The organism is Stappia sp. (genome assembly GCF_048268045.1).
In the GTDB taxonomy this organism is placed as follows: Bacteria; Pseudomonadota; Alphaproteobacteria; order Rhizobiales; family Stappiaceae; genus Stappia.
The window spans coordinates 224,622-280,694 of the sequence record NZ_JBLWWG010000003.1 but is presented as its reverse complement, the minus strand read 5'-3'; the positions used below and the strand labels follow the sequence as shown (position 1 = coordinate 280,694).

Genomic DNA, 56,073 nt, shown 5'->3' with positions numbered 1-56,073 from the left:
ACCTTCTCAATGGCGTGCAGGTCAACAGCGCCTTCCCGGCCGTTGGCGACCAGAAGGCCGAAGTACCGAACTGATCGAACCACGACTGGCGCGAACGTGGGTCCGTCACAATCCGATTGGGACGACTCACGTTTTGCTCTAGACGTTTGACACGCGCGGGACGCTCCCGAATTGACGACACCGCCGGCGGCGCAAAGCCTTCCGGCGGTGCCGGTTTCAGGAGCGTCGGCGCAAACGCAGGCAGGCCGAGGAAACGGGCATCGCCAGCCCGCTCCCCGGAGACAGGGACGGCGCAAGTCTCCCGACCTGCCCGACGACATGGCCCGTGTGATGCCGCCGGCGCGGATGCTTGCGGACAGGACACGGCGACGGCACGAGACCGGGACGGATGGCTGGGAACGATCTGTCTGCTCCGCTGGGGCTTGGCAAACGCAGATATCTCAATCTGCCGCTCGGGCTTATCGGCGCCGGCCTGATCACCGTCCTGTTGACGACCGCTGTCGTGTGGGTCGGCGTGGTCGATGATCCCTTTGGCGGCGAGCCTACCGCCAATGTCCCCCTGGAACGTTCCATCGACGGACTGACAGCGCGTGACTTTGGCGTCGTCGAGATCCGTCCCGCCCTGGCAGACGGCACCGCCGATCCGGACGCCGCCCGCGAGGCGCGGCTCGAAAAGACCCTCGGCCCGCGCTTCGAACCGAAGGGCGCGGCAGGCGCCGAAGCCGCCGCCTCGGCCGAGGTGGCTGGAGATACGTCAGCGGCGCTCTCGATCCGGGCGGATGCCCGTGTCACCGAAACAGGTCCCGACGGACTTCTCCCAATTGTTTCCGAACAGGGGCTGCGTCCGCTCGACGTCTATGCGCGCCCGGCGAGCCAATCCTTCAGTTCGGTGCCGAAGATCGCCATCATCGTCGGTGGCATGGGCCTGTCACAGACCGGCACCCAGTCGGCCATCGAGAAGCTGCCCGCCGACATGACCTTCGCCTTTGCCCCCTATGGGGCCAGCCTCGATCGCTGGATGCAGAAGGCCCGCAGGGACGGGCACGAGCTACTGCTGCAGCTGCCGATGGAGCCCTTCGACTATCCGGACAACGACCCGGGCCCCTACACGCTGCTCGTCGGGGAGACCGCCGACCAGATGAAGGCACGCCTGTCCTGGCTGCTGTCACGCGTCACCAACTACGTCGGCGTGACCAACTACATGGGCGCGCGCTTCACAGCGACCGAAGAGCCGCTGCAACGGCTTCTCGGCGAGGTCACCCGACGCGGCCTCATGTATCTCGACGACGGCTCGTCCTCGCGCAGTCTCGCCGCCGCGACAGCGAACGGCCTGCGCACGCCCTTCTCCCACGCCGACATCGTCATCGACGACGTGCCCCGGCCCGAGGACATCTCCGCCCGCCTGCTCCAGCTCGAAGGCACGGCGCGCGCGCAAGGGGTTGCCGTGGGCATCGCCTCCGCACTGCCGGTCACGATCAACGAACTCGCCCGCTGGTCCAAGGACCTCGAGCAACGCGGCCTCCAGCTCATCCCCATCAGCGCCTCCATCGACCGAAGCGGGCAGCAATAGCCGGCAGGTTTCGCTTTGCCCGCAAACAGGCTGGGGAACGCGACGACCGACCGCGAAACGGAGCCTCCCATGCCCGACACATCCACCCTCCCCTACCGTCCCTGTGTCGGCATCATGCTGATCAATCCGCAGGGTCTCGTCTGGATCGGCAAGAGGGCCCCCTCCGGGGGCGTCGCAGCCAATTATTGCTGGCAGTTGCCGCAAGGCGGGATCGATGCGGGCGAGGATCCGCAGGCGGCCGCGCTGCGCGAGCTCTACGAGGAAACCTCGGTGCGCAGCGTCAGCCTCATGGCCGAGGCGCCGGGTTGGCTCCACTACGACTATCCCCCCGAGGTCAGGCGCAACCCACGTACCGCGAAGTATCGCGGCCAGAAGCAGAAGTGGTTCGCGCTGCGTTTCGAGGGTGATGAAAGCGAGATCAACGTTCTCTCGCCACCGGACGGCCACAAGGCGGAATTCTGCGACTGGCGCTGGACGCGGGCAGCGGAACTGCCCGAACTGATCATCCCCTTCAAGCGCAAGGTCTATGAGGGGGTCGTGACGGCCTTCTCGGCGATTACCGCCTGAAGCCTGCCGCCTGCCATTCCTCCAGAACACCGGCATCCGTCTCGGCTGCGAGACCGTGCTTCGCGTGCTCGGCAAGCCTGTCGGCATGGCCCATGCGGTCAAGCGCCCAGACAGCCATTCCGCGCACCAGCGGGCTCTCGTCGTCGAGACGGGCGGCGACCGGGTCCGCCAGGTCCGCCATGCCGGAATTGCCCGCGGCGATCAGCACGTTGCGCAGAAACCTGTCGCGGCCGATCCGCTTGATCGGCGAGCCGGAGAAGAGCGCGCGAAACCCCGCATCGTCGAGCCGCAGCAGCGTGTCGAGGGACGGCGCCCTGAGGTCCTCGCGGGCGACAAGCCTGGCTTCGGCGGCGATCTGCGCGAACTTGTTCCAGGGGCATGCCGCCAGGCAATCGTCGCAGCCGTAGATGCGGTTGCCCATCGCCGCGCGGAACCTCGTCGGAATCGGCTCCTTGTGCTCGATGGTCAGGTAGGAGATGCAGCGGTTCGCGTCGAGCCGATACGGTGCGGGGAAGGCATCCGTCGGGCAGGCCGTCAGGCAGGCGCGGCATGAGCCGCAATGATCCTGCTCCGGCACATCGACGGGAAGCGGCAGGTCGGTGAAGATCTCCGCGAGGAAGAACCACGAGCCCAACCGCCGCGAGACCAGATTGGTATGCTTGCCCTGCCAGCCGAGCCCGGCCGCCTCCGCCAGCGGCTTTTCCATGACCGGAGCCGTATCGACGAAAACCTTCACCTGGCCGTCGACGCCCATCCGGCGCGCACCTGCGAGCAGTTGCTGCGCGAGTTCCTTGAGCCGTCCCTTGACCAGCTCGTGATAGTCGCGGTTGCGCGCATAGACGGAGATCGTCGCCCGGTCCGGGCTGGACAGCGTGGCGAGCGGATCGTCCTGCGGCGCGTAGGTGAGCGCCAGCGAGATCACACGCCGCGCGCCCTCCCACAGGGCCTGCGGGGCGGAGCGACGCTCGGCGGTCTCTTCCATCCAGTTCATTGTGGCGTGGTGGCCGTCGGCAAGGAAGGTCGACAGACGGGCAGGCGCGAGCGGGATCGCATCCCTGGCGTCAACGACGCGGCAATCGGAAAACCCGAGTTCCCGCGCCTTCTCGTTCAGCCGTTCCTTCAGTCGCGAAGCCTGGCTGCCGCTCAGGTGCGGCGCGGGACGGTCGTCCTCGTTCAGAAGTCCAGGTCGGCATAGCTCGCCGCCGCCGGCATTCCGAGGATCTTGTCCGCCAGCAGCGGACGGAAGCTCGGACGCGACTTGATGCGCGCGTACCACGCCTTCACGTTTTCCTCTTCCGCCCATGGCACTTCACCCAGGTAGTCGGCGCAGGACAATTCGGCCGCCACGGCGAAATCGGCGAAGGTCAGTCGCTCGCCGCCGAGCCAGTTCCGCGAGGCGGCAAGATAGCCGAAATAGCGCATGTGGTGCCCGATATTGGCCCGGGCCACGCGCAACACCGCCGAATCAGGCGAGCCGCCTCCGACGGAGGCCGCCATTTCCTGCTTGTAGATGCGCTCGCGCACGAAGGGGCCGACGACCTCAGCATCGAGCTTGTTGAGGGCCCAGTCGACCAGACGGCGCGTCTCGGCGCGCGCGTCCGGATGGTCGGGCATCAGCCTGCGGTCGCCAACGGCATAGCCGCGCGTCTCGTCCAGATACTCCATGATCGCCAGCGCGCCGCAGACCGGCGGGCCGTCGTTCTCCTGCAACACCGGAACGGTGCCTGCCGGATTGAGCATCAGGAAAGCGCGCCGGCGCTCCCAGGGACGCTCGGTGACGAACTCCACCTTGGCCCCGTATTCGGCGAGCACGAGCTGCACGAATCGGGAGGACGGAGAGAAGGGGTGGCGATAAAGGGTCAACATAACTGGATCGTAACCGGTCACGGTTAATCAAACGATGCGCGGAGCCCCCTCCCAAGAGGCCCGTATACGCCGCGTTCGCTTCTGATACAACGCACGCATCGACTTCCCCACCGGCCAGAGCGCACTGACCTCCCGCCGGTCGCTTGCAAAGCCCAGCTGGGAGAACACCCGCAATGACCTCGGATACACTCGTTGGCGCCCTCATTCTCGGTCTGGTCGAGGGACTGACGGAATTCATTCCGGTCTCGTCCACCGGACACATCCTGCTGCTTGGACATTTCATCGGATTCGAGAGCAACGGCAAGACCTTCGAGGTTCTGATCCAGCTCGGCGCGATCCTCGCGATCCTCACCGTCTACGCCCAGCGGCTGATCTCGATCGCCATGGCGCTGCCGAGCGACGCCAACGCCCGCCGATTCGTTTTCGGCATCCTGCTGGCGTTCCTGCCGGCCGCCGTCTTCGGTGTTCTGCTGCATGGCTTCATCAAATCGGTGCTGTTCGAATCACCGGCGCTGATCTGCACCATGCTGCTGGTCGGCGGCATCATCCTGCTTGCCATCGACCGCATGCCGCTGAAGCCGAAGTATCACGATGCCATGGACTATCCGCTGTGGCTCTGCCTGGCGATCGGCTTCTGCCAGACGCTGGCGATGGTGCCGGGTGTGTCGCGCTCCGGCGCGACCATCGCAGGGGCGCTTCTGCTGGGCACCGACAAGCGCTCGGCTGCCGAGTTCTCGTTCTTCCTCGCCATGCCGACCATGGCGGGCGCCTTTGCCTATGACCTTTTCAAGAACCGCAACGTGCTGTCCCTGGACGATGTGACGATCATCGCCGTCGGCTTCGTCGCCGCCTTCGTCACCGCTGTGTTCGTGGTGCGCGGCCTGCTCGACTTCGTCAGCCGGCACGGCTTCGCCCCCTTTGCCTGGTGGCGCATTGCCGTCGGCCTGGCGGGCTTTGCCGGCCTATACATCCTCGGCTGAAGACCCGTCCGGGCCGTAGGCGCGGAGCATGTCCTCCAGGTCCCGCGCACAACGCCGGCGCAACTCCGGCGGTGCCACCAGCTCGGCGCCGGGGCCAAGCCAGCGGGCAAGCGGCAGGATGATGACCGGATCGACGCTCGGGATACGGACGCTGACGCATCCGTCGCCCGAAGCCTCGAAGGCGGCATGGCGGTAGTACCAGTCGCGGGCCAGCAGGCGCGCCTGCGCCTCCTGCACCTTGAAGACGCTGACCGCGCCGTCGGCCTCCCAGCGCCGCATGGCCCGCGACAGCCACTCCCGGCCCATCTGGGTCGCGACCGACAGGCCCGCGCGCGGTCGGAAGCCCATGCCACTGACCTCTGCCTCCAGCATCCTGTCAGCGCGCATCAGACGCTCCGAGCCGAGATCCACATCGTGGCCGTAGAGATACCAGCGGTCCCTGTCGAAGAGGATGCCGTGCGGCTCCACATCGAAGTCGGCGACACGGCTGCGGTAGGGATTCTCGTGGCGCAGGCGCACACGGCGGCCCGACAGAATGCCCTGCATGAAAACATCGACGGCAGACTGCATCCGGACCGAATCGATCCGGTCCGGTTCGGCGTGGAAGATATCGGCCGATGGCTTCTCGATGCCGACGATGCGCCCGCCCTGCTCGAAGACCTCCCGCGCCGCTTTCGGCAGGGAGGCCAGAAGCTTGGCCTGGGCGGTGTCGAGATCGGCCAGAAGCGGCGTCGCCTTGAGCCCGCGGGCAAGCGCCAGCGCGACCAGCAGCGCTGCGGTCTCGCCCCGGGTGAGCGCCACCGGCGGCTGCAGATAGTCGCGCGCGAGCCGGTAGCCGCCCTCCACCCCACGCTCCGCCTCCACCGGAATGCCGAGCGCCATCAGGCGGTCGATGTCGCGGTAGATGGTGCGCACCGACACCTCGAACCGCTCGGCGAGCTCGCCGGCGCTGCGCTGTCCCCCACTCAGCAGCAACAGGATGCCCAGCGCCCGTTCGATCGCGTTCATGCACACTCCCGGGGCGCCGGACCGCGGTGCCCCTCTCCCGTCATGCACCGGCCCGGCGTCGGCGCTTCGCATTCCGTCATGAGAGCGGAACATACCTGACGCGCTGCTGTCAGGTATGGGGTGCGATGCTCCGCGCCATCGTCGCCGTCCACAGGAAAAGGACGCGACCCATGCAGGAGACACCGCCATGACGGAGATCAGACTTTACCAGACGCTCACCCCTCGCCACCGATCGATTCTGTGGCGGCTTCTGGCCCGCATCGCGGAGAGTTGGAACAGCACCCGGCGCGCCAGAGCCAACAGGCGGGCACTCGAGGACCTCGACGAGGCGGGGCTGCGCGATATCGGCCTGTCGCGCAGTGCACAAGGCTACATTCCCGCGCATGGCCTCGACGAGCGCAACAGGCGGCGAATCGTTTCGCTGGGGACGTCCTTCGGGCTCTGGCGGTAAGGAGAGGTCTCCCGCAGGCGCATCGCCAACGCAAAGGGGGCGGCAAGGTCCACGACCCGCCGCCCCCTTCCGATTGCAATGCGTCGAAACCCGGCGATCAGCCTTCGGCGAGCGGCCGGTTGGCGTCATACTGGCCGCGCTCGCGGAAACGCTCCAGATAGGTCGGCAGGATCGCGGCCATGCTGCTGCCCTTGATGCCAAGCCCCTCGAGCGTGTGCCCCTCCGCGATTGCGGCCTGCGACACGACGTTGTCGGACTTGAGCAGTTCGACCTGGTCGACGGTCAGCAGCGAGCCGGGCAGCATCTGCAGGATGCGGGCCTTGAAGCGGGCGAGACCGAAGGGCAGCGGCACCAGCAGGCGCTTGCGGCGCACGACGGTCAGCATCAGTTCCAGGCACTGGCGGAAGCTCGCGACCTCTGGTCCGCCGAGCTCATAGGTCGTGCCGCGGGCGATGTCGCCGTCGACCGCGCGGGCGATCACCTCGGCCACGTCGCCGACGAAGACAGGCTGGAACCTGGTCTCGCCGCCACCGATCAGCGGCAGGGCCGGAGACAGGCGCGCCATGGCGGCGAAGCGGTTGAAGAAGTCGTCCTCGGGACCGAAAACGATGGACGGGCGGACGATGACCGCTCCGGGAACCGTCTCGCGAACCGCCGCCTCGCCCCGTGCCTTGGTGCGTGCATAGATCGATGCGCTATCGGCATCGGCGCCGATGGCGGAAATCTGCACCAGATTTTCGATGCCGGCGGCGCGGGTCGCCTCGGCGACCGCCCGTGCGCCGAACGTCTGGACCGCGTCGAAGGTCTGCTGGCCGCTCTCGGCCAGGATCCCGACCAGATTGACCACCGCATCCGACCCCTCGACCGCCCGGTCGACCGACCAGCGGTGGCGCAGGTTCGCCTGCACCGGCATGATCTGGCCGACGGCGCCGAGCGGCTGGAGGAATTCGGCCAGGTCCGGTCGGCGCACCGCCACGCGGATGCGGTAGCCGCGCCGCGCCAGCGCGCGCACCACGTGCCGGCCGATGAAGCCGGAGCCGCCAAAAACCGTCACCAGCTTGCCATTCAGGGCGCTAGCGCCGTTTGCTGTACCGGATGCGCTTGCCATTGCCGTCGCTCCCTCGCCGGCTTTCGCCGTGATCTCGTGCCCTGCGTCGCCTCGCGCCCGCCCGTCCAACCGCACGGTCCCTCGGGTGCGAACGGGCAGGAGGTTTGGTCTCGGGCCTGTGTGCCCGCCCCGCGCGCCCGCGCGACGCCTTATCCGGGTCTCTTAGCCCTTGTGCCCGGTTCTGTGAAGGGCAGTTGTGCATGAAGGTAAAATGGCTGCGAAAGGGCCGTTGACAAGCTTCGAACTGTTCCTTACAAGCCCCCCTCACAGCCCAGGTGGCGGAATTGGTAGACGCACTAGCTTCAGGTGCTAGCGCTCGAAAGGGCGTGGAGGTTCGAGTCCTCTCCTGGGCACCAAAATTCGCTTCGGACAGACTACCAAGGTCTGAAGCATCCGAAAAAGGTCCGGTTCGCCGGGCCTTTTTTCGTTTCCGGGCTTCGGTTTAGAGTTCGGGCCCGCCAGACTTCCCCGCCGATTCATCCACGGTTCAGAACCGCGACGCTAGTCTGCCGGAATCGCCCGACCGCGCGGAGGCCGGCCGCATTGCATTGCGCGCAAGATGGACGCGGCCGGCAAAGGCCGATATCAAGGCCCGCAGTTGTGACAAGGGGACGTTTGATGACCATTCGCCTGCACCGCGGTGACCTGCCCGATCTTTCCGCGCCCGAGATGGCGGCCTATGCCAGCGCAGACGCGGTGGCTGTCGACACCGAAACGCTGGGCCTGAAGCCGCACCGCGACCGGCTCTGCGTCGTGCAGATTTCCGCTGGCGACGGCAACGCCGATGTCGTGCAGATTGCCGCCGGCCAGACGGCCGCTCCCAATCTGGCGCGCCTGCTCGGCGACCAGGGCAAGACGGTGATCTTCCATTTCGCCCGCTTCGACGTCGCGGTGCTCGCCAACGCGCTCGGCATCGACTGCCGTCCGGTCTGGTGCACCAAGATCGCCTCCAAGCTGGTGCGCACCTATACCGACCGGCACGGGCTCAAGGACCTGTTGCGCGAGATGCTCTCGGTGGAGATCTCCAAACATCAGCAGAGTTCCGACTGGGCGGCGCAGGAGCTCTCCGAAGCGCAGCTCGCCTATGCCGCCTCGGACGTGCTGCACCTGCACGCGCTGAAGGAAAAGCTCGAGGGCCGTCTTGCCCGCGAGGGACGCACTGAAATTGCCGACGCCTGCTTTGAGTTCCTGCCGACCCGGGCCCGGCTCGACCTGGCCGGATGGGACGACACGGATATCTTCGCGCACAGCTGACCGGCACCCTATATTGGGCTCAAGTTTCGGCGCGACGGCGCCGACCGACGCGCCTTGGCGGCGCGAACAGGATCATGACGGACGGGACCTTGGAACAGCAGGTCGTCACTCAAGCCGCGCACGCGGGACCCTCGGGTCCCCGCGCGGGCACAGGCAGGGCGCAGGCCCGGGAGGCGGCGCGCCGCCACTCCCGGCGGGTGCGCCGGCTGCGGGTCATTGTGCCCGGCCTCGGCCTGCTGCTGTTCCTGGCCGTCGCCGGCATGATGGCCGTCAGCAGCTATCTCAGCGGCCTCGGCTTCGGCGCGATCACGCTGACCGCCGACGGGCTTGTGATGGACAGCCCCGAGCTTTCCGGCCACGACGGTGATCGCTCCTACCGGGTGACGGCGCGCCGCGCCATCCAGCGCATCAGCGACCCGCGCATCATCGACCTCGAGGACATCAAGGCCGAGCTGAAACTCTCGGCCGAGCAAAGCCTCGCCCTCACCTCGGTGCGCGGCACCTACAACAGCGCCGAGGAAACGCTCGCCCTTGCAGGCGGTATCGACGTCACCACCAGCGAGGGCTATTCCGCACGCTTCGGCTCGCTTGACGTCAACCTCAAGACCGGCGAGATCAGAACCCCCGACCCGACAACGCTGATGTCGTCTTTCGGCTCACTGACCGCCTCGCGGATGCGTTTCGACCAGGATGGCAGTACACTCACCTTCACCGACGGGATCCGGATGACCATCGACCCGTCCAAAACGGGGCAGTCCCAATGAACAGCGGAGCGCATCCCATGATGGACAGACTGGCCATGACGGACAGAACGGCCGCGGCCGGGCCACGATCCACGCGCCTTTTCCGGCGCGTGCGAAAGAGCGCCCTTGCCTTTGCCGTGCTTGCCGCCGCGACGCTGCCGGCCGGCGCGCAGACCTTTTCCGACGCCTTCGCCGGGTTCGGCTCCAACGACCGCGAGCCGATCCAGATCGAGGCGAAGGAGCTGCAGGTCCAGGACAAGAACCAGAGCGCGGTGTTCAGTGGCGACGTCGTCGTCACCCAGGGCAACGCCGTGCTCAAGACCCAGAGGCTGCTGGTGCGCTACGACGGCACGGCGACCGGCGGCGTCAACCAGAAGATCTCCAGCCTCGAGGCGAGCGGCCGCGTCTACATCTCCTCGCAGGACCAGACGGCGACCGGCGACCAGGCGAGCTTCGACATGAAGGCCCAGCGCATGGTCATGACCGGCAAGCAGGTGGTTCTCTCGCAGGGGCCGAACGTCATCGTCGGCAACAAGCTGACGGTGAACCTCAAGACCGGGCAGGCGGATCTCGAGGCGCCGAGGAGCGGTCGCGTCAAGGTTCTGATCCAGCCCAACAGCATGCCGAAGTCCCAGTAGGTCGACGCTTCGGCCTCGACACACCGGGAGCGAGCCCCTATTCCTTGCCGAACTGGTGCCCGCGTCACGCAAGCGGGCGCCGGATTGCCGGACCAGGACATTCTCCGACTGGATGCCCCCTTGAAGCTCATCTCGTTCTTTTCTTCTGGCGCGCGCGCCCCCGCCGACCACGGCCAGGATCACCACATCGATCCCGTCGCGGAGGACGGCCTTCTGGTCGTCGACGGCATCGGCAAGAGCTACAAGCGCCGCCAGGTGGTGCGCCATGTCAGCCTGATGGTGCAACGGGGCGAGGCGGTCGGCCTGCTCGGCCCCAACGGCGCTGGCAAGACGACCTGCTTCTACATGATCACCGGCCTGATCCAGCCCGACCACGGTGCGATCCGCCTCGACGGGTTCGACATCACGCGCCTGCCGATGTACCGGCGTGCCAGGCTCGGCATCGGCTACCTGCCCCAGGAAGCCTCGATCTTCCGCGGCCTGTCCGTAGAGGACAACATCCGCGCCGTGCTCGAGGTGGTCGAGCCCGACCGCAAGCGCCGGACGGAGGATTTGGAGAACCTGCTCGAGGAATTCGGCGTCACGCATCTGCGCAAGTCGCCGGCCATCGCGCTTTCGGGTGGCGAGCGGCGGCGCGTTGAAATCGCGCGCGCGCTCGCCAGTCGGCCGACCTTCATGCTTCTCGACGAACCCTTCGCCGGTATCGACCCCATCGCCGTCGGCGACATCCAGCAGCTCGTGCGCCACCTGACACAGCGCGGCATCGGTGTCCTCATCACCGACCACAACGTGCGCGAGACGCTCGGCCTCATCGACCGGGCCTATATCATTGCCGCCGGCGAGGTCCTGACCGAGGGCTCTCCCTACGAGATCGTCGCCAATCCGGACGTGCGCCGGCTCTATCTGGGCGAACAGTTTACGCTTTGAAGCGACCCCCGCGTTAGGATACAAAGCAAGAAGCGGACCAATTTTGTTGCGTCCGCCCGAGATTGCATGTGCGGCATGATGGCGCGCGACGGGCAGCCTTGCCCGCGTCGCGCCGCTGCCGAACGGGAGGAAACCGGGAGCCTTCATGGCCCTATCACCGAAGCTGGAGATCCGTCAGGGCCAGACCCTGATCATGACGCCGCAGTTGATGCAGGCGATCAAGCTCCTGCAGATGTCGAGCCTCGATCTGACGAGCTACGTCGAGGCGGAGATGGAGCGCAATCCGCTTCTGGAACGCTCCGAGGGAGACGGCGGCGGCGCGGAGCGCGACGACCCGGGCGCGGATGACGGCGCGCGCGAGGCGGCCTCCGGCGAGAACGACGGCGAATGGCTGCGTTCGGAGCTTTCCGACACCTCCCGCGAGATCGCCGACAAGCTCGACACCGATCTTGGCAATATCTACCCCGACGATCCGGGCACACGGGTTTCGGCCGACGCCGGCGGCGAGCCGACGCAGCGCGACGCCTGGCAGATGGGCCTCGGCGGCGGCAGCGGCGCGGGCGGCAGCGGCGACGGCTACAATCTCGAGGCCTTCGTCGCCTCCGGCGTCAGCCTGCAGGACCACCTGGCCGCACAGATGGTGCTCGCCTTCACCGACCCGGTGGAGCGCATCGTCGCGCGGGCGATGATCGACAACCTCGACGAGGCCGGCTACCTCAGGTTCGACCTCGACGAGATGGCCGACCGGATGGGACTGGAGCGGCACCGCCTCGAGGCGGTGCTGAAGGTGCTCCAGACATTCGAGCCGACCGGCGTCTTCGCCACATCACTTCCCGAATGCCTCCGGCTCCAGCTCATCGAGAAGAACCGCTACGACCCGGCCATGGCCTGCCTGATCGAGAATATCGAGTTGCTGGCCCGTCATGACCTGGCCGGCCTGAAGGCGCTGTGCGGGGTCGATGACGAGGACCTGGCCGAGATGATCGGCGAATTGCGCGCGCTAGATCCCAAGCCCGGCAGTTCCTTCGGCGAAACGCTGGTGCAGCCCGTGGTTCCGGACGTGATCGTGCGGCCCGCGCGCGATGGCGGCTGGAGCGTGGAACTGAACAGCGAGACGCTGCCCAAGGTGCTGGTCAACCAGACCTATTATGCCGAAATCAGCACGCAGGCGCGCGGCGAGAAGGAAAAGGCCTTCCTGACCGACTGCCTGCAGACGGCCAACTGGCTCGCCAAGAGTCTCGACCAGCGGGCCCGCACGATCATGAAGGTGGCGAGCGAGATCGTGCGCCAGCAGGATGCCTTTCTGGCCTATGGCGTGCAGCATCTTCGACCGCTGAACCTGCGCACCATCGCCGAGGCGATCTCGATGCACGAGTCGACCGTGAGCCGCGTCACGTCGAACAAGTACATGGCGACGCCCAGGGGCATCTTCGAGCTCAAGTATTTCTTCTCCGCCGCCATCGCCTCGAGCGGCGGCGGCGACGCGCATTCGGCCGAAGCGGTGCGCCACCGCATCCGCACGCTCATCGACGCGGAGGCACCCGACAACATCCTCTCCGACGATACGATCGTGAAGATCCTCAAGGACGATGGCGTCGATATCGCCCGGCGCACCGTGGCCAAGTATCGGGAATCCATGAGGATCGGTTCGTCGGTGCAGCGCCGGCGCGAGAAGCGGGCGCGCGGCGGCTGAGGTGCGAACGCAAGGTGCCGCCCCGGGCTCCGGCGCGAGGCGCGGGACGGGTTTCGAGACCTCCCGGAAATCCCCATGCGGGAGTTCATTTGACTTCCCCCCGGCGGACGCTTATAGCACCGGCCGCGGCAGAGAGCGGACGGGACGTCCGCCTGCCGCGCGGAAGCAGCCCGAACCGACCAGGATCGCAGCCGGAATTCGCGCCGGAGCGAACAGGCATTGCCTCTGGAGACAATCGGACGCAGGGCTGGCACGGACAGGCCGCGAGAAGCGGTCGATCCGCGCACGACGCGGCGCTCGCATGCGCCGTGCCGTGCTGATAGGGTTGACCCGGTACGGGACGGCTGCACGCGAATCGGTGTAGCTGGCTTGTTACCACTCGAGAAGAGAAGGCTCGGCGTTGTTGACGGGGCTCCTTCGGGATCAGGTCGCTGGCGTCGGGTTCGGTCCAGAAAAAGAAGAGGTTCCCATGTCTCTGCGGGTATCGGGGAAGAATGTCGACGTTGGTGACGCGCTGCGCACGCACATCGAGGAGCGCCTTGCAGAAGGCGTATCGAAGTACTTCGATGGCGGCTTCACGGGCCATGTGACGATCGGTCGGGAAGGCTCGGGCTATCGCTCCGAGTGCAATCTGCATCTCGACACGGGTATCGACCTTCAGGTTTCCGCCGACAGCCAGGACCCGCGCCAGAGCTTCGATGCCGCCGCGGAGCGGATCGAGAAGCGCCTGCGGCGCTACAAGCGCAAGCTCAAGGACCATCACCTGCACGCCGCAAACGGTCGTGAGGCGATGAACGCGGCGACCTACGTATTGGCCTCCGTCGAGGAAGAGGAGGAGGTTGCGGCCGACTTCACGCCACTTGTCGTGGCCGAGACCTCGGCGAAGGTGAAGACCATGACGGTCGGCATGGCCGTGATGCATCTCGACCTCACCGAGGCGCCGGTGGTGGTGTTCCACAACGCCGGAAACGGCAATGTGAACGTCGTCTATCGGCGTGCGGACGGCAACTACGGGTGGATCGACCCGGAAAACGCCGCAAAATAATCAATCACGGTCGACGCCGCGCCCAGTGCGGGCGCGGCCGTTTCCGACCAATCCCTTCAACTGCCACGAGTCGCCTCATGGACCTCAACGATCTCCTCACATCGAAAGCGATCGTTCCGAGCCTGAAAGCAAACAGCAAGAAGCAGGCCCTTCAGGAACTGGCGACGAAAGCCGCCGCCGTTACCGGTCTGCCGGAGCGCGACATCTTCGACACGCTGTTGCAGCGCGAGCGCCTGGGTTCCACCGGCGTCGGCAACGGCATCGCGATCCCGCATGGCAAGCTGGTGCAGCTCGACAAGCTTGTCGGCCTGTTCGCACGGCTTGACCGGCCGATCGACTTCGACGCGCTCGACGATCAGCCCGTCGATCTCGTCTTCGTTCTCCTGGCGCCCGAGGGCGCCGGCGCGGACCACCTGAAGGCGCTAGCCCGCATTGCCAGGCGCCTGCGTGATCCGGGCACTGTGGCGAAGCTGCGCGCAACCAGCGACGCGGATGCGCTGTACACGATCCTGACCCAGACCACCGCTTCCAACGCGGCCTGAAACGGTCGGCCCCGGCGCAAAGCCGGAACCGCAAAAACGAAAGGCCCGCGCCATCACGGCGCGGTCCTTCGTCGTTTCATGTTCTGGCGAATGCCCGGGATCAGTGCAGGGCGACCGTCAGAAGCTCATGTTCATGTGCATTGGCGATCGCCGCATCGCGGCTGTCGGTCAGCATGATCGGCGTGCCGTCGGCGTTCAGAAGCACCCAGAGGCGCAGCCCCGGCTCCATCTTCGGCGCCTCGGGAAAGAGCGCCGAAACATCCTCGGACGTCATCCGCTTCACGTAGGCGATCTCGCCGGTGCCAAGAGCCTGGAACTCACCCGGCTCCATGTCCAGTTCACGATTCTCGCAGGTCATAGCATCGCTCCTTTCCGGCGGGCGATCAGGTCGCGCCACCGTGTATCAGTCACTGTCCGGGCCGCCGGATCAAAGAGTCGGGACATGCGTCCCGCCGCTCCCGTCAGTCGCGCGCGTCGATCTCGATGCGGCGGACGGTGCGCTCGGGCGCGGGGCGGGCGAGGTCGATCGACAACAGCCCGTCCTTCAGTTCGGCGCCCAGGATCTCGATCCCCTCGGCCAGCACGAAGGCGCGCTGGAACTGCCGTGCGGCGATGCCGCGGTGCAGGAACTGGCGGGTCTTGTCATCTTCCTGACGGCCCCGGATCACGAGCTGGCTTTCCTCGACGCTGACGTCGAGCTGCTCACGCGTGAAGCCGGCGACGGCAAGTGTGATGCGGATGACCTCGCCCCGCGCCTCCGTCCTGGGAAGACGCTCGATGTTGTAGGGAGGATAACCGTCGTTGGATCCCTTGCTGACCCGGTCGAGCATTCGTTCCAGATCCTCGAACCCGAGAAGCAAGGGGCTCGAAAACGCAGACATGCGCGTCATGTACCTAAGCCCTTTTCAAAAGCGGCCTTCTCGAAGCGCCACGGCCGCGACCTGCGTCCGGGACACTTCAGGTTTCCGGACCCGCTGGCGGCGTCCGGATGGGGCAGAGCGCCCCTGTTGTTGTCTTATATGGCCATACAGGCGCCACGATTCAAGAAAGCGAGAGCCTTTGCAGTCCCCTCCGCGGCGGCAAAAAGCCCGGTGCGCCCACCTCGATGCGAGGCAAGGGTCTTGTCGACCGGGAAAGATCGCCCCGGCTTTCCCGGCACGCCCGCAAGATCCGCCCGCGTCCCGCTGCCCCACAGCAAAAACCTCTTTGCTGCATTGCAAAGAGCTACCGCAAAAATCTCGAATTCTTTCTTAAAGCCATAAGACTCAAGGGAATTTTACAATTATCGAGCATAAATCTCTGATTAACGCCCCAACGTTAAAATCCTCGGTAAAACAAGGGATGGAACGTTTCGATGAAACTCCTTACGCACTGCATGATCGCTGCACTCATTGCCCTGGCATCGCCAGCGCGTGCCGAGCCCCAGGCTCCGGACGCCGCCAGCCTGATCACACCGGACGTCATCGCAAAGACGCGCGAGTGGCTCGCCAATCCGATCGTCCGTCTGTCGGTAACAGCCCAGAACGAACGGCGCGGCAACATCGATCAGGCAACCATCGATGCGCTTGACGCGCAATGGGTCGAGGAGCGCAAGAGCGACGACAAGCCGCTGATTTCGGCGACCCTGTCGGCACCGCTCTCGATCTATCTGCTGCGCGTCCAGGCACAGAACCTCGGCCTTTACACCGAGCTTTTCGTGATGGATCGCAACGGCCTCAATGTCGGGCAGAGCTCGATCACCGGCGATTACTGGCAGGGTGACGAAGCCAAGTTCCAGAAGACCTTCCCCGTGGGCGCGAATGCTGTCTTCATCGACGATCCGGAATGGGACGAGGATCGCAAGATCTGGGCCGTCCAGGTCAACATGACGCTTGCGGACGAAAGCGGCGACACGGCCATCGGCTCGGCGACTGTCGAATTCAACCTCACCGAGCTCATGCGGCGTTCGCAGCCGGCCAGCTAACGCCCAAAAGGTTCCAGTCATGCTCTCCAGACTCTCTGTTTCCGCCAAGGGCGCCATCGCCTTCGCGCTTCTTGCCCTCATTGGCGCCCTTGCCGGCGCGGCAACCTTCCAACGCACCCTTACGGTTTCCTCCGCCGTCGAGCAGGCCGAGCGCCTGGTCGCCGTTGGCAAGCAGGCGACGGAACTGCGCGGCGCGATCCTCGAACAGGCGCTCTGGGTCAAGACGTTCCTGCTGACCGGCGACCGCGATTTCGTACAGAAGGTGGAGACCGCCACCACCGCCATCGGCTCGGACATCGACAAGCTGGGCCAGAGCCTGCTGCGCGAAGCACCCGAGCTCGCCGGCACGGAGACCCGCCTCACCGAGGCCTGGGAGGCATGGCGAACGAATTTCGTTGACCGTCAGTTCCAGCTGATGCGTACCCCCGAAACAGTCGACCTGGCGCGCGCCATGGAGCTGACCAACACCGGCGAGACGCTGCTGCGGCAGACATTCGACGAGAACGAGAAGCTGATCGAAGAGCTCAAGAAGCTGGAAAGCGCATTGCTTGACGTGGAGCGCGGGGCCCTGTCCTCGGCACAGGTTATCGCGCTCGGCAGCTGCATCATCATCACCCTTTTCGCGGTGCTGCTTGGCTATCTCAACTACGCGATGATCTCACGCCCGCTGGCCCGCCTGTCGCATGTGGTGCGCCAGCTCGCGGCCGGCGACACCAGCGAGAGCGTCGACTTCGGCAAGCGCGCCGACGAGATCGGCCAGCTCGGCTCGGCCCTCGACGTGTTCCGCGACAACCTGAACCGGACCCGCGAACTGGAGGCGGAGAGCGAGCGCCAGCGGATCGCCGGCGAGCAGGCCCGGCACGCCGAAATGGCGGAAGTCGCCGCCCGCTTCGAGGAGACGGTTCTCGCGATCAGCCGCGAGATGGCGACCGGCCTCGACCAGCTCAACCTTTCGGCCGGTTCCCTCTCCGACATCGCCAACGGCACGACCCATCGGTCCCTGTCGGTGGCCTCCGCCTCGCAGCAGGCGACGGAGAACGTCAACACCGTGGCGAGCGCGACGGAGGAGCTTTCCGCCTCCATCGCCGAAATCAACACGCAGGTTCACGCTTCCGCCCAGGCCGTGACCGACGCCTCGGGCGAGGTGCAGCGCTCCAACCAGGCGGTTGCCAGGCTTCAGGCCGTCGTCGGCAAGATTGGCGACGTGACCAAGCTGATCACCGCCATCGCCGAACAGACCAACCTGCTGGCGCTCAACGCGACCATCGAGGCCGCGCGCGCCGGCGATGCCGGCCGGGGCTTCGCGGTTGTCGCCTCGGAGGTGAAGGCGCTTGCCGAGCAGACCGCGAAGGCGACCGAGGAAATCGATCTGCAGATTTCCGAGATGCGAGATGCGGCCGACGAATCGATCCTGGCGACCGGATCCGTCGCGGAGATGGTGAACGCCATCCACCAGCGCACCTCCGCCATGGCGGCGGCGACGGAGCAGCAGAACGCCGCAACCACGGAGATCGCCCGCAATGTCGCCGAAGCCGCTCAGGGAACGCGCAGCGTCAGCAGCTCGATCACCGATGTCAGCGATCAGGCCACCAAGACGGGCGAGCTCAGCACGGAGATGCAGGAAGCGATCCACCAGCTGCTCGACCGCTCCGGCACGATGCAGCGTGCCATGAGCGAGTTCCTGACGACCGTGCGCGCCGCCTGAGACAGGCTCGCGCGGGTCGACCGCAAACATCGCAACCAAAACAAAAGCCGGACGCGCGAGCGTCCGGCTTTTTCATTGAAACAGTGGACCGCCGGCCAGGCGATGCCCTCCGGCCGACACGCGCCTCAGCCGATGGACAGAACCACGTTGCCGATCACCTTGCCGCTTTCGACCGCCTCATGCGCCGCGACGATCTCGTCGAGCGCATAGGTCCGGGCAACGGCATGGCGCAGGTGGCCTGCCGCGAGATGGGCGTTGAGGGCCGACACGAGCCTCTCGCGCAAGGGGCCAGCAAGTTCGTAGACAATGAAGAAGCGCACCGTCACGCCCTTGGTGATCATCGGCATGAAGTCAAACGCGACCTGCGGGGATCCCGAGCCATAGACGGCATAGCTGCCATCCTGGGCAATGATCTGAGCAAGCGTGCCAACATTCGCCGCCGCATCCACCTCGACGACAAGATCCGCGCCGCGACCGCCGGTGATCTCCGCGACCCGTGCGGCGACATCCTCCTTGCGGTAGTCGATGACAACATCAGCGCCGAGATCGCGGCAGATGCCGGCCTTTTCCTCGGAGCTTGCCGTGGCGATCACCGTCCCCGCCCCATAGAGGCGGGCGAACTGGATGGCATAGGCGCCAACCGCCCCGGCGCCGCCCTGCACCAGCACGGTCGCACCCAGGATGGATCCGCCGCCGGTCACCGCATGAAGCGCGGTCAGGGCGGGAATACCCAGACAGGCGCCCTCCTCGAAGGTGGTTGCCTCCGGCAGCAGGACCGCCTGCGCCTGCGGCAGCACGATAAACTGCGCCGCCGTGCCGGCCGGTCGCTTCCAGGCGCCGTTCCAGATCCACACACGCTCGCCGACGCGCGCGGGAGCAACCCCCTCGCCCACCGCATCGATGACGCCCGCGCCGTCGCTGTGGGGCGTGACGCGGGCCGCGGTGAGCGGCCGGCCGGCGCGGGACTTCACGTCCGACGGATTGACACCGGATGTCTTGAGCCGGACGCGGACTTCGCCGGGTCCGGGCGCGGGGTCGGGAAGCGTCCCGACTTCCAGCACCTCGGCGGCCGAGCCGTTTCGCGAATACCAGCCTGCTTTCATGTTTCCTCTCCCTTGAATTCAAACGGGGTCCCGGCACCTCGATACCCTCGTTCCGCGTCGTGCGGTAGGCCGCGGGGCGAATCGATTCAAATCAGCCCAAGAGGTCCGCTGCGCTGACCGGTGCGCCCTGCGCCTTCCCGGTGTCGACCGGGCTCAGAACCCCTCGAGCACAATCTTTCCCCGCGCCTTGCCGCTTTCGAGCAACGCATGTGCCCGCTTCAGGTTGGTGGCGCTGATCGGGCCCATCGTTTCGCTCAGCGTGCTGCGAATCGCCCCGGCGTCGACCAGCGCGGCCACATCCGCCAGCAACGCGCCCTGACGATCCATGTCGGGCGTGGCGTGAAGGGAGCGCGTGAACATGAACTCCCAGTGGATTGAGACGGACTTTCCCTTGAACCCGTTGACCGTCAGGTTCTCTGGATCGTCGATCAGCCCGAAACGACCCTGCGGCGCGATCAGCGCGACGATCTCATCGAGATGGCGGCAAGTCTCGGTGGTGGAGAAAACAATCCCCGGCGCGCCCAGTTGGAGCGCCTCGACCTGCGCGGCCAGCGGCTTGCCGTGGTCGATGACGTGATGCGCGCCAAGCGACAGGCACCAGTCGCGGGTTTCGGGCCGCGAGGCCGTCGCGATCACCGTCAGGTCGGTGCGTGCCCGCAGAAGCTGGATGGCGATGGAGCCGACCCCGCCGGCGCCACCGACGATCAGCACGGCATTGGCCGCGCCCGGAACCGGCCTGGCCACGTCGAGCCGCTCGAACAGCATCTCCCAGGCGGTGATCGAGGTCAGCGGCAGGGCGGCGGCCTCGCCATCACTCAGCTTGCGCGGGGCAACGGCGGCAAGGCGGGCATCGACCAGATGATACTCGCTGTTTGTGCCGGGCCGGTTCAACGCACCCGCGTAGTAGACCCGATCGCCGGGCGCAAAGCCCTGGGCCTTGTCCCCGACAGCAACGACGGTGCCGACCGCATCCCAGCCAAGAATGCGCGCCTCCCCTTCGGGCGGTATCGCGCCGCGACGGATCTTGTAGTCGACGGGATTGACCGACACCGCCCGAACCTCGACCAGCAGGTCATGCCCGCTCGCCTCCGGTCGCGGCAGTTCGAGATCGAGAAGAGAATCCGTCCGCTCGATCGCGCCGGGAGTTCTGTAGCCGACAGCTTTCATGTCCTTGGCTCCAACGTGAGTGTTTGCCTCGGACCTCATGTACACTACGTATCGAAAAGGATAATACGCACAAGCATCGCCTCTAGTGTCGAAAAGGATACCGTAAAATGGCCAAGGCTCGCCATTCACGCTTCGACTGCAGCCCCGGCTGCTCGGTGGAAGCGGCCGTCAGCCTGATCGACGGAAAATGGAAATGCGTGATTCTGTGGCACCTGCTCAACGAGGGCACGCTGCGCTTCAACGAGCTGCGCCGACGCATTCCAGGCGTCACCCAGCGCATGCTGACAAACCAGTTGCGCGAGCTTGAGGAAGACGGGTTGCTGCACCGGGAGATCTATCCGCAGGTGCCGCCGAAGGTGGAGTACAGCCTCACAGAACGGGGGCACGGGCTGAGCCCGGTGCTGCTGGCGTTGAAGTCATGGGGAGATGCGAATCTGTCGCTCTTCACCAGGACGGCCGACGCAGCCGGCTGAAGGCCAAGGCCTCTTGCGCGAAGCAGCAGGAACGAATGCGCGGGGGAGAAGACGCAAGGCAGAACGCTGACCCGCAAGGCCCGCTCGGGCGGCCACGCCGAGAGACGCGGGCTTTCGGTGCCCGATCACACGGTCGGGGCCCTCGTGCACCGCGCGAGGCCTTTATCCGGCAAAGCTGTTTTCAGGGAAATGCAGTTCCGGAAGGAAGACTGGTGGAGCCGAGGGGAATCGAACCCCTGACCTCTTGAATGCCATTCAAGCGCTCTCCCAACTGAGCTACGGCCCCGTCTTCCAGACTTGAACGAAGCCTCCACCTTGTGGTTTCGAGCTTCGGTTCGTTCGGCGGGGCATTGGGATTGCCCCGGCCGATGCGGGCGGAAAATACGTCTTCCGCCCCTCAAGTCAAGCGGAATAATCCGCCTCACTCAAACTCCCCGAAAAGCCGCCGCCCGCTCTGTGGACAACTCTCTTTCCGGGAAGCAGGACACCGCCTCAGCGGTCGGTGTCCTCGTCGTCGCGCTCCACGACGATGCCGGGAACGTTTTCCTCGTCCTCGTCTTCGTCGTCGATGAACACGTCATCGGTGCTGTCATCGTCCGCCAGATCGTCGTCGACATCGTCGTCGTCGATCCCGGGCGCATCGGCGCCGTTCTCCGCGTCCGCTTCCTCGAGGCTCACGACTTCAGCGCCGCTGTCCTCGACCTCATCGTCCTCATCGTCATCCGGCACGACAGCGGCCGCCTTGGCGGCCTTCTGGATGCGCGTTGCCTGAGCGACGACAAACACCGCACCACACTTCGGGCAGGTGATCGGATCGCGGTTCAGATCGTAGTATTTGGCACCACAACCGCCGCACAGCCGCTTAGTGCCAAGTTCGGGTTTCGCCACGGTTTCGACCCTTGTTTCGACTATCCGGGTTTCTCATAATCGGGCGTTCGCATATAGGCTGACCGAGCTTCTGTCAAAGCCAAATACGGCCCGTCTCTGCAAACGTATCACCACCACCGGCACATGTCGCATTCCTCGCCCCCCGCGAGCGCCGAAAACCGGCGCACGCGCCGGCCGGCGCGCCCTTGCGGCTTCACGGTGACGGATCGTTTCCAGCATGATACGACGGGCGATGCAACACTGGGCTCTCACGCTTCGGAACTGAACATGTCCCATTCGTCTTCCGCGACACCTTTCACGGCCCGCGCGGGCACTGCGCTCAAGGGCCGGGTCACGGTGCCCGGCGACAAGTCGATTTCCCACCGCGCGCTGATGTTCGGCGCGCTCGCCATTGGCCGCACGCGGGTCTCCGGCCTGCTCGAATCCGAGGACGTGCTGAACACAGCCGGGGCGATGCGCGCCTTTGGCGCCAGCGTCGCGCGCCAGGACGACGGAAGCTGGTGGGTCGACGGCGTCGGCCTCGGCAGCCTGCTCGAGCCGGAGACGGTGATCGACTACGGCAATGCGGGAACCGGAGTGCGCCTGGCGCTCGGCCTCGCCGGATCGCACCCCATCGCCGCGACCTTCGTCGGCGATGCGTCGCTGTCGAAGCGGCCGATGGGACGTGTGCTCGACCCGCTGCGCCAGATGGGCGCGCAGGTGGTGGCCCGTTCCGGTGACCGCCTGCCATTGTCGGTGCGCGGTCCCCAGACCGCCGCCCCGATCCACTACCGGGTGCCCGTGCCTTCGGCGCAGGTCAAGTCGGCGGTGCTGCTTGCCGGGCTGAACGCGCCGGGCCGCACTGTCGTCGTCGAACCCATCGCCACCCGCGACCACACCGAGCGGATGCTGGCCGGTTTCGGCGCCGACATTTCCGTGGAGATCGACGAGGCGGGCGGACGCATCATCTCGCTTGTCGGTCAGCCGGAGCTGAAGCCCCAGGACGTGGTCATCCCGGCGGATCCGTCGTCGGCCGCGTTCCCCCTCGTCGCGGCGCTGATCGTCGAGGGGTCGGATGTCACCGTCGAGAACGTGCTGCTCAACGAGAACCGCACCGGCCTGTTGACGACACTGCAGGAGATGGGCGCCGATCTCGTCATCGAGAATATCCGCGAGACCGGTGGCGAGCGGCTGGGCGACGTTCGCGCCCGCCATTCCCGGCTGAAGGGCGTCGTCGTCCCGCCGGAGCGCGCGCCCTCGATGATCGACGAATATCCGGTTCTCGCCGTCGCGGCCGCCTTCGCCGAGGGCACCACCGTGATGGAGGGGCTGGAGGAACTGCGCGTCAAGGAGTCCGATCGGCTTGCCGCCGTCGCGGCCGGCCTGCGCGCCAACGGCATCGAGTGCACGGAGCGCGAGTCCTCGCTATCGGTCACGGGCCGCACCGGCACGACCGGCGGCGGCACCGTGGAGACGCATCTCGACCACCGCATCGCCATGAGCTTCCTGGTGCTCGGCCTTGCCGCCGACCGGCCGGTGAGCGTCGACGACGGCGCTGTCATCGCGACCAGCTTCCCGAGCTTCTGCGACCTGTTCGCCACCCTCGGCGGCGAGATTTCCCAGGCCGGGGAGCGCGCCGCATGATCATTGCAATCGACGGTCCGGCGGCCTCCGGCAAGGGTACGCTCGCGCGCCGGCTGGCGCAGCACTACGGGCTGCACCACCTCGACACCGGCCTTACCTTTCGCGCCGTCGCCGCGGCGTTGCTGGCGCGCGGCCTGCCGCTTGGCGACGAGGCCATCGCGGTCGCGACGGCGCGCAATCTCGACCTGTCGAAGCTCGACCGGGACGTGCTCGCCGCGCATGAGATCGGCGAGGCGGCGTCGCGGATTGCGGTGCTTCCGGCGCTTCGCGAGGAGCTCGTGCGGCTACAGCGCAGCTTCGCCGACGAGCCGCCGGGCGCGGTGCTCGACGGACGCGACATTGGCACCGTCGTGTGCCCCGATGCCGACGTCAAACTCTATGCCACGGCCTCGGCCGAGGTGCGCGCGCGCCGCCGCACCGAGGAAATGCTGTCGAAGGGCAAGGAGGCCGATTTCGCCGAAGTGCTCGCGGACCTGGAGCGCCGCGACGCGCGCGACGCGGGCCGCACCGTCGCACCGCTGAAACAAGCTGACGATGCGCACTTGCTCGACACCTCGGAAATGGATATAGAAACGGCGTTCAAGGCGGCTGTGGATATCGTCGATAGCGTGTGCGCAAGGTAGCGGACACGATTTCGGCGCTTTTTCCGTAAGCTGATCGCGCGCTTGCGCGTACGCGGGCCTGTTTCCCCGCTTGCGTCGGACGCGGATGCTTACTTGCTGGCATCGACTTCCCGCAGCGGCAATTCGCCGGCGACCGGGCAGGGTGGCGCCAGGTCTAGCGGGCCCACGCACTTGATCGACAACGCGCGGTTCGTTTCTTCCGCTTCGCCGGCCCGTCCGGTCCTTCGCTCCCTTCAGGGCACGAAAGACACGACGGTCGCAATGTCCCCTTCGGGTGGGAGATTGCCGGACGAACGGATCGTGGAGAGCAACACCAACCAGCCGGCGACGAGCCGATAAAGGCTGCCAGGAGTTTCGATGAACAGTTTGAACCCCACTCGCGATGAATTTGCTGCCCTTCTGGAGGAGAGCTTCCAGGAGCAGGAGCTCTATGAGGGCTCCGTTGTCACCGGCAAGGTGATCGCCATCGAGAAGGATCTCGCGGTGATCGACGTCGGCCTCAAGGTCGAAGGCCGCATCGCGCTCAAGGAATTTGGCATCAAGGGACGCGACGGCGACGATGCCGGCGTGTCCGTCGGCGACACGGTCGAGGTTTATCTGGAGCGCGTCGAGAATGCGCTCGGTGAAGCCGTCCTGTCGCGCGACAAGGCTCGTCGCGAAGAGAGCTGGATCCGTCTCGAGGTCGCCTTCGAGGCGAACGAGAAGGTCACCGGCCAGATCTTCAACCAGGTCAAGGGCGGCTTCACCGTCGATCTCGACGGCGCCGTGGCGTTCCTGCCGCGCTCGCAGGTCGACATCCGTCCGGTGCGCGACGTCGCTCCGCTGATGCACACGCCGCAGCCGTTCCAGATCCTGAAGATGGACAAGCGCCGCGGCAACATCGTCGTGTCGCGCCGCGTCGTCCTCGAGGAAACCCGTGCCGAGCAGCGCTCGGAGCTGGTCCAGAGCCTCGAGGAAGGCCAGGTCATGGAAGGCGTGGTCAAGAACATCACCGATTACGGTGCGTTCGTCGACCTCGGCGGCATCGATGGTCTGCTGCACGTCACCGACATCGCGTGGCGCCGCATCAACCATCCGAGCGAGGTTCTCTCGATCGGCCAGACCGTCAAGGTGCAGATCATCCGCGTCAACCAGGAGACGCACCGCATCTCGCTCGGCATGAAGCAGCTCGAGGCGGATCCGTGGGATGGCATCGAGGCCAAGTACCCGGTCAACGCCAAGTTCACGGGCCGCGTCACGAACATCACCGACTACGGTGCGTTCGTCGAGCTGGAGCCGGGCATCGAAGGCCTGATCCACGTCTCCGAGATGTCCTGGACCAAGAAGAACGTCCATCCGGGCAAGATCGTGTCCACCTCCCAGGAGGTCGACGTGATGATCCTGGAAGTCGATCCGGTCAAGCGCCGCATCTCGCTCGGTCTCAAGCAGACCCTGCAGAACCCGTGGGAGGCCTTCGCCGAGAAGTTCCCGTCCGGCACCGAGGTCGAGGGCGAGGTCAAGAACAAGACCGAGTTCGGTCTGTTCATCGGTCTCGAGGGCGACGTCGACGGCATGGTCCACCTCTCCGACCTCGACTGGAACCGTCCGGGCGAGCAGGTCATCGAAGAGTACAAGAAGGGCGACGTTGTTCGCGCTGTCGTGCTCGACGTCGACATGGAGAAGGAGCGTATTTCGCTCGGCATCAAGCAGCTCGGCGGCGATCCGTTCGACACTGCTGCGGCCGGTGAGATCCGCAAGGGCGCCATCGTCACCTGTGAGGTCGTCGAGGTGAAGGACGGCGGTCTGGAGGCGAAGATCGCCGACAGCGACCTGACCACCTTCGTCCGTCGCGCCGATCTGGCGCGCGACCGTGCGGACCAGCGTCCCGAGCGTTTCGCCGTTGGCGAGAAGTTCGACGCCCGCATCACGCAGTTCGACAAGAAGACCCGCCGCGTTTCGGCCTCCATCAAGGCGCTGGAAATCGCCGAGGAGAAGGAAGCAGTGGCGCAGTACGGTTCTTCGGACTCCGGCGCGTCGCTCGGCGACATCCTTGCCGCGGCCCTCAAGGCCCGCGACACGGACGACTGAGCCAAGTCGAAAAGACCGGCGACCGTCTCCTGACGGTCGCCAACAGGACCCCGGCCAACGGCCGGGGTCTTTTCGTTTGGACCCCTGAAACATCCCGCTGGGGCACTCCGCCAGGGCGCACGGAAAAAGATCGGGCTTTTCAAGACCCCTTCACCCATGTAGCCATAGGGCAAGCCGTACAGAGCATTGGAAAGGTTGAGACGAATGGCCCTTGATGCAGATGCCATCATCGACCGACGGCGGCTACGCCGGAAAGTCGTATTCTGGCGCGTTGCCGCCTTCGTCGTCCTCGCCGTAGCCCTGGCCGGGGCAATCCACTGGGGCGGCCTTCTCGACCCCGCCGGCCGGCGCTCGGACCATATCGCCCGCGTCGAGATCAGCGGCGTCATCATCGACGACCGGGCGCGGCTCAAGCTTCTCGAGGACATCGCCAAGAGCCCGCGCGTCAAGGCCGTGATCCTGGACATCAACTCGCCCGGAGGATCGACCGTCGGTGGCGAGGCGCTCTACCTCGGCCTGCGCAGGCTCGCGGAAGAAAAGCCCGTGGTCGCGACCATCGGCACGCTTGGCGCATCGGCCGCCTACATGGCGGCCATCGCCGCCGACCGCATCTACGCGCGCTCCACCTCGCTTGCAGGGTCGATCGGCGTCTACATCCAGTACGGCAACATCAAGGGCCTGCTCGACACCGTCGGCGTGGAAATGAACGTGGTGCGGTCGGGCCCACTGAAGGCCGAGCCGAACTTCTTCGACAAGACGCCGGAAGCCGTGCGCCAGAACCTGCAGGCGGTCATCGACGACAGCTATGCGTGGTTCGTCTCCCGCGTCGCCGAGCGCCGCAAGATGAGCGAGGACGCGGTGCGCGCCGTCGCCCAGGGCGGCATCTATTCCGGCGAACGCGCCATGTCCTCCGGCCTCGTCGACGCCATCGGCGGCGAGAAGGAAGCAGCAGCCTGGCTTGCCGAAACCCACGACCTGCCGAAGGATCTGCCGGTGGTGACCTGGAAGGTAGGCGGCGAGACCGGCAGCGGTCTTCCGTTCTTCTCGCGCATGGCGCATGCCTTCGGATCCGGCATCGCAAGCGAAATTTCAGGGACGTTGGGCAGGGCTGGTGAACTTTTTGCGGAGGGCGTCGCGCTTGACGGTCTCGTATCGGTTTGGCACGCTCAGGGCGCGGCGGACGCAGACGGTGGGTCAGGGGGGCGCGAATGATCAAGTCAGAATTGGTGCAGCGGATTGCCGAGCAAAATCCGCATCTCTATCAGCGCGATGTCGAGAACATCGTCAATGCCATTCTTGACGAGGTCACCAATGCCCTGCGTCACGGCAATCGCGTCGAGCTGCGGGGCTTCGGAGCTTTCTCCGTCAAGAACCGCCCGGCCCGAACCGGACGCAATCCGCGCACCGGACAAAAGGTCGAGGTCGAGGAAAAATTCGTGCCGTTCTTCAAGACCGGCAAGGAGATGCGCGAACGCCTGAACGACGGCGAGGACCACGGCGAAGACGACTGAGCCGCCGGGGAGCCTGCTGAGCGCCAGCCAAGGGCGTCAGCGGACCCCGCTTCCGGGCCTTGCCCCGGAAACGCCACGACCTTGCGGGAGAAGGCAGGGTACGGTTGCCACCGACGCTCGGTGAAGCCGTCGCCTACTGCGGCGTCTCAAGCCAGAGCCGCGATGCCATGCGCCCGTCCAACGTCCGCAGTCGCACACTCTGTGCGCTGCCGGTTCCGGCGCCAGCCAGGACCAAAATCGGAGAGAACACCGTGACCCGCTTTTTGAAAAATCTCGTGCTCGTGCCGATTGCGATCGTGCTCGTCGCACTTGCCGTGGCGAACCGGCACGTGGTCACGTTGTCGCTCGATCCCTTCGCCAATGCCGATCCCGCCATCAGCATCACCGCGCCGCTGTTCTGGTTCCTGTTCGCCGGCGTCGCCTTCGGGGTTTTCATCGGCGGTGTGGCGTCCTGGGCCCGCCAGGGCAAGTGGCGCAAGGAGGCACGCGTCAAGCGCCGCGAGGCCAACCGCTGGCACGAAGAGGCTGATCGTCTCAAGATCGCCAGTCAGCCTGAAGCTTCGAGCTCGGCGTCCCTGCCGGCACCGGGCTCGCGCAACGCGGCCTGACGCCCGACCATGACGCCCGACCCTGACGCCCCACATGGGGCGGCCAGGGAGCCACTGCCTTCAGGGCGCGTGATCTTCCGGCGGATTGTAGGTCGGAAGCGACCAGCCGAAGTGGATCGCGCCGCCGCGCAGGAGAAGCGCCGCCGCGCCGCCACCAAAGGCCGCAGGCCAGGCCGGGACGCCGGCAAGCGTCAGCGCGACATAGGCCATCGCTCCGGCGAAGGCGGCGGTGATGTAGATTTCCTGCTTGAGAAAAGCAGAAGGGAGCCCGGCGATCACGTCGCGCACGATGCCGCCGAAGGTTGCCGTCGCCACGCCCATCAGAACCGCCACGACGGAGGAATGTCCAAGGCTCAGCGCCTTGGCTGCGCCCATGACCGAATAGGCCGCAAGCCCCAGTGCATCGGCCCATCGCAGGGGCTTGCTCAGACGCTCGAAGAGAGACGCGAGACCCCACATGGCAGCACCGATCGCGATGCAGACAATCACATAGATCTGGTTTTCCACCCAGAAGACGGGTGCCCCGAGCAGCAGATCGCGCAAGGTGCCGCCGCCAACACCGGTAAAGACGGCGAAGAAGACGAAGGCCAGCGGGTCAAGCTTCAGCCGCGATGCCACGATGGCGCCGGTGACGGCAAAGACCGCCACGCCGAGGAAGTCCAGAAACTGGAGCATTGTCGCCATCGCCGTTCCCCGGGTCTGAGACGGTTCAACCGAAAAAGGGCCGGCGCGCACATGCGCTAGCCGGCCCTTGCCATCATCTGTCCCGGGAGCTGTCCGGCGAGGCCTCGCCGAGGCCTCCCGCCGTATGCGTGGGTCCTCAGGCGGTCCTGTCGACCGTCGCTCCGGGGGTGCCCTGCGCCGCATCCGGCTTCTTGTCCTTCGGGCCGCCCTTGGAAACGCCGACCATGGCCGGACGCAGCACCCGCTCGCCGATCTTGTAGCCGGCCTGCATCACCTGAACGACCGTGTTGTTGGGGACGTCCGGGTTCGGCACCTCGAACATCGCCTGATGGAAGTTCGGATCGAACTTCTCGCCGGCCGGATCGATCTTCTTCACGCCGTGCTTCTCGAGCTGGTTGAGAAAGTCGCGCTCGGTCATCTCGACGCCCTCGATCAGGGCGCGCATGGCCTCGTCGGCGGCGGAGCGCACCTCATCGGACACCGCATCCAGCGCGCGACGCAGATTGTCGCTGACGCCGAGCATGTCGCGGGCGAAACCGGAAACCGCATAGGTGCGGCTGTCACCGATTTCCTTTTCCGTGCGGCGACGGAGGTTCTCCATCTCCGCCATGGTGCGCAGCATCCGGTCCTTCAGCTCGGCGTTTTCCGCGCGCAGCGTCTCGGTCGGATCCTCCGCACCTTCGGTCGTCACCTCGGCCTCGGTCGCCGCCGCGGCGGCGGTCTCGTCGGTCATGCCGGTCTCGGTGTTGCGCGTGTCACTCATCGTGGTCAGAACTCTCGAACATCATGTGAAACGGAATTGGCTGCGGGGGTCTGCCCCCCGAACCGGAAGCGCGCGTGTTTCGCCCCGCCGAAATCGACGAGACGAAACATGCGCTATCCTCTGCCCGGCCGGACGGCTCCGGCCGGCGAAACGGGCGATGGTATCAGGACGAGGTCCGGATCCAGTCGGCCAGCTTGTTCTTCGGAGCGGCGCCGATCTGCGTCGACACCGGCTCGCCGTCCTTGAACAGGATCAGGGTCGGGATCGAGCGGACACCGTACTTCACCGCCATGTTCTGGTTCTCGTCGATGTTGAGCTTGGCGATCTTGACGCTTTCGCCCATCTCCTCGGAAATCTCCTCAAGAGCCGGGGCGATCATCTTGCAGGGACCGCACCACTCTGCCCAGAAATCGACGACGACCGTGCCGGAGGCCTTGAGAACGTCCAGCTCGAAGGATTCATCCGTGACGATAGTGGTGGCCATGTGTTGCCCTTTCCAAGTGGGAAGGCCGCCGCGCATCCCGTGATGCGCGCGCGCCCTTGTGTTGTGCAGAAAGTAGGAAGGCCGCCTGCCGGCGTCAAGCAAGCGTTCCCTCTCAGGCAGGGGAAAGGGCGGCCAGCGCGGCCTCCAGGCGCGCCGCGGGCAGTTCGACCAGCTTCGGGCCTGCGGTAAAGAGAAGCGCGGCGCGCACGACGCGCCCGGGATAGAGCCCGCCAAGCAGAGCGGAATAGACCGCAAGCTGCGTGACGTAGCTCTCGCCGACGGCATCCTGCGAGGCCGGCACCAGCCTGTCGGTCTTGAAGTCGACGAGAAGCACCTCTTCAGGCGTGACGCTGAGCCGGTCGATCTGGCCGGAAACCTCAACCTCGGTGCCGTCGGGTGCGGCGATACGACCGACAATCGGCACCTCCGCCCGTGCCGTCGGGTCGAAGACGGCGGCGAATTCCGGAGCCTCGAGAACACCGAGCGCCTCTTGCGCCAGCGTGGCCGCCGCATCCGCGAGGTCCTCCGGCAGATAGGCCGCGAGGTAGCGCAGGGCGGCGGCGCGGCGCGCGGCGGCTGGAAGATCCGGCAGCATCTGCAGCAGCCGGTGCAGGTGACGCCCCCGCTCGAGCGCCAGCGACGCCGGAACGCCTCCTCCCGCGGACACGCCCCATCCGGCCGAAGCGCGTGCCGCCTCGAGACGGGACACGGCGGCGATTGCCTGGGGCGCGTCCTTGGTCTCCATTTCCTCAAAAGCGGTCGAAGGGTTGAGCCGGCGCGGGCGCGGCACCGCCGCGACGGGCCGTGACAGCCAGTCGGGCGTGATCCCGCCGCCGCTCCCCGCGTCTTCGGCCGTGGAACCGGCCTCCCGGCCAAGCAGCGGCGGCGGGGTCACCCGCCCCTGCGCCTGCCAGATGCGACAGGGCGCGCCCGTCGCGGTCTCGCCGTCGCGCGCCGTCGGACCGAGCCCGGCGGAAACCAGCGCGTGCCAGCAGCCTTCCGCCTGACCGCGCGCCGGCGCCCAGCCGCAGACGACGAGCCGGTCCTTGGCCCGTGTCATCGCCACATACAGAAGCCGGCGATATTCCTCCTCCGCGGCCTCGCGCAATCCGTCGACGGCCTGCGCATGCCAGTCGGTGCGGTCCTTGGCAGCCGGCAGCCAGACGAGTGCTGGAGCGCGCGTTTCGCCGCGCGGATAGCTGACGAAGGGCTTGTCGTGCTGGGACGGCGCGGGCGCGCCGCCGCCGTCCACCAGCACCACCAGCGGCGCCTCGAGCCCCTTTGCGCCATGCACGGTCATGATGCGCACCACGCCGCGGGCTGCATTGAGCTCGCGCTTCACCTGGGTCGGTGCGGCAGCGAACCACGCCAGGAACCCCTCGAGCCCAGGCGTTCCCGTCTGCTCGAAACCGAGCGTCAGCGCCAGGAACTCGTCGAGGATGTCGTCGACCTCGTTTCCCAGCCGGGCGCGAAAGGCGCGTCGCCCACCATCGGCGCCGAGCAGCCTGGCATAGAACTCGAAGGGCGGCATGAAGTCGGCGCGCGCGCGCCAGTCTTCGATACGCTCGCGGATCGCGCCCCAGAAGGGATCGTCCTGCGAGCGGCGCAATATCGATTGCCACAGCGTACCGGACCGCCGGGTCGCCGGGTCGGGACGGGCGATGGCGAAGAGCTGCTCTTCCGAGATGCCGAAGAGCGGACCGCGCAGCACCGCCGCCAGCGACAGATCGTCCTCGGGCAGCAACAGGAAGCGGCCGAGCGCCACCAGATCGGCGACGGCGATATGCTCGTTGAGAAGCAACCTGTCGCTGCCGGCGACAGGCACGCCCGCCTGCTTCAGCGCCCGGGTCAGCGCGTCGACGAAGGGCCCGCGCTTGCGCACCAGAACCAGCACGTCGCCGGGATCCGCCTCGCGCCTCTTCCACCACGCATCAATGGTCTCGGCAAGCCGGGAAGCCAGCCGGGAGACGGGGCTTGCCGCCGACAACCGGTCAAGCGGGGCAGTCCAGTCGTCCGGCTCGGCAAGCGTCTCTGTCTGCTCCGGGCTCCAGATCTCGACCATGCCGGGCTCGTTGCGCCGGATCGCCTCGTGCACGGGGGCCCCCTCGTCCTGCGACAACCCCTTGTGCGCGGCGGGCTCGGCGAAGACCAGGTCGACGGCGGAGAGCACGTCGGGACGGGAGCGAAAGGAGAGCGTCAGCTCCAGACGCGAGAAGTTTCGCTCCGCCTCCTCGGCGCGGCGCGCGAAATGGCGTCGCATCTCGGCGAAATAGGCCGGAACCGCGCCCTGGAAGGAGTAGATCGACTGTTTTTCGTCGCCAACCGCGAAGAGCGTGCGCAGGCGCGGGTTGGATGTTTCGCCGGCGAAGAATTCCTCCGCCAGCGCCCTGACAACCTGCCACTGCTGCGGGCTGGTGTCCTGCGCCTCGTCGACGAGGATATGATCGAGCCCCTGGTCGAGCTTGTACTGCACCCACAACGCCGCGTCGGAACGGGCCAGGAGATTGGCCGTGCGGATGATCAGGTCCTCGAAGTCCATCAGGCCGCGCCGCGTCTTCTCGCCCTCATAGGCATCGAGCATGGCGTCGGCGAGGCGCAATGCGGCCTCCGTTCCAGCCAGTGCATAGGCGGCGCGCCAGCGTTCCAGCAACCGCTCGAGGCGGGCCTGTTCCGCCGCAAGATCCTCGGCAAGCTCGGGGTTGGCGCTGGCCACCGCCTTGCCGGCAAGGCTCTTGGTCGGCGTCAGCTTGGCCGTGAAGAAGGCGGCAAGCCAGGTCGCCCGCCAGCTCGAAAAATCCTCCGCGACGATGCCGGCGCGCAGCTTCTGCGCCCGGGCGACGTCATTCGCCCCACCCGTGGCAAGCAGATCGGCATAGTGCGCGGCGCGGGTCGCGTCGAACACCGTCTCGCCGCGCATGCGCCACTCGACATCGGCGAGCGTCTCGTCGGGGTCAAGGCCGAAGCCACGCCGCAGCTCGCGCAGGCCCTCCTGCAGCGACCCCGCCTCGACAAGCCACGCGCGCAGGTCGTTGCGCCGCGAGACGAGCTCGGCGAGCACCTCCTCCACCGACTTGTCGGCCATCTCTGAAATCAGGAAGCCGAGCGCCCGGCCGAAGGGGCTTTGCGGATCGCGCTCCGCCGCGCCCATCACCTTCGCCCGCGCCGTCGCGAGCAGTTCCGCCGCCTGCCGGTCGTCAAGCACGCTGAAATGGCCGGCGACATTCGCCTCGAGGGGAAACTGGTGGAGCAACGCCTCGCAGAAGGCATGGATGGTCTGAATCTTCAGCCCGCCCGGGGTCTCCAGCGCGGTGGCGAAGAGGTGGCGGGCGCGCGCGAGGCGCGCTGCATCCGGCGTCTCCCCCTCGATCTCGGCAATCTCGTCGGCAAGCGCGGCATCATCGAGCGCGGTCCAGGCGCCAAGCGTGTCAAAGACGCGGGTCGCCATCTCGGCGGCGGCGGCCTTGGTGAAGGTCAGGCAGAGGATGCGCGAGGGTGCCGTGCCGGCCAGCAGCAGGCGGATCACCCGCCGCGACAGGACGAAGGTCTTGCCCGAGCCGGCATTGGCGCTCACCCAGGCGGACCGCCTGGGGTCGGCGGCAAGCGCCTGACGCTCACGGGTGGCCTGGGGAACCTCGATATGGCTCATGCCTCGTCCTCCCCGCCGAGCGCCCATTCGCGTACCCGCGCCAGATGGTCGTAGCGCCCGTTCATATCTCCCTCCGTCATAACCCTTGCGCGAGAGAGATAGCCGCGCTCGGGGTTCTCGTAGACAGCGAGAAGCGCGCGCGTGCGTGCCAGCGCCTCATCGGCGAAGTCCTCCAGCGTCACGCCCTTCGCCGGCCCGCGCGCCCCCTCCTCGATCGGATCGCGACCGCCGGAAAGACGCAGGTAGAGAAGCTCGGAAACCGGCAGTCCGGAGCCGACCTCGGCGAAACCGCCCTCCTTCGCCATCGCCGCCTCCAGCGGCAACTGCGGGGCAAGCAGCGCGGCAACCTGGCCGATGCTCGGCATCCGGCCGGTCTTGTAGTCGACAATGGACAGCGTGCCATCCTGCATCCGGTCGATGCGGTCGGCACGGCCGCTCAGGGTGATCCGCCGTCCCGGCGCCAGATCGATCTCCAGCGCGCCGGCGATCTCGAGATAACGCTCGTCCACCTGCTTCGCGCGTTCCGCCTCGAACCGCACGAAGGCGTCGGCAATCCGCACGAAGCGCAACCACCATACGGCGCGGATCGCCGGAAAGGCCTCGAGCGGAGCAAAGCGGCGGCGGCCGATCTCGACGAGATGATCATGGGCCGCCTCGTCGAAGGGGCCCGTCCAGCCGGCAAGGAACTCGGCCAGGCAATCGTGGATGATCGTGCCCTTTTCCGCCGCTCCCGGATCGCCGCCGATGGGGTCGACCGGATCAAGACCGAGCACCCGGCGCGCATAGACCGCATAGGGGTCGCGGATCAGCGTCTCCACTTCGGTGACGGAAATGCGCGGCGGGCGGGCCGCGACGGGCGGCTTCGGCTCGGGCCGTTCCGCGGGCTTCGGCGGACCGGTGACGTCGAGCATGGCCGTCAGCGCCTTGAGCGCGTCGCCGCGCGCCATCATCGCCTGTGTCACGTCCTTGCCGAGCAGCGTGGTCAGGCGCAACAGCCAGCGCGAGGGCACGGTCGGGGCACCATCGGCGCGCTCGGCGCGCGACAGGATCACCTCGCGTGCGCCCAGCCCCTGGGTGAAATCATGGGCAGCACCGCCGATGCGGCGTTCGGGAGGATCAAGACCGAGCCCACCCTTCATCGGCCGGCTGAGCCAGGGGTCGTTGCGCGTCGATTGCGGCCAGGTGCCCTCGTTGAGCCCACCGAGAACCATCACGTCGTAAGCCTGGAGACGCGCCTCCATCGGACCGAGGATGGCGATGCGCGGATCGCCGGGCAACCGGCGGCGGATGTTGATGCCGGAGACGAGTGCCTGGAACACCGCCGGCCAGTCCCGGGCCGGCACGCACAGCCCCGCCGGATCGGCGGCGAACATTTCGGCGAAGGCGGCGGCAAGCCCCTCCCCCGCCTCGCCGGCATAGAGTTCGGGGGCCTCGCCGGTCTCGTCGCGGGCGAGCGCGACGAGAACCGCCTCATGGGCCGCGACCAGCGCGGTGACCTCGATCGCGCCCTCCGCCTCACCCAGTTCCTCCAGCGGCTTCAGCGCCTCGCCGAGGCGGGCGACGAGGCCGAGCACCGCTTCCCAGTCATCGGCGTGGATCTCCTTCCAGCGCGGCATCGGCCCGGCTTCCTCGGAAACCGCGATGTCGCGCGCCGCCGCGACGGCACGCAGCAGACCCTCGCTGCCGGCGCGGGCGCGCGGCCCGCGAAGCACCGCGCGCTCCAGCGCCCGGGCAGCCGCGCGAATTTCCTTTGCCGGCAAACCGAGGCGGGCGAGCGGGTGCTTCAGCAGCGCCAGCAGCGCCACCGGCTCCAGTCCGCCAAGGGCCAGATCGGCGGCGAGACGGGCCAGCACGCCTGGCGCGGTCTGGTCGAGCGGGCGACCGGCGCTGTCGTCAGCCTGGATGCCCCATCGCGCCAGTTCCACGGCAACGCGGCGGGCCAGAGTCCGGTCGGGGGTGACAAGGGCAGCGGTCTTTTCCTGCTCCACCGCGCGGCGCAGCGCGACAGCGACGCACAGCGCCTCGTCCGCCTCGTTGCGCGCGGCAAGCAGTCCCACATCGGCAAAAGCCGCCAGGCGGTCGGCCTGCGGATACCGGATGGCGACCAGCGGCCATTCATCCGTCGTCTCGGCCGGGCGCAGCGCCTCGCCGACAAGCCTGTCGCGCAAGGCAAGAGCGGGATCACCACCGGTAACCAGCTCACGCACATCCTCCGGCGCGCACCCAAGGGCGGCCAGCAGCCGCAGCATGCCATGCTGCGGGTGGCTTGGCGTTCCGGTCTCGCCGCCCGCCGCGAGAATGGCGTTGCGCGCGCGCTGGTCGAGCCCCTGGTCGAAGCCCGGCAGCACGATGGCCCCTTGCGGGAGAGCGGCGACGGCGGCGAGCAGATCGGCCGTCGCCGGGATGGAGCCGGTCGTGCCGGCGACAATGACCGGCCCCTTCGGCGGATCGGCGCGCAGGCGGGCAGCCTCGCGACGGATCAACGCCGAGCGGCGCGCCTTCGGGTCCATCGCGCCGCGCCCTTCGAGATAAGCCGGCCAGTGCTCCATGGCGATCTTGAGGAAATCCAGCGTGATCTGCCAATAGCGGGCAAAATCTTCCGGCACGAGCCGCCCCAGCCCGGCCCAGGAGATCTCCTCCGTCTCGACCTCGTCCATCAGCGCGATCAGGTCGCCGGCAAGCCAGGCGGCATCGGCGGCGGAGGCAGGCGCGCGCAGAACCGCGCCGGGCGGCAGCCCCAGCACGTCGCGGCGCAAGGCGCCTTCCCAAGCGTCGACCAGGCGGGTCATCGCCATGCGCCGCTCCATTTCCGGCAAAGCCGGCGGCAGGCCGTCGACGGCCGGGCCGGAACCCAGGAGAAGGGCATCTTCCTCCACGTCGCCAAGCGGGCGGATCACCGGCAGCAATGCCGCCCTGCCACCAAGGCGCTTCTGCAGCAGCGCGGGCAGGCTGCGCGCGGCGCGGCGGGTCGGCACGTAGAGCGTGACGCCGGCAAGCGCCAGCGGGTCCTCGTGCGGCACGAACCCCTCGATCAGTCGGCCTTCCAGCAGCGCATCGACCAGCGCCGGCAGAAAGGGCGTCGAGGGCGGCAGCGTGAAGACATTCGGCGAGACGGTCATGGCATGGGATCCGGCAGGAAACGGGGAGGCGCGGGCAAGCACGCGGAACGACCGCGGGGCGGCGGAGCGGGCAGGCGGCGGAGCGGGCAGGCGGCGGAGCCGTCAGCGCGCCGTATCGGCGATGGCGCGTTCCGCGTCGACGACCGCCTGCGGCGTGCCCACATGAAGCCAGGTGCCGGCCATCGGCACACCGTAGAGCCTGCCGGCGGCAATCGCCACGTCGAAGAGCCGGTTGAGCGAAAAGGCCCCCTGCGGCGCATCCGTGAAGAGGCGCGGATGCAGGATCGCCGCGCCTGCATAGGCGAAGGGCGCCTCGGCGCGCGCGCCGCGCCGGACAAGCCGCCCCACCTCGTCGCGGAAGAAGTCGCCGGCTCCATCAAAGCCGACCGCCCGGCTGCGTTCGGCGAGCAGCAGGAGCGCATCCATCTCGCCATCGTCCCAAAGCGCGCGAAGACTGTCGAGCGCCGGCGTCTCGCCCTCGATCCAGGTGCTGTCGGAGTTGAGCAGGAAGAACGGCGCTTCGCCCAGAAGCGGCAAGGCCCTTAAGATTCCGCCACCGGTTTCCAGAAGCTCGGCGCGTTCGTCGGAGATCTCCGGTCTTGGCGTACCCTGCCAGCCGGCCACATGCGCCTCCACCTGGTCGGCAAGGTAGTGCACGTTGACAACACAGACGTCGACATCGGCGACGGCGAGCTTGTCGCGAGCCCTGTCGAGCAACGAGCGCCCGGCGACCTCGATCAGCGGCTTGGGGCGCGTGTCGGTGAGCGGACGCATGCGCGTGCCAAGCCCGGCGGAAAGCACGATCGCCCGGGTCGGATGGCTGGCCAAGTCTGCCTCCCTTTCGTTGTGTCGTCAGTTCCGGCCCGGCGCGAGCAGGGCGGCCATTTCCTCGTCTACACCCGCGAACCAGCGGCGCAGCGGCGCAAGCGCGGGGTCGTCGAGCGCACGGGCGAGATAGTCGCGCACGCGCGGCAGGTGAGCGAGATACTGCGGCTTGCCGTCCCGCCGGTCGAGGCGCACGAAGACGCCGAGGATCTTTGTCGCCCGCTGCGCGGCCATGACCGCGTAGTCATGCCGGAAGCCGGCCGCGTCGAAGCCCGCGTCGCATGCCTGCCGCCGTGCGACGTAGCGTGCGACCAACGCGGCCTCCAGATCTCTTGGCACGGTGACGCGCGCGTCCATCGCCAGCGAGGCGACGTCATAGGCATCCGGGCCGATCACCGTGTCCTGGGTGTCGACGATGCCGATCCGGTCGGTTCCCTGCCTGTCGCCGCGCCAGATCAGGTTCGGCGAATGATAGTCGCGCAGGACCCAGGTCTGCGGACGGGCCTGCGCGGCCGCAAGCAGCGGCCTCCACAGGGCATGGAACTCCGCGCGCAGCGCCTGCGTCACCTCGACGCCGGCGGCCGGCAGATACCAGTCGGGATAGAGATCCGCCTCCGTCAGGAAGGCATCCATGTCGAAATGCGGGAGCCGGTAGCTCTCGCCACCACCGATGCCGGCGGGCAGCGGCAGCACCTCTTGCGGCGGGGCGGCATGCAGGTCTGCCAGCACATCCATCGCCGCCGCATAGCGCTGCGGGTCGGGGCGGCCGTCGACGAGCACGCCGTCGCGCCCGAGATCCTCCTGCAGCACCAGACCGGCGTCGAGATCGGCGGCAAGCAGCGCCGGGGCGGCAAGGCCGCGCGCGCGCAGCGCCTCGCAGACCGCCGCCACCGCGTCGATGGTGTCCGGCAGATGCACGATCTCGGCGTAGCTGAGGCCGTCGCGCAACGGCGGCGAAGACGGTCGGGCCGCCGGATCGGCGTTCATCAGGATCGCGCTGCGTCCCTCTTGCGTGATCACCTCGTAGCGGCGCGGCGAGGCATCGCCCTGGAAGTAGCGCCGGCGCGCCAGGCCGAACCCAGCCTTGGCGAGAAGCGCGCGGATGGCCAGGGTCCGCACGATGCGCCCGCCCCAGGTCCCGCTTTCCCAGGACAACTGCACCTGGCGGGCGTCGTCGCCCTCCCCGGCCGGAGCTATCCTTACCACCAGCCGGCTGGCGGGAATGTGATCGGGCGCACGCTCCGGCCATTCAACCAGTGCCGCACCCGTCTCCAGCATGTCGTCGAGCCCAAGCTCGTCGGCCTCTTGCGGATCTTCCAGGCGGTAGAGATCAAGATGGGCAACGGGAAAGCGGCGCAGGGCATAGCCCTGCACCAGCGTGAAGGTCGGGCTCGGCACCTCGAGCGCGTCGTCATCGGCCAGCGCGCGCAGCAGGGCGCGGGCGAGGGTCGACTTGCCGGCGCCCAGATCGCCGACGAGGCAGAGGCAATCGCCGGGCGCGAGCACCATCGCCAGGTCCTCGGCGAGACGACAGGTCGCCGCCTCGTCGCAACAGGTGAGGGAAATCTCGCCGGCGCCGTTCACGCTCGGCCCGGACGCCTGGGAGGGACGCGGCGGCTGCTGCATGTCGCTCAGCTATTCGGCGGCGTGCTGGATGGCTTCGGGGGAGACGGGAAATCGGCAGACGACACGCGTGCCGACCCCCTCTTCCGACTCGATGTCGACCGCGCCGCCATGCAGCTCGACGAAGCTCTTGACGATGGACAGTCCGAGCCCGGCTCCGCGCCGCCGCGATCCGGCGTCGCGGCCGACGAACCTGGCAAAGACCTGGTCGAGCATGTCTTCGGGAATGCCGCAGCCATGATCGCGGACCATGAACTCCAGCGTCCCGTTCTCGCGCGTGCAGGCGACATCGATGGCCCCGCCGACATCGGAGAAGCGCAATGCGTTGGAGAGCAGATTGAACAGCACCTGGCGCAGGCGTCTTTCGTCGGCCTCGATCACGCCGACATTCGGCGCGATGTCGAGGTTGAGCGAGATGCCGCTGTCGGCCAGCCGGTCCTTGAGCCCCTCGACCGCCGCCTGCACGGTGCGGGCAACGTCGACCGAGGAAACGTCAAGCTCCATGATGCCGGCATCGATCGTGGCGAGGTCGAGAATGTCGTTGATGATGGCCAGCAGCGCCGAGGACGACGACAGGATGTAGTCGACATATTCGCTCTGCTTCGTCGTCAGCGGCCCGAACTTCGGATCGGACAGGAGCTGGGCGAAGCCGATGATGTTGGTCAGCGGCGAACGCAACTCATACGAAACATGCTGGATGAAGGCGTTCTTGAGCTGGTCGGCCTGTTCCAGAGCCTCGTTCTTGTCCAGCAGCGCGCGCTCGATATTCACCGAGTCCGTCACATTGACGAAGGTCACCAGCGTGCCGCCATCGGGCAGCGGCACCGTGGCGTAGTCAATCGCCTCGCCATTCTCGCGATCCATCCGGCCGAACACCGGCTCGCGGTTGTCGGCAAGGCTCGTCACCGCCGTGACAAGGCGCTTCCAGGTCTCCGCCTCGTCTGGCTCCAGCATCGGCTGGTCGACGATGCGGGTGATATGCGGGCTGTCGCCGAGCCGCTCGTCGGCGAGGCTCCAGATCCGCTCGAAAGCCGGGTTCCACAAACGCAGGCGTCCGTCGGAGCCGAACACGGCGACCGCCTCGGACAGATTGTCGAGCGTTTCGCCCTGAACACGGATCAGCGAATTGTAGCGGCTCTCCAGGTCGAGCCGCTCGGTGACATTCTCGTAGATGTAGGTGACACCGCCCTGCGGGTGCGGGTTGGCGATGACGCGCAGCGTGCGCCCGTCCGGCAGATGCCACCAGAACTCGCGCGGTTCGAGCGAGGTGTAGCTCTCCAGCAGCTTGTTGCGCCAGCCGCGATAGTCCGCCTGCTCGGGCAGCTTGCGCGCCGCGCGCAGCGCATCGAGAAGCGCTCCATCGGTCGGCATCTGCTCGAGGAAGTTTGAATCGAGGTCCCACAGCGCCCGGAAGGCGGCATTGTAGAACTGCAGCCTGCGGTCGGCGCCATAAATGGCAACGGCGGTGGCGAGCTGGTCGAGGGTGCGGGCGTGGAAATCGATGGTGCGGCCAAGCTCCTGGCGCACGTTCTCCAGTTCGCTGACATCGACGGCGATGCCGCCGGCGGCATTGTCGGCGACCAGATGGGTGACATCGAAGATCCGCCGCGCGCCGGCGGCGACGATGGGCATGCGCGCCCGCGCAAAGCCGTCTCCGCCGCGTCCCTTCTCGATGATGCCGCGCCCCTTCTCGTCGAGGAACTCGGTGCCCGTTTCAATCGCGGTCTCGGGATCGGCGACTTCAACCGCTCGCGCATAGGCGGCGTTGACCCAGACCAGCGCGCCATCGTCGTCGCGCAGCCACGCCGGCCCGGCAAAGCCGTCCAGCATGGCCCGCATCATCGCCAGTTCGCGCGTCTGGGCGTCGTGCCGGCTGGCAAGCAAGGCGTGGGTCTTGCGCTCGCCGGTCAGGTCGCGCAGGCGCAACATCGGCGCGCTGGCGGCAACGCGGCCGCGCACCTCGACCAGTCCGCCGGCGCTCGTCGTCACCACGAGATGGAAGGGCTCGCCTTCCTTGCGCAGCCGCGCCACCGCATGGTCGAGCATGGCGGCGGGCTTGGAGTCGAGCCAGGTGCCGAAGGCGAGCAGACGCGAGGCGGAGCGGGGAACGCCGGAATTCTCGTCGAGCACGCCGGCAACCATCGGCTCGGCGTCGTCATGCCAGACGACGATGCGCTGATCGTCGGAGGCGATGAGGCTCTCCAGCCGGTCGACGCGCGCGGCAAGCCGGGCGCCGGTCTCGCGCGCTTGTGCAAGTGCGGCTGCCGAAGCACGGTTGCGGCGCATCAGTGCGACGGTGGCGGTAACGGCAAAGGCGACGGCACCGCCGATGGCGGCGATCCATACGACTTTCTCGGCATCGACGGGCGAAAGGGAAAAGGCCGTCCCGAGCGCGCTGCTCTCATGAGCGGAGGCGCTCGCGGACACGGACACCAGAGCCGCCAATGCGGAACCGGACCGCAAAAGCGATTTCAGACTCCCGTTCCGCCACGCGCGATTACCACACGCGTGTTGCAAGCCGTCCCCCGGCATTCGCTCGATCCTTTACCGCCGCATTTTGGCCGAAACGGCCCACCGGATCAGTTCTGCCTCACGAACCGACCGATTCGCAAAGACCATAGCGCAAAGCCGAATCGCGAAGAAGAGTGCGTTACCGAAAAGTAAACGGGGGCCGTGTCATCCACAGCCCCCGTCAACAGGTCAGCTATCGGGCGAAACGCGCCGGAAACGGCGCGTCAGCGCGATCAGTAGCGGTAGTGTTCCGGCTTGAACGGCCCGGAGACCGGGACACCGATGTAGTCGGCCTGCTCCTTGCTGAGCTCGGAGAGCTCGACGCCGAGCTTGGCGAGATGGAGACGCGCAACGCGCTCGTCGAGGTGCTTCGGCAGCACGTAGACGTCCTTCTCGTACTTCTCCGTGCGCGTCCACAGCTCGATCTGGGCAAGCACCTGGTTGGTGAAGCTCGCCGACATGACGAAGCTCGGGTGACCGGTGGCATTGCCGAGGTTGAGCAGACGCCCCTCGGAGAGAAGGATCATGCGCTTGCCGTCAGGGAACTCGACCATGTCGACCTGCGGCTTGACGTTGGTCCACTTGTAGTTCTTCAGCGCCTCGACCTGGATCTCATTGTCGAAGTGGCCGATGTTGCCGACGATCGCCATGTCCTTGAGAAGGCGCATGTGCTCGAGCGTCACGACGTCCTTGTTGCCGGTCGTGGTGATGACGATGTCGGCGGTCGGAGCGGCCGTCTCGAGCGTCACGACCTCGAAGCCGTCCATGGCGGCCTGCAGGGCGCAGATCGGGTCGACTTCGGTGACGCGCACGCGCGCACCGGCGCCGCTGAGGCTGGCTGCGGAGCCCTTGCCCACATCGCCGTAGCCGCACACGACGGCGACCTTGCCGGCCATCATCACGTCGGTGCCGCGACGGATGCCGTCGACCAGGCTTTCCTTGCAGCCGTACTTGTTGTCGAACTTCGACTTGGTGACGCTGTCGTTGACGTTGATCGCCGGGAACGGCAGCAGGCCCTTGGCCTTGAGCTGGTACAGACGGTTGACGCCCGTCGTCGTCTCCTCGGAGACGCCCTTGATGTCGTCGCGCTGGCGGGTGAACCAGCCAGGGCTCGCGGCAAGGCGCTTGCGGATCTGGGCGAAGAGAACCTTCTCCTCCTCGGAGCCCGGATTGGAAAGAACGTCCTCGCCCGCCTCGGCGCGCGCGCCAAGCAGGATGTACATGGTGGCGTCACCACCGTCGTCGAGGATCAGGTTCGCCGTGCCTTCCTTGAACTGGAAGATGCGGTCGGCATAGTCCCAGTATTCCTCAAGGGTCTCACCCTTCTCGGCGAACACCGGAATGCCGGCGGCCGCGATCGCGGATGCCGCATGGTCCTGCGTCGAGAAGATGTTGCAGGACGCCCAGCGCACCTCGGCGCCGAGCGCGACGAGCGTCTCGATCAGCACGGCCGTCTGGATGGTCATGTGCAGCGAGCCGGCAATGCGCGCGCCCTTGAGCGGCTTCTTCTCGCCAAACTCTTCGCGGCAGGCCATCAGGCCGGGCATCTCGGTCTCGGCGATATCGATCTCCTTGCGACCGTAGTCGGCGAGAGAGATATCCTTGACGTAGTAATCGGTTGCGGTGCTCATCGGTGTCGTTCGCTCGCTTTTCGTTGAACGTCGTGGTTCGCTGGGCCATTCGCCCCCGCCACGGATCCCCCGACCCGCAGGCGGCAATCTTGCGGCGCATCATCCAGCTCCAGGGCGGACGGCTGCGCCTGACACCGGCCAGAACGAAACATGGTCCGGCCGGCGCCGGAACCCCGACAGGCTTATAAGCCGGGATGCGATACAAAGCAATAAGGATATAAAGATTTCTTTATGTCCTACTTGCCGAACTGTCCCGAACCGGTCCGGCCACGTCGATCCGATTCCCGTCGGGATCCGCGAAGACGAAGGCCCGCAGGCCGTAGTCGTGGGTTCTCAATCCCTTCAGGATGCGCAGGCCGAAGGAGCGCACCAGGGCGTGCAGGGCATCGACATCCCCGACCATCATGTGCGCGACGGCAAAGGCCGGCGGCTTGTGCCCGGGCTGGAGCGTCAGGTGCACTTCGGCATCATCGCGTTTCAGAATGACGAAGCCGACCGGGTCGCCATTCTGGAAAACACGCTCGAAGCCGAGGCCGTGCTCGTAGAAGGCCAGCGCGCGGGCCATGTCGGACACGGGAAGGGTCGCCGCAATCCGCCCGAACCGGGTGGATGTGAGTGCGGTCGCAAGGTCTGTTGAAGTCATGCAAGGGCCCGATAATGGGCCGGACCATCGGCGGCGGGATACAGTGATCCGGCTCGTCCGCAGCCCGGATAATGCGCGGCTCGGCGCGCAATGACATTCGGGACGGTGCCCGGCGCGACCCTAGCAGTCTCTCAAAGCGCTGTTCAAGGGCCAGCATCGCAAGCCCCAGGGCATCACCAGGATATCGAAGAAGGAGCCAAGGCGTGGGGCGCGTGGTCAGTCGGTCTCGCCGAAGCCGCCTTCGACCAGTTCGGCGATCGCGGCAAGCGCCGCATCGGCCTCGCGGCCGGAGGCGCTGACACGAATGCAGCAGCCCGGACTGGCGGCAAGCATCATCAGACCCATGATCGAGGTGCCGCCGACGGACTGCCCGTCCCTGGTGACGGTCACCTGGGCATCGAAGGTTTCGACCAGCTTGACGAGCTTGGCGGAAGCACGCGCGTGCAAGCCCCGTCGGTTGACGATGACGAGTTCGCGGTCGGGTGTTTCGGTTGCGGCTTGGGGCATCTTCCTGTCTCGTTCAGCCGTGACCGGACAGAACCTGGCTCGCGACGGAAATGTACTTCTGACCGGCCTTGCGAGCTTCCTCCACGGCGGCAGCGACCGCGCTGTCGGCACGCACGCTGGCGAGCTTGATCAGCATCGGCAGGTTCACGCCCGCGATGACCTCGATCTGGGTCCCGTCCATCACCGAGATCGCGAGGTTGGACGGGGTGCCGCCGAACATGTCGGTGAGAAGCACAACGCCCTGGCCGTCGTTGACCTCCTCGACAGCGGCGAGAATGTCCTGGCGGCGCTGCTCCATGTCGTCGTCCGGGCCGATGCAGATCGTCGCGATCTGCTCTTGCGGTCCCACGACATGCTCCAGTGCCGACTTGAACTCTTCCGCCAGGCGCCCGTGAGTGACGAGTACGAGTCCGATCATGCCCTGTCCGTCATTGTTTATTTTCACGCCGGGTTTGTTTTCACGCCGGCCGCGCTGCCCCCCGGCGACCGGACGAGCGGCTCTGCATTTGTTTACGCAAAACCGAACCGACCGGACCATTCGCTGGCCGGGCGCCCAATGTCCGCAAGCCTGCATTGCAGTGCAAGGAAAATCGGCGCGTTCTGCATGGTTTTTCGCCAGATGGCGCCAAAGTGCACCGCAAAGCGCTTGCCGATCAAAGCCTTGACAGAATTGTCAGGGCGACGCCAGCTGGATCCGATGCCGGAAACACCAGCCGCGCGAGGCGAATGCCGAGAATTTCCGCCGAAAGGTCGTCCGGCGGCGGAAGGCGCTCGATGTCCTGCGCGGGCAGCAGGTCGACGACGAGCCGCAGCACCGCGGCACGCTCCGCGACAATGGGCACGATGCCCTCGCCACGCCGTTCCCAAAGGCCGGCGAGCGCTTCCGGCGCGGCCGCCAGAAGCCGGCCCGCACCGGTGCGGAGCACCACCCTGTCGTCGGCCACATGAGCGGCGAAGCGCCCGCGCCCGCGTGCCGCGCTGACCAGCAGGTCGGCAATCCGGGACTTGCCCGCCCCCGAGGCGCCGCGCAGCAGCACGCCCGAGGCGCCGATGAGGACGCAGGTGCCGTGCACGCTGACGGGCGGAGCGCCCGGCTTGCTCACGACTTCCTCTCCGCCGGCAGCGTCACCGTGAAGCGGGCGCCCAGCACCCTCGCCTCTCCCGTGTCCGGGTCGGTCTCCTCCCGGTTCTCGACCGAGATCGTGCCGCGGTGGGCCTCGACGATCTGGCGTGAGATCGACAGGCCGAGGCCGGAATTGTTGCCGAAGCCCTCCGCCTCCGGCCGGTCGGTATAGAAGCGCTCGAAGATGCGGTCGCGCAGGTCCTCGCGGATGCCCGGCCCCTGATCATCGACCGTGATGATCACCGCATCGGCCGTGCGCGCCGCCGAGATCACCACCTTGCCGCCCTCCGGCGAGAAGGAGCGGGCGTTGTCGACCAGATTGTTGACGACCTGCGCCAGACGGCTGTCGTGGCCGAGCACCCGGTAGGGATGATCGCGGCGCGAGGGCTTGATCACCACCTCGACGCGGGCCGCCGAAGCATCGGCGCGCTCATTGGCGAAATCGCTGACGGTGCGCAGCAGCGTCGCCACGTCGACCGGGCCGGCGTCGGCCCGCGCCAGCTCGGCGTCGAGCCGCGAGGCGTCGGAAATGTCGGTGATCAGCCGGTCGAGCCGGCGCACGTCGTGCTGGATCACCTCCATCAGCCGGGCCTGTGCCTCCGGCTTGCGGGCAAGCGGCAGGGTTTCCACCGCGCTGCGCAGCGAGGTGAGCGGGTTTTTCAGCTCGTGCGCCACGTCGGCGGCGAAGGATTCGATCGCGTCCATGCGGTTGTAGAGCGCATTGGTCATGTCGCGCAGGGCCCGCGCCAGATGGCCGATCTCGTCGCGGCGCTCGGAAAACTGCGGGATCTCCTCGCGCGATTTGATGCCCCGGCGCACCCGTTCGGCCGCGGCGGCGAGACGGCGCACCGGGCCGGCAATGGTGCCGGCGAGCAGGATCGAGAGCACCATGGTCACGGTCGCCGCCACCAGGAAGACGCGGACGATGGCGACGCGCTCGGCGCGCACGATGGCGTCGATATCACCGCCCTGGGTAGACAGCAGCAGCGAGCCGAGCACGGCGCGGAAGCGCTGAACCGGCACGGCGACCGAAACGATGAGCTCGCCGCGCGGCGAGACGCGCACGACACTGGCCGGCGACCCGGCGAGCGCCGCCTCGACCTCGGGATAGGCGCGGCCGTTGCCCGCGCCGATCTCCTCGTAGAGCGGCAGGTCGCCACGCCGGAACCACAGCTTCACGTCGGCCCAGAAGCGGTCCCAGATGCCCGGCTCCTCCGCCGTCGGCGGCGGCAGGTCGAAGCGCAGGATCTGGCCGCGTGCGTAGAGATGGCGCGAATCGAGGATCAGGATGCCCTCGGGATCGTAGATCCGCGCGCGTGTGCGCGTCGGCGAGATCAACCGCCGCAGGACCGGCGCGACGCGCTCCGGGTTGATCGGGAAGTCGGTCAGCCGGCCGGAGTCCGTCGGCGAGATGCTTTCGCCCGCCTGAAGCTGGAGCAACTGCTCGGGATCGACCATCAGCCCGTCGGTCTCGACGGTCGCGGAGGCCGCGATGGCCCCGGCGATGATCTCGCCCTGGGTGAGCAGGCTCTGCACGCGCGCGTCGATCAGGCCGGCGCGGAACTGGTTGAGATAGAGGATGCCGCCGACCATGGCGCACAGGCCGGCAAGATTGAGCACGAGGATGCGCCGGGTCAGCGAGGAGGTCAGATAGGGACCGAGCAGCCCGCCGATGCGGCCGAGGAGGCGGCGGCGGACGCGGCGGCTGCCGAGCGTCCTGAGCGCGGCCGGGCGTTCGCCGGAGGCAGGCGCCGTCGTCGCCCGCGCCCGACCGTCGCCGCCCGCATCTGTCTCAGAATCGGCCGTCATTCGCGCTCTTCTCTGGCACACTCGCATCATGCCCGCGCGCGGCGCGCGGGCGAGACCTGCCGGCGAGGCCCGCCGGACGGCGCGGTTCAGCCTTCGCGGAACCGGTAGCCGACGCCGTAGAGGGTCTCGATCATGTCGAAACTGTCGTCGACGATCTTGAACTTCTTGCGCAGCCGCTTGATGTGGCTGTCGATGGTGCGGTCGTCGACATAGACCTGGTCGTCATAGGCGGCGTCCATCAGCGCGTTGCGGCTCTTGACGACGCCCGGGCGCTGCGCGAGCGCATAGAGGATCAGGAACTCGGTGACCGTGAGGGTGACCGGCTGCCCTTTCCACATGGAGGTATGGCGCTCCTGGTCCATGACCAGGTCGCCACGCTCGAGAAGCTTGTCGCTTTCCGGCTTCACCGCGGCCGCGTCGCGCGGCTGGACCCGCCGCAGCACCGCCTTGACCCGCTCGACCAGCAGACGCTGGGAGAAGGGTTTGCGGATGAAGTCGTCGGCGCCCATCTTGAGGCCGAACAGCTCGTCGATCTCGTCGTCCTTCGACGTCAGGAAGATCACCGGCAGGTCGGACTTCTGGCGCAGCCGCCGCAGCAGCTCCATGCCGTCCATGCGCGGCATCTTGATGTCGAAGATCGCAAGGTCGGGCGGATCCGTGATCAGCCTGTCGAGTGCGGAAGATCCGTCCGTATAGGTAAAGACGCGATAGCCCTCGCTTTCCAGCGCGATCGAAACGGAAGTCAGAATATTGCGGTCGTCATCAACTAGCGCGATCGTCGGCATGGTCCCGGCCGGGCCCCCATTCATCTGTCAGTAAGCGGTGTATCAGGCTTGGCGTTGCAATTGCGCATAAATTATGGCGAGCACAAGGGCTGACAAGTGCCGAAGGAACATCTCACGGCCGAGATCGCCGTCCCTTGCGTCCGGCGGCTTCCTCTTTTCAGCCGCCGTCCGCGCCCGCTGCGAGGCCTCCCCGCCGGCCGCAGATGAAATGAATATTCCACGCAAGCCGGCTTCCCGATCCGATTAGTTTTCCAAGTAAAATAATACCTGCAAGGATAATCCGGCACTAAATCGATTTAAGGCACCCTTCGACAGCTTCGTTTCGCTTGTTGAAAGAAATCCCATCCACTAGGTTCGCCTTGCTCAAAACGAAGATGGACAGCGTTGTCTTGCCACATCCGGAACGGCCATGCCGTGCGGAGGGGTCAACGCACTCCGGGCGATCTCGCGTCCGGCAGAAACCGGACGACCTCGCGTCCGGAAGAACATGCAAACGCATCATCGGCGAAGCGAACAGGGATCCAGGAAACATGGCGGACAAGGGCGTAGGGCAGCAGTCGGCTCCCGTTGACACGGGCGGGCTGACGGGGCTCGGCGAGCTTCATCACAATCTCACGGCACCTGCGCTCTATGAGCATGCCCTGAGCCGGGGCGAGGGCGAGCTTGCCGCCGGCGGCGCGCTCGTCGTCGAAACCGGCGTGCACACGGGCCGTTCGCCCAAGGACAAGTTCGTCGTGTGCGACGACACCACCCGCGACAGCGTGTGGTGGGACAATTCCGCCGCGATGACGCCCGAAGCCTTTGCGACGCTGCATGCGGACATGATCGCCCACGCCAAGGGCATGTCGCTCTACGCGCAGGATCTCTACGGCGGCGCCGACCCGGCCCACCGTCTGAGCGTGCGCGTCTTCACCGAATACGCCTGGCACTCGCTCTTCATCCGCAACCTGCTGATCCGCCCTCAGGCGAGCGAGCTCGCCGGCTTCTCGCCCGAGATGACGATCATCGACCTGCCGAGCTTCAAGGCCGACCCCGAGCGTCACGGCTGCCGCACCGAGACCGTCATCGCCTGCGACTTCACCAACAAGATCGTGCTGATCGGCGGCACCTCCTATGCGGGCGAGATGAAGAAGTCGGTCTTCTCGTTCCTGAACTTCCTGCTGCCGGCGAAGAACGTCATGCCGATGCACTGCTCGGCCAATGTCGGTGACGATGGCGACACGGCGGTCTTCTTTGGCCTCTCGGGCACCGGCAAGACCACCCTTTCGGCCGACCCCTCGCGCACGCTCATCGGCGACGACGAGCACGGCTGGGGACCGGAGGGCGTGTTCAACTTCGAGGGCGGCTGCTACGCCAAGACGATCAAGCTGTCCGCCGAGGCCGAGCCGGAGATCTTCTCCACCACCCAGCGCTTCGGCACCGTGCTGGAGAACGTCGTCATGGATCCCGCGACCCGCGCGGTCGACTTCGACGATGGCTCCAAGACCGAGAACACGCGCTGCGCCTACCCGATCGACTTCATCTCGAACGCCAGCGAGACCGGCCGCGCGCCGTGCCCGCAGAACATCATCATGCTGACGGCGGATGCCTTCGGCGTGCTGCCGCCGATCGCCAAGCTCACCCCGGCGCAGGCCATGTATCACTTCCTGTCCGGCTACACCGCGAAGGTTGCCGGCACCGAGAAGGGCGTGACCGAGCCGCAGGCGACATTCTCGACCTGCTTCGGCGCACCGTTCATGCCGCGCCACCCCTCCGAATACGGCAACCTGCTGCGCGCGCTGATCGCAGAGCATGAGGTCGACTGCTGGCTGGTCAACACCGGCTGGACGGGCGGCGCCTATGGCACCGGCCACCGCATGCCGATCCGCGCCACCCGCGCGCTGCTTGGCGCCGCGCTCGACGGCTCGCTGCGTGACGCAGAGTGCCGCACCGACGCGAACTTCGGCTTCGCCGTGCCGGTCGCCGTGCCTGGCGTCGATCCGATGATCCTCGATCCGCGCTCCACCTGGGCGGACAAGGACGCCTACGACCGACAGGCCGCCAAGCTGGTGGAGATGTTCGTGTCGAACTTCGCCAAGTTCGAGAGCCATGTGGACGGCACGGTGCTGGCCGCCGCCCCGACGCTGGCTGCCGCTGCCGAGTAAATCAGGCACCGCGAGACCTCAAGAGGGGCGGGTCCGGCAACGGGCCCGCCCCTTGCTTTTGAGCACCCTTGTCAGGCCCTTGCCTGGCCATCGCCGCTCCCGTCCTTGCCGGGCCTGTGCAGACGCCCCACTTGGGGCCTATAGTTCGGGCGGGAAACGGAGATCCGCACCATGCAGAACGATGCCGCCGCAGCCGATCCGCTGACACTTGCCGAGGCCTGGGCGCGCGAGGGCCGCAACGTCGCGCTGGCCACCGTGATCGAGACCTGGGGCTCGGCCCCGCGCCCGGTCGGGGCGCATCTCGTCATCGACGCCCAGGGTGATTTCGAGGGCTCCGTCTCCGGCGGTTGCGTCGAGGGCGCGGTCGTCGCGGAGGCCGAAGACGTCATCGCCACCGGCACTCCGGCCATGCTCGAGTTCGGTGTCGCCGACGAGACCGCATGGCGCGTCGGCCTGTCCTGCGGCGGGCGCATCCGCGTCTATGTCGAGCCGCTCACCGGCACCGCCGACGACGGAAGGGGCTAAGGCATGGATCTCGAGCTTCTCTCGCGCTTCAACGCGGCGCGCAGCGGCCGGCGCGCCGTCGTGCTTGTCACGCCGCTGGAGGCCGGCGCGGCCGGTCGCCAGCGCATCGTCACGCAAGCCGACGACCTGATCGACAACCTGGCCAGCGATCCCTTTGGCACGGAGATTTCGGCGCGGCTTCTCTCCGGCAAGTCCGGCATCGTCGAAGGCGCCGACGGCAGCCGGGCATTCCTCACGGTCAGCGTCCCGCCGCCACGCCTCGTGCTCATCGGCGCGGTTCATATCGCCCAGGCGCTGCTGCCGATGGCCGGCATCGCCGGCTTCGACGTGACGGTCATCGATCCGCGCACCGCCTTCGCCACGCCCGAGCGCTTCGCCGGAGGGCGTCTGCTTGCCGAATGGCCCGAGGATGTTCTGGCCGATGTGGCGCTCGATCCCTACACCGCCGTTGCCGCCCTCACCCACGACCCGAAGATCGACGACGTCCCGCTGAAGGCCGCGCTGGAGGCGAACTGCTTCTATGTCGGCGCGCTCGGCAGCCGCAAGACCCATGGCGCCCGCCGAACGCGGCTGCTGGAGGCCGGTGTCACGGACGCCGCGTTCGCGCGCATCGACGCGCCCATCGGCGCCGATATCGGTGCCGCATCGCCGGCCGAGATTGCAGTCGCGGTGCTTGCCAATGTCATCGCCGCGCTGCGCAAGGGAGGGGAGCGCCGGCCTTGAAGTTCGGACCCCGCGCCACCCGGGAGAGCGAGGACTGCCTGCTCGCCCACACGATCCGCCTTGCCGATGGCGCCCTGAAGAAGGGGCGCCGGCTGTCGGGAGATGACATCGCGCGGCTGCTGGCGGCCGGCATCGAGGAGATCGTCGTTGCCCGCCTGGAGATCGACGACTGCCACGAGGACCGGGCGGCGGAACGGCTGGCGCGCGCCGCCGACGGCGGCGGCCTGACGCTGGAGCCGCCTTTCACCGGGCGGGTCAATTTCCAGGCCGCCGCAGATGGCGTCCTGGTGGTGGACAAGGCGGCCGTCGACGCGGTCAACCGGGTGGACCCGGCGCTGACCCTGGCGACGCTGCCGGCCTGGTCCCGCGTGGCGCGCGGACGCATGGTGGCGACCGCCAAGGTCATTCCCTTCGCCGTTGGCGAGACCTCCGTTCGCGCCGTGGAGGCAGCGGCCGCGCGGGCCGTGCGCGTCGCTCCCTTCCGCCCGCGCAAGGTCGCGATGGTGGCGACCGTGCTTGCCCATCTCAAACCCTCGGTCATGGACAAGACGCGGCGCATCACCGAGGCGCGCCTGGCCGTGTCGGGCTCGACGCTGACGAGCGAGCGCCGGGTCGCGCATGAAACCGGAGCCGTTGCCGAGGCACTCGGCGCGCTGTCGCACTGCGGGGCGGACCTCATCCTGGTTTTCGGCGCCTCGGCAATCGTCGACAGGGACGACGTCATCCCGGCCGCGATTCGCGCGGCCGGCGGGCGTCTCGTCCACTTCGGCATGCCCGTCGACCCGGGCAACCTCCTGCTCCTCGGCGAGATCGGCAAGGTGCCGGTGATTGGCGCTCCGGGTTGCGCCCGCAGCCCGAGTGAGAACGGTTTCGACTGGGTGCTCGACCGCCTGATGGCCGATTGTCCGGTCACACCGGAAGACGTCATGTCGATGGGTGTCGGCGGGCTGCTGATGGAGATCGGCTCGCGTCCCCAGCCGCGCGAGGAGACGGCAAGGGCCGTGCCGCAGCCGCGCAAGGTCGCCGGCATCCTGCTTGCCGCGGGCAGGTCGCGGCGGGCCGAGGGCGTCAACAAGCTGCTGGCGCGCATCGACGGGCGCCCGCTCGTGCGCATCGCCGCCGAGCACGCACTGGCAAGCAGCCTGTCGCGGCTGATCGTCGTCACCGGCCACATGCACGCGGACATCCGCGACGCGCTGGCCGGCCTCGACGTCGACATCGTTCACAATCCCGACCATGCGGAGGGAATGGCCGGCTCGATCCGCACCGGGGTCCAGGCGCTGCCTGCCGACGCAGATGCCGCAATGGTCCTGCTTGCCGACATGCCGCGGATCGACGCGCATACGCTCGACCGGCTGATCGCCGCCTATCGGCCGGAGGCGGGACGCGCCGTCGTCGTCGCCACCGCTGGCGGCAGACGCGGCAATCCGGTGCTCTGGGACCGGGCCTTCTTCAGCGCCCTTGCCCGCCTCGAGGGAGATATCGGCGCGCGTCACGTCATCGGCGAGAACGCCGGCATGGTCGTAGAGGTGGAGGTCGGCGAGGCCGCGCGCCTCGACCTTGACACCCGCGAGGCGCTGCGTGCGGCGGGCGCCGAGCCGGTGGACGCCGCTGCTGCGCAGGATTGACCTTTTCCCGCATTTGCATCGTAATGCTTCCGACATGTGCGGCGGCTACGGATCCTCTTGGGCGTTCGGCAGCCGACCTGAGGTGACCTTGCCGGGAGGAGGAGAGACGGCATGACCACCCCGTTTACGCGACGAGGCATTCTGACCGGCGGCGCGGCGCTTGCGGCGCTTGCCAGTTTTCCCGTGCCGGCAATCGCCGCCTCGAAATGGTTCGTCGGCTCGCTGAGCGACAACGGCTTTGCCTATCGGGCAACCAATTTCGACGTGATCAAGCCCCAGTGGCGCCGACAGATGGTGAAATACCTGTCGCATGAATCGCCCGGCACCGTCGTCATCGATACCCGCAACCATTACCTCTACTGGATCTGGGAGAACGACACCGCGCTGCGCTACGGCGTCGGCGTCGGCCGCGAGGGCTTCAAGTGGTACGGCCGCGCCCAGATCAAGCGCAAGGCGCTGTGGCCGCGCTGGGTGCCGCCACCCGACATGCTGAAGCGCCAGCCGGACCTGCCCCGTCTGGTCGAAGGGGGAGCCGCCAACAACCCGCTCGGCCCCCGCGCCATGTATCTCTACAACGACGATGGCGGGGACACCGGCTACCGGCTGCACGGGACGCTCGAACCCTGGAGCATCGGCTCCGATGTTTCCTCCGGCTGCATCCGCATGTTCCCGGAAGACATCGTCGATCTCTACCAGCGCTGCCCGGTCGGAACACGGGTTTCCGTGCTCGAGCACCTCGGCGCAAAGCCGCAGAATGGCTGAACGACAAGCCAGGCGAGCGGCCCTCGCACATGCGCTCAAAGGAGCTTCGACCGTGATCCCAGCCACGCCGCGCCGGACGCTTGCCGCAATCGCCGCAACGTTCGCCCTTCCCCTGCTGCTCGCCGGTTGCAACACCGTGGAGACGGCGGCGACGCCCAATGTCACCAATGCGCCGGTGGCCGGTTTCGCCAATCTTTCGCCCGGCAGCGAGGAGGACTTCATCCTCAATGTCGGTCGACGCAGCTATTTCAAGTCCGGCTCGGCCGAGCTCGACGAGACCGCGCGCATGACCCTCGACAAGCAGGCTGCCTGGCTCATGGCCAACCGCTCCTGGTTCGCCAAGATCCAGGGCTTCGCCGACGATCCGGGCAGCGCCGCGGCCAACACCGCGCTCTCGACCCGCCGGGCCGATGCGGCAATGGCCTATCTCGTCTCCAAGGGGGTTTCCGCAAACAGGCTCTGGGCCAAGGGCTATGGCACCGATCGCAAGGTGCGCGCCTGCCCGGAGGAAGAATGCAAGGCCCAGAACCGCCGCGTCGTCACCAACCTGCGCGAGGAACGCGAACGCTGAGGCCGGTCACCTCTCTCTGGCGCGTCGCTTCACCCGTTGTGCGGGTGGCGGCAAGCCTTGCGTTTACCAACATGCCGCACTGCAAAATGAGCATGGCTCCCATGCCTGATTCGCGCTTGGTTCGCGGCCATGTGACACTTATATAAAACCTGTGTTTGACGGCCGGGCGAGATCCACTGCCCGGCTTTTTTTGCGGTTCGCCCCCCTCCATGCATTGGCGCTCTCAGAGCGACAGGCCGTTCGGAAGGTCGTCCCGCTCATTCCAAGAGGTATGACAATGACCGAACTTCGCTTGCCGCGCTCCGGACAGTGCAAGTGGGCCGAGGGAACAGGTGGCGACTACACCTTCCCGTGCCGCTCCCGCGTTGCTCCCGGCGTCTCCTATTGCGACGAGCACCACGCGCTCGTCTACATCTCCCCGGAAGACCGTCGTCGCAGCCGTGAGAGTGGCCAGGTCGCCTTCCGCGCCCAGAAGCGCATCGCCGCCTGACACCCTTCTCCTTCGTCAATCGGCGAAGAACGATTCAGACGCTCCGAGAACCGCCGCACCTAGTGCCGGCGGTTTTCTTTTGCGTAATTCTGCAAGAAAAGAAGCGCGAAAAGCCGTTCGCAGCCATGCCGGCGCGCAAAAACGCACAAAAAATGCCCCCGGCCGACGGCCAGGGGCATTGTTCTCGCGCACACGACGAATGCGAAGCTGCGGCGCATCGGGCGGCGGCGCGGAGTGACCCCGCGCGCCAGCCCCGGGCGCTGCTTACTTCGGACGCTTGGAGCCGTAAAGCGAACGACGCTTCTTACGATCCTTGACGCCCTGGGTGTCGAGCACGCCGCGGATCACGCGGTAGCGCACGCCCGGAAGATCGTTCGGGCCGCCGCCGCGCACGAGCACCACAGAGTGCTCCTGCAGGTTGTGACCCTCGCCCGGGATGTAGGCGGTAACTTCGTTTCCGTTGGTCATGCGCACACGGGCGACCTTACGAAGAGCCGAGTTCGGCTTACGCGGGGTCGTCGTGTAGACGCGCGTGCAGACTGCGCGCTTCTGGGGGTTTCCACCCAGCGACGGCGTCTTGGACTTGTTAACGGACGGCTTGCGGTTCTGGCGAACCAACTGATTGATTGTCGGCATCGTTACTTGCAGCTTGTTTTCGAGGAATGTCGTGGTCGCTCCTAATAGGGGGAACGACCGTGGTTGTCAAAGGGAGAATCCCCATTTCCGGCGCAAGACCGCCATTCGGTCGATCAAACGTCGAGATTCGCCACCGCGAGCGCATTTTCCTGGATGAAGGTCCGTCGCGGATCGACATCGTCGCCCATCAGCTTGGTGAAGATGTCATCGGCCGCATCGGCCTCGCGGATCTTCACCTGCAGCAGCGAGCGAACGTTCGGATCGAGCGTCGTCTCCCACAGCTGCTCGGCGTTCATTTCGCCCAAGCCCTTGTAGCGC

The 56,073-nt window shown here is 67.0% G+C and carries 54 protein-coding genes and 2 tRNA genes (2 of these 56 running past the window's edge); 29 read left to right on the top strand and 27 right to left on the bottom strand.

The genetic code is table 11. From position 1 onward, the window contains the following. From ACN0WF_RS06405 to ACN0WF_RS06395, 3 genes are all read left to right on the top strand, one after another. Positions 1–74, top strand: the 3' portion of a protein-coding gene (locus tag ACN0WF_RS06405) for a S41 family peptidase (protein ID WP_417771968.1). It extends 1,261 nt beyond the left edge of the window; 74 of the gene's 1,335 nt are visible here — the last part of the coding sequence; the start codon falls outside the window, past its left edge; the stop codon is at positions 72–74. 314 nt (positions 75–388) lie between these two features. Next, positions 389–1,570, top strand: a complete 1,182-nt coding sequence (locus tag ACN0WF_RS06400) for a divergent polysaccharide deacetylase family protein (protein ID WP_417771967.1) — start codon at positions 389–391, stop codon at positions 1,568–1,570. A 69-nt stretch (positions 1,571–1,639) separates the two neighbouring features. Next, the gene (locus tag ACN0WF_RS06395; RefSeq protein ID WP_417771966.1) at positions 1,640–2,137 is read left to right on the top strand and encodes an RNA pyrophosphohydrolase; all 498 of its coding nucleotides are present in this window, start codon (positions 1,640–1,642) and stop codon (positions 2,135–2,137) included. Here ACN0WF_RS06395 and queG read toward each other — a convergent pair. Continuing rightward, on the bottom strand, positions 2,127–3,284 hold the full coding sequence (gene queG, locus ACN0WF_RS06390) for a tRNA epoxyqueuosine(34) reductase QueG (RefSeq protein WP_417772158.1): 1,158 nt from the start codon (positions 3,282–3,284) through the stop codon (positions 2,127–2,129). The genes ACN0WF_RS06395 and queG overlap by 11 nt on opposite strands. Positions 3,285–3,310: 26 nt before the next feature. Further along, positions 3,311–4,003: a glutathione S-transferase family protein gene (locus tag ACN0WF_RS06385; RefSeq protein ID WP_417771965.1), complete on the bottom strand. Its 693-nt coding sequence runs from the start codon at positions 4,001–4,003 to the stop codon at positions 3,311–3,313. Between the two features lie 173 nt (positions 4,004–4,176). Here ACN0WF_RS06385 and ACN0WF_RS06380 point away from each other — a divergent pair, with 173 nt between their 5' ends. Further along, positions 4,177–4,983, top strand: a complete 807-nt coding sequence (locus ACN0WF_RS06380; RefSeq protein ID WP_417771964.1) for an undecaprenyl-diphosphate phosphatase — start codon at positions 4,177–4,179, stop codon at positions 4,981–4,983. Here ACN0WF_RS06380 and ACN0WF_RS06375 read toward each other — a convergent pair. Then, entirely contained in the window at positions 4,966–5,991 is a 1,026-nt protein-coding gene (locus ACN0WF_RS06375; protein WP_417771963.1) for a helix-turn-helix transcriptional regulator, read from the bottom strand. The genes ACN0WF_RS06380 and ACN0WF_RS06375 overlap by 18 nt on opposite strands. 187 nt (positions 5,992–6,178) lie before the next feature. Here ACN0WF_RS06375 and ACN0WF_RS06370 point away from each other — a divergent pair, with 187 nt between their 5' ends. Then, positions 6,179–6,442: a DUF1127 domain-containing protein gene (locus tag ACN0WF_RS06370; protein ID WP_417771962.1), complete on the top strand. Its 264-nt coding sequence runs from the start codon at positions 6,179–6,181 to the stop codon at positions 6,440–6,442. Between the two features lie 97 nt (positions 6,443–6,539). Here ACN0WF_RS06370 and ACN0WF_RS06365 read toward each other — a convergent pair whose 3' ends face one another. Continuing rightward, positions 6,540–7,550 (bottom strand): complex I NDUFA9 subunit family protein, encoded by a 1,011-nt coding sequence (locus ACN0WF_RS06365; RefSeq protein ID WP_417771961.1) that lies wholly within the window; start codon positions 7,548–7,550, stop codon positions 6,540–6,542. Between the two features lie 269 nt (positions 7,551–7,819). On the opposite strand from ACN0WF_RS06365, the gene ACN0WF_RS06360 reads away from it, so the two are divergent. The 8 genes from ACN0WF_RS06360 (at position 7,820) to ptsN (ending at position 14,392) form a co-directional block, all read left to right on the top strand. Then, positions 7,820–7,906, top strand: a tRNA-Leu gene (locus tag ACN0WF_RS06360). 262 nt (positions 7,907–8,168) lie between these two features. Next, entirely contained in the window at positions 8,169–8,804 is a 636-nt protein-coding gene (locus tag ACN0WF_RS06355) for a ribonuclease D (protein ID WP_417771960.1), read from the top strand. A gap of 74 nt (positions 8,805–8,878) precedes the next feature. Then, on the top strand, positions 8,879–9,568 hold the full coding sequence (lptC, locus tag ACN0WF_RS06350) for an LPS export ABC transporter periplasmic protein LptC (RefSeq protein ID WP_417771959.1): 690 nt from the start codon (positions 8,879–8,881) through the stop codon (positions 9,566–9,568). 35 nt (positions 9,569–9,603) lie between these two features. Further along, positions 9,604–10,185, top strand: a complete 582-nt coding sequence (locus ACN0WF_RS06345) for an LptA/OstA family protein (RefSeq protein WP_417771958.1) — start codon at positions 9,604–9,606, stop codon at positions 10,183–10,185. Positions 10,186–10,371: 186 nt separating this feature from the next. Continuing rightward, the gene (gene lptB, locus ACN0WF_RS06340; protein ID WP_417772157.1) at positions 10,372–11,112 is read left to right on the top strand and encodes an LPS export ABC transporter ATP-binding protein; all 741 of its coding nucleotides are present in this window, start codon (positions 10,372–10,374) and stop codon (positions 11,110–11,112) included. 145 nt (positions 11,113–11,257) lie between these two features. Continuing rightward, positions 11,258–12,805: an RNA polymerase factor sigma-54 gene (gene rpoN / locus ACN0WF_RS06335; protein ID WP_417771957.1), complete on the top strand. Its 1,548-nt coding sequence runs from the start codon at positions 11,258–11,260 to the stop codon at positions 12,803–12,805. Positions 12,806–13,274: 469 nt separating this feature from the next. Then, positions 13,275–13,850: a ribosome hibernation-promoting factor, HPF/YfiA family gene (gene hpf, locus ACN0WF_RS06330; RefSeq protein WP_417771956.1), complete on the top strand. Its 576-nt coding sequence runs from the start codon at positions 13,275–13,277 to the stop codon at positions 13,848–13,850. Between the two features lie 77 nt (positions 13,851–13,927). After that, complete coding sequence (gene ptsN, locus ACN0WF_RS06325; protein WP_417771955.1) at positions 13,928–14,392, top strand: PTS IIA-like nitrogen regulatory protein PtsN; 465 nt, start codon at positions 13,928–13,930, stop codon at positions 14,390–14,392. A 100-nt stretch (positions 14,393–14,492) separates the two neighbouring features. On the opposite strand, the gene ACN0WF_RS06320 is transcribed toward ptsN, so the two are convergent. Then, positions 14,493–14,750, bottom strand: a complete 258-nt coding sequence (locus ACN0WF_RS06320) for a DUF1150 family protein (protein WP_417771954.1) — start codon at positions 14,748–14,750, stop codon at positions 14,493–14,495. A gap of 103 nt (positions 14,751–14,853) precedes the next feature. After that, positions 14,854–15,282 (bottom strand): Hsp20 family protein, encoded by a 429-nt coding sequence (locus ACN0WF_RS06315; RefSeq protein WP_417771953.1) that lies wholly within the window; start codon positions 15,280–15,282, stop codon positions 14,854–14,856. A 464-nt stretch (positions 15,283–15,746) separates the two neighbouring features. On the opposite strand from ACN0WF_RS06315, the gene ACN0WF_RS06310 reads away from it, so the two are divergent. Together ACN0WF_RS06310 and ACN0WF_RS06305 are read left to right on the top strand one after the other, a co-directional pair. Continuing rightward, the gene (locus ACN0WF_RS06310) at positions 15,747–16,355 is read left to right on the top strand and encodes a hypothetical protein (RefSeq protein WP_417771952.1); all 609 of its coding nucleotides are present in this window, start codon (positions 15,747–15,749) and stop codon (positions 16,353–16,355) included. A 19-nt stretch (positions 16,356–16,374) separates the two neighbouring features. Further along, the gene (locus ACN0WF_RS06305; protein WP_417771951.1) at positions 16,375–18,060 is read left to right on the top strand and encodes a methyl-accepting chemotaxis protein; all 1,686 of its coding nucleotides are present in this window, start codon (positions 16,375–16,377) and stop codon (positions 18,058–18,060) included. Between the two features lie 125 nt (positions 18,061–18,185). Here the strand turns inward: ACN0WF_RS06305 and ACN0WF_RS06300 are convergent, their stop codons facing one another. Together ACN0WF_RS06300 and ACN0WF_RS06295 are read right to left on the bottom strand one after the other, a co-directional pair. Continuing rightward, on the bottom strand, positions 18,186–19,163 hold the full coding sequence (locus tag ACN0WF_RS06300) for an NADPH:quinone reductase (RefSeq protein ID WP_417771950.1): 978 nt from the start codon (positions 19,161–19,163) through the stop codon (positions 18,186–18,188). Between the two features lie 153 nt (positions 19,164–19,316). Continuing rightward, positions 19,317–20,330, bottom strand: coding sequence for a zinc-binding alcohol dehydrogenase family protein (locus ACN0WF_RS06295; RefSeq protein ID WP_417771949.1), 1,014 nt, complete (start codon positions 20,328–20,330; stop codon positions 19,317–19,319). Between the two features lie 107 nt (positions 20,331–20,437). On the opposite strand from ACN0WF_RS06295, the gene ACN0WF_RS06290 reads away from it, so the two are divergent. Next, a complete protein-coding gene (locus tag ACN0WF_RS06290; protein WP_417771948.1) occupies positions 20,438–20,803 on the top strand; it encodes a winged helix-turn-helix transcriptional regulator in 366 nt (121 codons plus the stop codon). Between the two features lie 210 nt (positions 20,804–21,013). On the opposite strand, the gene ACN0WF_RS06285 is transcribed toward ACN0WF_RS06290, so the two are convergent. Then, a tRNA-Ala gene (locus tag ACN0WF_RS06285) sits at positions 21,014–21,089 on the bottom strand. Positions 21,090–21,295: 206 nt separating this feature from the next. Next, the gene (locus tag ACN0WF_RS06280; protein ID WP_417771947.1) at positions 21,296–21,691 is read right to left on the bottom strand and encodes a TIGR02300 family protein; all 396 of its coding nucleotides are present in this window, start codon (positions 21,689–21,691) and stop codon (positions 21,296–21,298) included. Between the two features lie 267 nt (positions 21,692–21,958). On the opposite strand from ACN0WF_RS06280, the gene aroA reads away from it, so the two are divergent. The 6 genes from aroA (at position 21,959) to ACN0WF_RS06250 (ending at position 28,123) form a co-directional block, all read left to right on the top strand. Next, on the top strand, positions 21,959–23,314 hold the full coding sequence (gene aroA, locus ACN0WF_RS06275) for a 3-phosphoshikimate 1-carboxyvinyltransferase (protein ID WP_417771946.1): 1,356 nt from the start codon (positions 21,959–21,961) through the stop codon (positions 23,312–23,314). Then, positions 23,311–23,937: a (d)CMP kinase gene (gene cmk / locus ACN0WF_RS06270; protein WP_417771945.1), complete on the top strand. Its 627-nt coding sequence runs from the start codon at positions 23,311–23,313 to the stop codon at positions 23,935–23,937. Before aroA ends, cmk begins: the two co-directional genes overlap by 4 nt. A gap of 357 nt (positions 23,938–24,294) precedes the next feature. Beyond that, entirely contained in the window at positions 24,295–26,004 is a 1,710-nt protein-coding gene (rpsA, locus tag ACN0WF_RS06265; RefSeq protein WP_417771944.1) for a 30S ribosomal protein S1, read from the top strand. Positions 26,005–26,208: 204 nt separating this feature from the next. Next, positions 26,209–27,216: a signal peptide peptidase SppA gene (gene sppA / locus ACN0WF_RS06260; RefSeq protein WP_417771943.1), complete on the top strand. Its 1,008-nt coding sequence runs from the start codon at positions 26,209–26,211 to the stop codon at positions 27,214–27,216. Then, the gene (locus ACN0WF_RS06255) at positions 27,213–27,515 is read left to right on the top strand and encodes an integration host factor subunit beta (protein ID WP_417771942.1); all 303 of its coding nucleotides are present in this window, start codon (positions 27,213–27,215) and stop codon (positions 27,513–27,515) included. Before sppA ends, ACN0WF_RS06255 begins: the two co-directional genes overlap by 4 nt. 104 nt (positions 27,516–27,619) lie before the next feature. After that, positions 27,620–28,123 carry a LapA family protein gene (locus ACN0WF_RS06250; RefSeq protein WP_417771941.1) on the top strand — a complete coding sequence of 168 codons (504 nt, stop codon included), beginning with the start codon at positions 27,620–27,622 and terminating at the stop codon, positions 28,121–28,123. A 60-nt stretch (positions 28,124–28,183) separates the two neighbouring features. On the opposite strand, the gene ACN0WF_RS06245 is transcribed toward ACN0WF_RS06250, so the two are convergent. The 15 genes from ACN0WF_RS06245 to ACN0WF_RS06175 all read right to left on the bottom strand — a co-directional run bounded on the left by ACN0WF_RS06245 (position 28,184) and on the right by ACN0WF_RS06175 (position 48,276). Further along, entirely contained in the window at positions 28,184–28,807 is a 624-nt protein-coding gene (locus tag ACN0WF_RS06245; RefSeq protein WP_417771940.1) for a trimeric intracellular cation channel family protein, read from the bottom strand. Between the two features lie 136 nt (positions 28,808–28,943). After that, entirely contained in the window at positions 28,944–29,570 is a 627-nt protein-coding gene (gene grpE / locus ACN0WF_RS06240; protein WP_417771939.1) for a nucleotide exchange factor GrpE, read from the bottom strand. Between the two features lie 163 nt (positions 29,571–29,733). Beyond that, the gene (trxA, locus tag ACN0WF_RS06235; protein ID WP_417771938.1) at positions 29,734–30,054 is read right to left on the bottom strand and encodes a thioredoxin; all 321 of its coding nucleotides are present in this window, start codon (positions 30,052–30,054) and stop codon (positions 29,734–29,736) included. Positions 30,055–30,166: 112 nt separating this feature from the next. Then, complete coding sequence (addA, locus tag ACN0WF_RS06230; protein WP_417771937.1) at positions 30,167–33,700, bottom strand: double-strand break repair helicase AddA; 3,534 nt, start codon at positions 33,698–33,700, stop codon at positions 30,167–30,169. Continuing rightward, a complete protein-coding gene (gene addB, locus ACN0WF_RS06225; protein ID WP_417771936.1) occupies positions 33,697–36,819 on the bottom strand; it encodes a double-strand break repair protein AddB in 3,123 nt (1,040 codons plus the stop codon). The genes addA and addB overlap by 4 nt, the downstream gene beginning before the upstream one ends. A gap of 102 nt (positions 36,820–36,921) precedes the next feature. Next, a complete protein-coding gene (locus tag ACN0WF_RS06220; protein ID WP_417771935.1) occupies positions 36,922–37,647 on the bottom strand; it encodes a nucleotidyltransferase family protein in 726 nt (241 codons plus the stop codon). A gap of 24 nt (positions 37,648–37,671) precedes the next feature. Then, positions 37,672–39,270, bottom strand: a complete 1,599-nt coding sequence (gene tsaE / locus ACN0WF_RS06215) for a tRNA (adenosine(37)-N6)-threonylcarbamoyltransferase complex ATPase subunit type 1 TsaE (RefSeq protein WP_417771934.1) — start codon at positions 39,268–39,270, stop codon at positions 37,672–37,674. A 9-nt stretch (positions 39,271–39,279) separates the two neighbouring features. Beyond that, the gene (locus ACN0WF_RS06210; RefSeq protein ID WP_417771933.1) at positions 39,280–41,700 is read right to left on the bottom strand and encodes an ATP-binding protein; all 2,421 of its coding nucleotides are present in this window, start codon (positions 41,698–41,700) and stop codon (positions 39,280–39,282) included. Between the two features lie 311 nt (positions 41,701–42,011). Continuing rightward, positions 42,012–43,409 carry an adenosylhomocysteinase gene (gene ahcY / locus ACN0WF_RS06205; protein ID WP_417771932.1) on the bottom strand — a complete coding sequence of 466 codons (1,398 nt, stop codon included), beginning with the start codon at positions 43,407–43,409 and terminating at the stop codon, positions 42,012–42,014. A 229-nt stretch (positions 43,410–43,638) separates the two neighbouring features. Next, on the bottom strand, positions 43,639–44,052 hold the full coding sequence (locus tag ACN0WF_RS06200; RefSeq protein WP_417771931.1) for a glyoxalase superfamily protein: 414 nt from the start codon (positions 44,050–44,052) through the stop codon (positions 43,639–43,641). 216 nt (positions 44,053–44,268) lie between these two features. Next, the gene (locus tag ACN0WF_RS06195; RefSeq protein ID WP_417771930.1) at positions 44,269–44,559 is read right to left on the bottom strand and encodes an HPr family phosphocarrier protein; all 291 of its coding nucleotides are present in this window, start codon (positions 44,557–44,559) and stop codon (positions 44,269–44,271) included. Positions 44,560–44,572: 13 nt separating this feature from the next. Further along, complete coding sequence (locus ACN0WF_RS06190; protein ID WP_417771929.1) at positions 44,573–44,977, bottom strand: PTS sugar transporter subunit IIA; 405 nt, start codon at positions 44,975–44,977, stop codon at positions 44,573–44,575. 235 nt (positions 44,978–45,212) lie between these two features. Then, positions 45,213–45,662, bottom strand: a complete 450-nt coding sequence (locus ACN0WF_RS06185) for an HPr kinase/phosphorylase (protein WP_417771928.1) — start codon at positions 45,660–45,662, stop codon at positions 45,213–45,215. Beyond that, on the bottom strand, positions 45,659–47,491 hold the full coding sequence (locus ACN0WF_RS06180) for a stimulus-sensing domain-containing protein (protein ID WP_417771927.1): 1,833 nt from the start codon (positions 47,489–47,491) through the stop codon (positions 45,659–45,661). The genes ACN0WF_RS06185 and ACN0WF_RS06180 overlap by 4 nt, the downstream gene beginning before the upstream one ends. 86 nt (positions 47,492–47,577) lie before the next feature. Continuing rightward, on the bottom strand, positions 47,578–48,276 hold the full coding sequence (locus ACN0WF_RS06175; protein ID WP_417771926.1) for a response regulator transcription factor: 699 nt from the start codon (positions 48,274–48,276) through the stop codon (positions 47,578–47,580). A gap of 530 nt (positions 48,277–48,806) precedes the next feature. On the opposite strand from ACN0WF_RS06175, the gene ACN0WF_RS06170 reads away from it, so the two are divergent. From ACN0WF_RS06170 to ACN0WF_RS06140, 7 genes are all read left to right on the top strand, one after another. Then, entirely contained in the window at positions 48,807–50,420 is a 1,614-nt protein-coding gene (locus tag ACN0WF_RS06170) for a phosphoenolpyruvate carboxykinase (RefSeq protein WP_417771925.1), read from the top strand. 171 nt (positions 50,421–50,591) lie between these two features. Further along, on the top strand, positions 50,592–50,945 hold the full coding sequence (locus tag ACN0WF_RS06165; RefSeq protein ID WP_417771924.1) for an XdhC family protein: 354 nt from the start codon (positions 50,592–50,594) through the stop codon (positions 50,943–50,945). A gap of 3 nt (positions 50,946–50,948) precedes the next feature. Further along, positions 50,949–51,668: an XdhC family protein gene (locus tag ACN0WF_RS06160; RefSeq protein WP_417771923.1), complete on the top strand. Its 720-nt coding sequence runs from the start codon at positions 50,949–50,951 to the stop codon at positions 51,666–51,668. Beyond that, positions 51,665–53,296, top strand: coding sequence for an NTP transferase domain-containing protein (locus tag ACN0WF_RS06155; protein ID WP_417771922.1), 1,632 nt, complete (start codon positions 51,665–51,667; stop codon positions 53,294–53,296). The genes ACN0WF_RS06160 and ACN0WF_RS06155 overlap by 4 nt, the downstream gene beginning before the upstream one ends. Before the next feature lie 111 nt (positions 53,297–53,407). Further along, the gene (locus tag ACN0WF_RS06150) at positions 53,408–54,058 is read left to right on the top strand and encodes a L,D-transpeptidase (RefSeq protein WP_417771921.1); all 651 of its coding nucleotides are present in this window, start codon (positions 53,408–53,410) and stop codon (positions 54,056–54,058) included. Between the two features lie 52 nt (positions 54,059–54,110). Further along, positions 54,111–54,629 (top strand): OmpA family protein, encoded by a 519-nt coding sequence (locus tag ACN0WF_RS06145; protein ID WP_417771920.1) that lies wholly within the window; start codon positions 54,111–54,113, stop codon positions 54,627–54,629. 277 nt (positions 54,630–54,906) lie between these two features. Continuing rightward, positions 54,907–55,119, top strand: a complete 213-nt coding sequence (locus ACN0WF_RS06140) for a hypothetical protein (protein ID WP_417771919.1) — start codon at positions 54,907–54,909, stop codon at positions 55,117–55,119. Positions 55,120–55,383: 264 nt separating this feature from the next. Here the strand turns inward: ACN0WF_RS06140 and rpsL are convergent, their stop codons facing one another. Together rpsL and gyrB are read right to left on the bottom strand one after the other, a co-directional pair. Beyond that, positions 55,384–55,755 (bottom strand): 30S ribosomal protein S12, encoded by a 372-nt coding sequence (rpsL, locus tag ACN0WF_RS06135; protein WP_293719129.1) that lies wholly within the window; start codon positions 55,753–55,755, stop codon positions 55,384–55,386. A 113-nt stretch (positions 55,756–55,868) separates the two neighbouring features. Beyond that, on the bottom strand, positions 55,869–56,073 hold the end of the coding sequence (gene gyrB / locus ACN0WF_RS06130) for a DNA topoisomerase (ATP-hydrolyzing) subunit B (protein ID WP_417771918.1). It continues 2,249 nt past the right edge of the window; the window shows 205 of its 2,454 coding nt (coding positions 2,250–2,454); its start codon lies off the right edge, out of view; the stop codon is at positions 55,869–55,871.

Bases quoted from the DNA above. Each gene is read 5' to 3' on its own strand.
- ACN0WF_RS06400 (WP_417771967.1), top strand. From the start codon at position 389: ATGGCTGGGAACGATCTGTCTGCTCCGCTGGGGCTTGGCAAACGCAGA.
- ACN0WF_RS06395 (WP_417771966.1), top strand. From the start codon at position 1,640: ATGCCCGACACATCCACCCTCCCCTACCGTCCCTGTGTCGGCATCATG.
- ACN0WF_RS06385 (WP_417771965.1), bottom strand. From the start codon at position 4,003: ATGTTGACCCTTTATCGCCACCCCTTCTCTCCGTCCTCCCGATTCGTG.
- ACN0WF_RS06380 (WP_417771964.1), top strand. From the start codon at position 4,177: ATGACCTCGGATACACTCGTTGGCGCCCTCATTCTCGGTCTGGTCGAG.
- ACN0WF_RS06375 (WP_417771963.1), bottom strand. From the start codon at position 5,991: ATGAACGCGATCGAACGGGCGCTGGGCATCCTGTTGCTGCTGAGTGGG.
- ACN0WF_RS06370 (WP_417771962.1), top strand. From the start codon at position 6,179: ATGACGGAGATCAGACTTTACCAGACGCTCACCCCTCGCCACCGATCG.
- ACN0WF_RS06365 (WP_417771961.1), bottom strand. From the start codon at position 7,550: ATGGCAAGCGCATCCGGTACAGCAAACGGCGCTAGCGCCCTGAATGGC.
- ACN0WF_RS06355 (WP_417771960.1), top strand. From the start codon at position 8,169: ATGACCATTCGCCTGCACCGCGGTGACCTGCCCGATCTTTCCGCGCCC.
- lptC (WP_417771959.1), top strand. From the start codon at position 8,879: ATGACGGACGGGACCTTGGAACAGCAGGTCGTCACTCAAGCCGCGCAC.
- ACN0WF_RS06345 (WP_417771958.1), top strand. From the start codon at position 9,604: ATGACGGACAGAACGGCCGCGGCCGGGCCACGATCCACGCGCCTTTTC.
- rpoN (WP_417771957.1), top strand. From the start codon at position 11,258: ATGGCCCTATCACCGAAGCTGGAGATCCGTCAGGGCCAGACCCTGATC.
- hpf (WP_417771956.1), top strand. From the start codon at position 13,275: ATGTCTCTGCGGGTATCGGGGAAGAATGTCGACGTTGGTGACGCGCTG.
- ptsN (WP_417771955.1), top strand. From the start codon at position 13,928: ATGGACCTCAACGATCTCCTCACATCGAAAGCGATCGTTCCGAGCCTG.
- ACN0WF_RS06320 (WP_417771954.1), bottom strand. From the start codon at position 14,750: ATGACCTGCGAGAATCGTGAACTGGACATGGAGCCGGGTGAGTTCCAG.
- ACN0WF_RS06315 (WP_417771953.1), bottom strand. From the start codon at position 15,282: ATGACGCGCATGTCTGCGTTTTCGAGCCCCTTGCTTCTCGGGTTCGAG.
- ACN0WF_RS06310 (WP_417771952.1), top strand. From the start codon at position 15,747: ATGAAACTCCTTACGCACTGCATGATCGCTGCACTCATTGCCCTGGCA.
- ACN0WF_RS06305 (WP_417771951.1), top strand. From the start codon at position 16,375: ATGCTCTCCAGACTCTCTGTTTCCGCCAAGGGCGCCATCGCCTTCGCG.
- ACN0WF_RS06300 (WP_417771950.1), bottom strand. From the start codon at position 19,163: ATGAAAGCAGGCTGGTATTCGCGAAACGGCTCGGCCGCCGAGGTGCTG.
- ACN0WF_RS06295 (WP_417771949.1), bottom strand. From the start codon at position 20,330: ATGAAAGCTGTCGGCTACAGAACTCCCGGCGCGATCGAGCGGACGGAT.
- ACN0WF_RS06290 (WP_417771948.1), top strand. From the start codon at position 20,438: ATGGCCAAGGCTCGCCATTCACGCTTCGACTGCAGCCCCGGCTGCTCG.
- aroA (WP_417771946.1), top strand. From the start codon at position 21,959: ATGTCCCATTCGTCTTCCGCGACACCTTTCACGGCCCGCGCGGGCACT.
- cmk (WP_417771945.1), top strand. From the start codon at position 23,311: ATGATCATTGCAATCGACGGTCCGGCGGCCTCCGGCAAGGGTACGCTC.
- rpsA (WP_417771944.1), top strand. From the start codon at position 24,295: ATGAACAGTTTGAACCCCACTCGCGATGAATTTGCTGCCCTTCTGGAG.
- sppA (WP_417771943.1), top strand. From the start codon at position 26,209: ATGGCCCTTGATGCAGATGCCATCATCGACCGACGGCGGCTACGCCGG.
- ACN0WF_RS06255 (WP_417771942.1), top strand. From the start codon at position 27,213: ATGATCAAGTCAGAATTGGTGCAGCGGATTGCCGAGCAAAATCCGCAT.
- ACN0WF_RS06245 (WP_417771940.1), bottom strand. From the start codon at position 28,807: ATGGCGACAATGCTCCAGTTTCTGGACTTCCTCGGCGTGGCGGTCTTT.
- grpE (WP_417771939.1), bottom strand. From the start codon at position 29,570: ATGAGTGACACGCGCAACACCGAGACCGGCATGACCGACGAGACCGCC.
- trxA (WP_417771938.1), bottom strand. From the start codon at position 30,054: ATGGCCACCACTATCGTCACGGATGAATCCTTCGAGCTGGACGTTCTC.
- addA (WP_417771937.1), bottom strand. From the start codon at position 33,700: ATGAGCCATATCGAGGTTCCCCAGGCCACCCGTGAGCGTCAGGCGCTT.
- addB (WP_417771936.1), bottom strand. From the start codon at position 36,819: ATGACCGTCTCGCCGAATGTCTTCACGCTGCCGCCCTCGACGCCCTTT.
- tsaE (WP_417771934.1), bottom strand. From the start codon at position 39,270: ATGCAGCAGCCGCCGCGTCCCTCCCAGGCGTCCGGGCCGAGCGTGAAC.
- ahcY (WP_417771932.1), bottom strand. From the start codon at position 43,409: ATGAGCACCGCAACCGATTACTACGTCAAGGATATCTCTCTCGCCGAC.
- ACN0WF_RS06200 (WP_417771931.1), bottom strand. From the start codon at position 44,052: ATGACTTCAACAGACCTTGCGACCGCACTCACATCCACCCGGTTCGGG.
- ACN0WF_RS06195 (WP_417771930.1), bottom strand. From the start codon at position 44,559: ATGCCCCAAGCCGCAACCGAAACACCCGACCGCGAACTCGTCATCGTC.
- ACN0WF_RS06190 (WP_417771929.1), bottom strand. From the start codon at position 44,977: ATGATCGGACTCGTACTCGTCACTCACGGGCGCCTGGCGGAAGAGTTC.
- ACN0WF_RS06180 (WP_417771927.1), bottom strand. From the start codon at position 47,491: ATGACGGCCGATTCTGAGACAGATGCGGGCGGCGACGGTCGGGCGCGG.
- ACN0WF_RS06175 (WP_417771926.1), bottom strand. From the start codon at position 48,276: ATGCCGACGATCGCGCTAGTTGATGACGACCGCAATATTCTGACTTCC.
- ACN0WF_RS06170 (WP_417771925.1), top strand. From the start codon at position 48,807: ATGGCGGACAAGGGCGTAGGGCAGCAGTCGGCTCCCGTTGACACGGGC.
- ACN0WF_RS06165 (WP_417771924.1), top strand. From the start codon at position 50,592: ATGCAGAACGATGCCGCCGCAGCCGATCCGCTGACACTTGCCGAGGCC.
- ACN0WF_RS06160 (WP_417771923.1), top strand. From the start codon at position 50,949: ATGGATCTCGAGCTTCTCTCGCGCTTCAACGCGGCGCGCAGCGGCCGG.
- ACN0WF_RS06150 (WP_417771921.1), top strand. From the start codon at position 53,408: ATGACCACCCCGTTTACGCGACGAGGCATTCTGACCGGCGGCGCGGCG.
- ACN0WF_RS06140 (WP_417771919.1), top strand. From the start codon at position 54,907: ATGACCGAACTTCGCTTGCCGCGCTCCGGACAGTGCAAGTGGGCCGAG.
- rpsL (WP_293719129.1), bottom strand. From the start codon at position 55,755: ATGCCGACAATCAATCAGTTGGTTCGCCAGAACCGCAAGCCGTCCGTT.